Origin of the sequence: Trichocoleus sp. DQ-A2 (assembly GCF_039961915.1) — a bacterium.
Lineage (GTDB): Bacteria > Cyanobacteriota > Cyanobacteriia > Cyanobacteriales > FACHB-T130 > FACHB-T130.
In genome coordinates this window covers 115,344-173,014 of record NZ_JAMPKD010000006.1, presented here as the reverse complement: position 1 = coordinate 173,014, position 57,671 = coordinate 115,344, and the positions used below count along the sequence as shown (strand labels likewise).

Here is a 57,671-nt window from a genome sequence, read left to right as displayed (position 1 = left end):
GACGTCTGCGGCTAGATCCTGCTGGGGATAGAGGCGGGCGTAATGTTGAATCAGCTCTAAGCCATCGGTTCGCAATTGGGAAATACCGTCAGCTTCTTCTTCTGTCAGGGCGTAGGCAACCCGAATTCCACTTTCCTGCTTGTTGAACTGCTTAAGCAAATTGTCAGCAGAAACTCCCAAAATCACCGCCAATTTCGTCGCAATTGCCTGTTTGGATTGTTTAAACAGCTTTGGATGGGCGTACAGCGTATAGGCGGGACGGTCAGTTGCCAAAACGTTACCACTGCGATCCACAATCGAGCGTCGGGGAACAAAGGGGCGCAGATAGACCATCTGCTGCTGTCGCGCTTTTTGCAGCAGGCTCGGTGCCTGCACCACTTGTAGGCGATACAAATTGATCGCCAGCCCTAGCCCGCTCAGAGACATGATTAGCCAAACAAGCAGCAACCGTAAGGATGAAGTACCCAGCAACAAGGACGGAGAACGCAATAGGCTCCAATCAAAAGACTTCTGAGGTAAAGACTGCTGTGGTGATATCTTCTCCTGTTGCCGATTTTCGCCGCCTTGCCTCGGTTCTGATGACTGACGACTTTTTCCGTTTCGAGTGGATTTTCGAGGCAGTTTTTTCACTAACTCTGGCATTCCACTTCCATTCTGGTTCAACTCGCCCGTCTCTTTAGCAGTTGCAGAAACCTTTTGCGTAGGCAGCGACCTACGATTGCTGACTCCTGACTTTTCCATACCTCGTTAATAGCCTAGTGGCGTAGTTGGGGATGTTTCTGAGTTAGGAGCTGCCACTGGCTTGGGCCGTGACTGGCGCTGGGGCGCTGGCGGCAGAAAGATGGTGTTAGCTGGATTGGGAGCAACCAAACCCGTACCCGGACGCTCAGCTTCTTGAGCCAACTGATTTTTTAGGGCTTCATTTGCCGCTGTCATTTGCCGCTCGTTGCGTTGCAGATTTTCCAACTTGCGGTACTCCTGGCTCCACATCTGCTGAGTATAGACCGTCCAGGCATAAACTCCCAGGGTGCTAGCAATCAAGAAGAAACATACCAGGTTGGAGGTGCGCTGCAATGTCACCAGCGATCGCAGCCATGCGGGTGTCTGTGCCTGAAAGTCCCGCTGTTGGGAGCTTCTGCTACGGGTTCTAGACGATGAACCGCTTTCGGAACGCAGAGGGATTGCCTTTCCTCTAGGTTGCCGCGAGGAAACAGTGCTTCTTCTATCCGGACGGTGACGATCTGGAGTCAGGGAGTGAGGGGCAGCAGCCATAAGTAGTTCTTGTTATTAGTTATCAGTTGTCAGTTGTTAGAGACGCGATTTTTCGACTCTCAAGGTCAGTTTGCTTTGCCACTGACTGCTGACCACTGACAAAGGACAATAAACCAATCAATTTAAACTCTAGACACAAGAGCTGTCCATAGTCCATATTTTCTCGCATCGAATCCAGCATTCTTGTCGAGATAGCTAATCGATAGCGAACGTGTACCTAATAGCTACCTTCGACGCAACCACAGCTTAACACTCTCCAATTGCTTCTTTTGGCAAGGTCGTCGCGATTGCTTTGAGATGAACGGGAGAAGGTTCGGTAGGATGAAGGATGTAAGATGTTGGGATGCTGAGGGAAGCTGCTGGAGAGCTGCTCGCGTTACCCACCGGATAGGATGAGGGATAAATTTCTGCTTCTGAGTTTCTGACTGCTGACTCCTGAATGCTAGCGTCCTTCTCCTCACCCCGCGCTAACAACAGTTGGGGGGGCATTAAGGGAATTTCAACAATAAACTCTGCACCTTGACCGACTTGGGAGTGGCATTGTAGCTTGCCTTTGTGTTGGGTAACGATGATTTGGTAACTTACTGCTAAGCCCAATCCGCTGCCCTGACCAACGTCTTTCGTAGTAAAGAAGGGGTCAAAGATTTTCGACTGAATTTCTGGGGGAATTCCTGGCCCATTGTCAGCGATCGCAATCCGCACACTAGCGACCCCTGGAGAGTAGTCCGGCACCAATTCGGTACGCAAGGCGATTTTTTTGTCCTCGGAAAACCCCCGATTGAGCGCTTCTATCGCATTCATCAGAATACTCAAGAAAACTTGATTGAGTTGCTTCGGGTAACACTCCACTAAAGGCAAGTCGCTATAGTTTCTCTCTATTTGGATCTCATTGCCCAGCTGACTGTGCAGCAAGAACAGCGTATTTTCCAGCCCGATGTGAATATCTACTGGTTTCAGGGACGCTTGATTATGGCGCGAGAAGTTCTGCAATGATTTAACAATTTCGTGAATTCGCTGGGCACCTGCCTGCATCGAATTCAAAATGCGCGGTAAATCTCTCAGGAGGAAATCTAGCTCTAGTTCCTCAGTGAGCTTTTGTAATTCAGCATCTGGATTGACATAGAAAGTTTGATAGCTCCGCACTAATCGAATCAGGTCATCTACATACTTTTCCACATAAGGAATATTGCCGTAGATAAAGTTCACTGGATTATTAATTTCGTGGGCAACGCCAGCTACCATCCGACCCAGACTTGACATTTTTTCACTTTGAATCAACTGGGATTGCGTTAGTCGCAGTTCAATCAGCGTTTGGGCCAGTTGCTTAGCTTGAGTGGCGCTTTCTACTGCCTGCTGCTGAGTTTGGGCGTATAAGTTGGCTTGTCGAATGGAAATCGCCAGCTGATCGGCAACCGCTTGGGCAAGTGTCCGGTCATTTTTCGACCAATACCGGATATGCGAACACTGATTGAGATAAAGAATTGCGTTGAGTGTTCCGTTTGCCTGTACTGGCACGACCAGGGAAGATTTTATCTGGGCTTTTTGATACTCTTCGTTTGCTTCCCCAATTCGGGGGTCTTGCTTGATGTCAGGAATACTCACTTGTTGACGATGCTGGATCGCCCATTGGGTCAGTGGCCCGTGGGTATCAAAGTCATCAATGGTAGAAGGAAAAGGCTCCCGACACACCTCAAAAAGGTATTTCCGCCGAAAAGCGGCACCGTCAGCGGGCAAGGGTTGCAATAAGCAAGTTTTATCTGTTTGCTCCTTTGCTTCTTGCTCCTCGGCTTCAGACGCGATCGGCTTTGTCTCTACAAGCTGCTTCCCGACTCCCCGGTTTCGCTCCTCTTCCAAAGTGTCGCTATGTTCCACCAGATGAACTAGACACCGATCTGCTGACAGCGCCTGCATCAGATGAGCGATCGCTTCAGTCAGAATCGTCTCCAAGTTAAAACTCTGCCGGGTTTGACTGGTAATTTGATTCACCAATTGCTCTCTTTGAGCTTGTTTCTGGGTTTGCTCGTAAAGCTGAGCTTGACAAATCGCAATTTCTAGCTGCTGGGCGATCGCTTGCAGAAATTCAATTTCGGAGTTTGACCAGGTGCGGGGTTGCTCTGAAATACAGACAATAAAGCCAACCCATCCTTCTTTTCGCTTAACCGGAACGAACAAGTTAGCCCTGTCCCAGGGAGAAGACCCTTGGGAGCGTCCACTGGTGTCGATTTGCTGGTTATCTCGCTTTAGCCAGGAAAGCCATCGATTCATCATCCCCCCTGTCGTCGGGTGAGAACCTGCTGTTTGGCTGTTGATAATTAATTTCCCAGAAGCGATCGCACTCTTCACTGCGCCAAAAGTTTCTAAGGGATGGTACCCCAGTTGAGAATTCTTTTGCTCTCCATTGATCCGCTCGCAGACAACTTGTACCCGCTTGGTATCCTCGAAATACCACAAAAAACAACACCTATCTAGGTGTAGCAACGTGGCAATTTCGTCCACTGCCGTTTGCAGCACCACTTGCAACTCCAACGAGTTGCGGATGCGATCCACAATTTTCTGTAGCAGTGCCCAATGCTTTCGCGGGTACTGAATCCAGGCTGGAAATAATTTGCTGGTATAAGCCACAAGCGGAAACACGCCGCCTCCCTTGAACTCTTCTTGCGCGTCTAGTTTGGTAAAAATTTTAGGCAGCGGTCAATCGTCCTGTTGTCAAATCACTAGCAATTGGTAAGCCATGTTAGTTTATCAGTCACTTTGGTTAGAAATTGTATTCAGAATAACTGATAGTGAGTCTCCACATCTCCATAAAGGTTGATTTTTTAGCTTCATTCCGTTGCTTTGACTGAGAAAACTAAATTCGCTCCCGATGTGGAAATCCTCGAAAAGTCGCGGATAGACAAAATTACCACTTGCTGGTACAGTTTACTCTGTTTTTCCGAGGCTTCTGCTAAAAAAGAAATTGAAAAAAACTCAAAGCAATATCACTCCCAAGAGTGAGTGTGAATCCAGCAGTACGAGAGTATTCTTTCCTAAGTACGAAATCCGAAGAATACGGTGGGGCGCACCGGAATTCAAGCTTGGGAGCAAGGAACCTCACTCTTTTGGAATACCCAAAACTGGCTAAGAGGACTGGTGAAACCAAGAATTCCAGATTTCACCTGCGGGAGCGTCTAAGCAAAAACCGCAATATTGTGATTAAATAGCAAACGATTCCTTTGGTTGCAATCTCTTAAAGAGGAGTGTATGAACAAAAAAATAGTGAGTCTGCTTTTAGTTCTCGGCTTGGCTACCACCTTGGGAGCTTGTCAGGAAGGACCGAGTGATAGTACTACTAGCCCTTCTCCTACCACATCTCCAACGACTGGTGGAACGACTGGTGGAACGACTACTAGCCCAGCGCCCACAAAGTCTCCTTAAGGAGCTGGTTTTCGCTCCTTACTTCTCCTGAAAGGGATTCATACCGAATCGACGGGTATGAAAGTTAGTAGTGAGTTCTAAAACATCTGAACCCCGATCTGGTAATTGCTCCTCACACATTCACTGGGTATCTACTACTATCTGAGTCAATATTGACACCCAGGACAACTGTTATGTTGGCAACAACTGACTGACGAAAACAACTGGGGTCACAAGCATTAGTTGGCTCACCTAGAGTCGGAGTAAGGTCTGACTATGTTTATCTGTTGTTGCGGTAGGCGGCTTTGGCATTAAATGCGACTACTGCAATTTAGTACTTCTCACTATTGTCGGAAAGCAAGACTGGGGCTAGGTTATAAGCAAATTGCTTATCAGGTTGAAAATTTAACCCCAGGGCTACATATCCTCAAACTCAAGCCAATCACCGGACTCACGACAGTGCCGGTGCTTTTGTTAGAGGCAGAAGATATGCAGGGAGTCAGCGAAGCCATCCCGTCAGGGACGCGGCAGGAAGTGCAAGCGATCGCTGACTCGACGCAGATTTTACAATTTCTAGATCGCTATCGCCCAGAACCAGCGCTATCGTTACCGGATCGCCAACTACAGACAGAAGCCTTGATGCTGGAAGATTGGCTGGATGAAAGTATCGGCACGGCGACTCGCTTTGTTTACTATGATTTTCGTGCCGGTGCTGGTAAGCAAATCGACCCTTCGCCGTCTAGTCAGCTGGTGATTCAGGTGGTGCGGCGGCAATATGGAATTAATCAGGCGGCGGTGGAACTGGCAGCAAATCGGCTGAAGGTAGCAATGGAAGTCTTGTCCAGTCGCTGGCAGAATAGCCTCTACCTGGTGGGCGATCGCTTAAGCGTTGCAGACATCGCCGCAGCCGCTTTACTCAGTCCTCTAGCGCTGATTCCTCAATACCGAGAAGATTATCCTTGGTTGTTTGAGCGCATTGAGCGGATTCACCTTCTTTGTCGGGAACCACTACCCCCCGGATTGGGAAATTAAAAATTAAAAATTAAAAATACACTGAAAATTAAAAATAGAAATGAAAAAGGCCATTATTTCACTATGGATTTTGCAATTTTCATTTCAACTGCTGGGGGTGATGCCTGCTAGGGGACTGCCACCACCGGAGGATACTCCTGAGGAAGTATTGCGGACGGAGATTATTACGGAAGCGCGATCGCCTATCGACGGCAAGCGACTCACTGCTGCTGAGTACGCCCAATTGCAGAATTCTCTGCAAACCCGCCCTTCTGCAACATCTCAGGTGAATCCCAAACTCCGAGAATTAGTTTTTCTGCTCCGCGTGCGGCGGCTGCTGCGTACCTTCGGTATCCCTACTCCCAAATAAATCCTGCATTTTAGCAATTAATTTATCTGCTTTGTGTGGGGTCAGTGTTATAAAGGTTCGCGTTCCTTGGAAAGTGATGGCAACGAGAAAAGCGTTTGCCTAAGTAAGTCGCTATCATAAACTGCGTACACCCCACTTGAAAATCTGCCTTTGTTTGCTATACCTACTTGCTTGCTCCGACTCTTAACTCAATACTCAGATGAAGACGTAAATTTCAATAACTCTAAAAACAGCCAGTTTCACGCTAGATGACGATGCACTTTTATTGACATTGTCCTAAGTAGAAGAAACAACTGTGTCCTGCTACCGATGACAAAATATACAAAAAACAAAAAATGTATATAAATATTAAAGTGCTGTTAACCAGAGGGAGATGCTCGTTCTTCAACCGCTAGCTGCTATAGCCCTACCTGACGGGAAGACTTTCAGGCTTAGGGCAGACGCTACGCGATCGCCTTAAGCCAACGATACGGGCGATCGCAACACACGTGCGCGTCCAAAAAGCCCTATCGAGAACCCATTCATTCAAGACCTTTAGATAAATAGGTTTATGTCCATGACCATCGCCCCCGAACAGATTGAGCGGATTGTTTGGAATCAACATCAAGACCCATTTGAAATCCTGGGTGCCCATCCCATTCAGCAAAATGGCAAAACCGTCTGGGCAGTGCGAGCCTATCTACCCAATGCCAACGCCGCGTGGGTAGTTTGCCCCCAAGAACGGACAGAATATCCCATGCAAGCAGTGCATCACCCTCATTTTTTTGAATGCACCATTGAGATGCCAAAACTGGCAAACTATCAGCTGCGGATTCAAGAAGGGGAACACGAGCGTGTTATCTACGACCCCTACGCCTTCCGTTCTCCCCACCTGACAGAGTTTGACCTACACCTGTTTGCAGAAGGGAATCATCATCGCATCTACGAGAAACTAGGTGCCCATGCAACGGAAATTGATGGGGTAACAGGAGTTTATTTTGCAGTTTGGGCACCCAATGCCCGCAACGCTTCTGTCTTGGGGGATTTTAATAACTGGGATGGTCGCAAACATCAAATGCGTAAAGGTTCCACCGGCATTTGGGAAATGTTCATCCCAGGTTTGGGCGTTGGGGAACACTATAAATATGAAATCAAAAACGCCGACGGTCACATTTACGAAAAATCCGATCCCTACGGCTTCCAGCATGAAGTGCGTCCTAAAACAGCATCGATTGTCACTGACTTAGATTCCTACCAATGGAATGACCAAGATTGGATGGAAAAGCGCCGCCACACCGACCCGCTCACCCATCCTATCTCTGTCTATGAAGTTCATCTAGGGTCTTGGCTGCACGCTTCCTCTGCTGAACCGCCACGGTTGTCCAATGGAGAGACAGAGCCAGTGGTAGTCGTCTCTGACTACAAACCAGGAGCGCGTTTCCTCACCTACCGGGAACTGGCAGAACGGTTAATTCCTTACGTTAAAGAGCTGGGATTTACTCATATTGAATTATTGCCAATTGCTGAGCATCCTTATGATGGCTCTTGGGGTTATCAGGTAACTGGGTATTATGCCTGTACTTCCCGTTATGGGACACCTGAGGACTTCATGTATTTGATTGACCAGTGCCACCAGAACGAAATTGGGGTGCTAGTGGACTGGGTTCCGGGTCACTTCCCCAAAGATGGTCACGGTCTCGCTTTCTTTGATGGCACCCACCTTTACGAACACGCCGACCCCCGCAAAGGCGAACATAAAGAGTGGGGGACTCTAGTATTTAACTACAATCGCAATGAAGTGCGGAACTTCCTGGTTGCCAACGCCCTGTTCTGGTTTGACAAGTACCACATTGATGGAATTCGTGTGGATGCTGTGGCGTCGATGCTTTACTTAGACTATTGCCGTGAGCCTGGGGAATGGTTGCCTAACCAGTACGGCGGCAGAGAAAACATTGAGGCAGCTGATTTTCTGCGTCAGGCAAATCATACGATTTTCAGCTATTACCCTGGCACCCTGTCGATTGCAGAAGAGTCAACTTCTTGGCCTATGGTGTCTTGGCCTACCTACGTAGGAGGACTGGGCTTTAATTTGAAGTGGAACATGGGCTGGATGCACGACATGCTGGACTATTTCCACTTGGACCCCTGGTTCCGCCAGTTCCACCAGAACAATATTACTTTCAGTATGTGGTACAACCACAGCGAGAACTTCATGCTGGCGCTATCTCACGATGAGATAGTCCACGGCAAGAGTAATATCATTGGCAAGATGCCGGGGGATGAGTGGCAGAAGTTCGCGAATGCTCGCTGCTTATTCGCCTTTATGTTCACTCACCCTGGTAAGAAGACTCTGTTTATGAGCATGGAGTTTGGGCAGTGGAGTGAGTGGAATGTCTGGGGTGACTTGGAGTGGCATTTGTTGCAGCATGAGTCGCATCAAAAACTGAAGCGGTTTATGAGTGAACTCAACCATGTCTACCGCAGCGAATCGGCTCTTTTTACTCAGGATTTTGCTCAAGAAGGCTTTGAGTGGATTGATTGCAGCGACAACCGTCATAGCGTGGTCGCGTTTATCCGCAGGGCGAAAGATTCGGAGGAGTTTATTATCACAGTGTGCAATTTTACTCCTCAGCCGCATAGTCACTACCGTGTAGGTGTCCCCGAACCCGGATTCTATACCGAACTGTTTAACAGCGATGCCCGTGAGTACGGGGGAAGTAACATGGGCAATTTAGGCGGTAAGTGGACAGATGAGTGGTCGTTCCACACTCGTCCTTATTCGCTAGACTTGTGTTTGCCGCCACTAGGAGTGCTGGTTTTGAAGCTTGACCGGCAGAAGACAGCAACCGCGATGCAGTCTTGGTTGTCTCAGGGATAGTCGGGTTTCTTGTTCCCAGACAACCGTTCTGGGAACAAGAATCTCAATGCGATCGCATTCCTGATTACCAAGCGAGAATAGCGATCGCACAGATTACACTTTGCAACTTTTATCTTGCGCTGTTCGCATCGCTCCCAGAAGGGTGGAAACAAATACACACCGTTTGACTTCCCCACCATTCTTAATGTTCAGCGTTACCCTTGCCAGATATAAGTTCTCTTGCGGATTCATGATTACGCAACCTCTATAGTCAAACCGGACTCGGCGCGGGCTACCTAATGACTGTGAAGCTAAGGTGGTATTAGGAGCGTCTATTTGAATATTTTGCTCAAAATTCTGCCATTGTCCGGGGCTAGGGTTAATACCGGCACGATTGACTGCCCACTGAACGACCCCATTTTGTTCTTGAAAACTGGCTTCCCAAGCAACTTTGTCACGCTTAGCGTTGCTTTGGGCTTCTCGCATCGCTCGGTAAACTTGGTCTTGGGCGACTCTGAGACGTTGGGCATTGAGAAATCCTAACCAACTAGGGGCTGCGATCGCGCTCAAAATCCCGATGATTAAAATTACGACTAAACTCTCTATCAGCGTGAATCCACCGCTGGAGCAATTAGATAACTTTTTACGCATTAGCTAGATACTAAAAAGACACACCCAATTTCTCAAGTTTCCTTGTTTGATGTGTCTTTTGAGTTCCGTATCCTCGCTGATTTTTGCAATTGGCTATTGGTTGTAGTCAGTATTTTTTCCAATAGCGATCGCGCTCAACATCCCAATTATTATTAAATTTACGACTCAACTTTCTATATGAATAAACCCACCGTTGGAGCAATTTAACAGCTTCCTAGGCATGAGCTATGGCTAGATACAGAAAAGACGCATGTAATCTCTCAAGGTTCATCTTTGGATACGTCTTTTGCAATCCCAATATTCACCAATTTTTAAGAGCCGTTTAATCTGCTAACTAATTACATTCAGCCGCATCTTTTCCAGTTTGAATTGCGCCTAAAAGAGTTGTCACCTTGACACACCGTTTGACAGTTGTATTTGGTAGAGATGTTATGATTTTATACGGAATTTGGTTTTGGTTGACAATGCCTTGATAATCAAACGTGAATGTGTTTGCACTAGGAGTAACTTCAACTTGACCGGGCTTGATGTCTTGATTCTCTGCTAAAGTCCTCCATTGAGGGTCAGTAGAAGCAGGAGCAGTAGTACCAGGATAAACAACAACTTTTGGTCGTTGACCAGCGGGAGTTTGAAAGCTCACACTGTAGCTAAGTTTTGTCCTTTTAGCTTCTCGTTGGGCTTCTCGGAGGGCATTTAAGGCTGCATCATTAACGGCATTGACTCGTTGCCGATTGGTAAAAGCAAGCCAACCAGGAGCGGCGATCGCGCTTAATACTCCGATGATTATAATTACTACCAGCAACTCGATCATGGTGAATCCAGCAGCAGATTGATAGCGCGATCGCTTCCATATCTGTAATTTTTTTAACACATCTAAATTTCCCATATTTTTTTACCCTATTTAATGGCTTTTTACTTGTTGGGGTTATTTACTATATAGAAAACCACGCCCCTTCACTTGGATGCTTGCGCTTGGATAATAAATTGACCTGTTAGAAGAGTAAGGAAGAGGCTCATCAGAAGGATTAATCGTTCGCGCCAAAGCATTCCCTCTGATAAACACTTGGGTTGAAAGCTGGCTTGGATCAGAGTTTATGCAAGCATAGAAGGCACCCGTTAAAGTAGTCGGAACCTGTTGTGGATTCGGGGTTGCTCCTGATGGATTCGGACAACTAGGTGTTAGACCAACTGTACTTTTATCAATATAATCGACCAATACTTGAATTTTAGGGCTGTTTGCAGTGTAAGCGCCTGAGTTCGTCCACGAGTTCATTGCCAAGTTAAGACTACTTGCTGCTTTTAGGTCAAACATCTTAAAACCCGGCTTTGGCTGTGTAATGTAAACAGCTGGATTATTAGGATTCCTGACTTCATCGCTAATTTCAAATCTACCAATTCGAGCAGCTTTAGACCAAGTATTGCTAGGGGTAATGTCTTTGATTAGGTAATAGGCAACAAGTGAATAAACACTGCCATCGTTACAGTTGTCAACTGCAGGGGGTGGGGGTGGTGGGCAGGTAGCTCCAGTAATAGTTGGTATGGCTTTTGGTTTTGCCGACCGCTTCCATAAGACAAGAATCGGTACGCACTCAGTCGTTGCCGGATTGCAACCCACTTCTGTAGAACCTGTAGCAAAAGGTGGAATTTGATTTTTAATGCCAGAAGTAGCTGGGTTGGTCGTTGAATTATTTTTCAAGCCATCGTTATCGTAAACATAGACTGCTTGTGCTAAATCTTGTGAAATGTAATCAAGGGCGTCTTTAATCTCTTGCTCTGAAGCAGACTTTGCTTGTTCTTTGCGATCGTTATCTAGAATGTTAACCATAAACCCTAACAAAGGCGCAATGACCAAGGCAGCCAGGATTATAGCTACTAGAAGTTCGATGAGGGTAAAGCCGCTATTCTTCTGAGCCAGAGGGGAACGTTTGAGCTGACTGGTTAACAGAAATTTCAGTTGATTCATGATGCTAGAGTTTTCCCTTTATTCACAAGTATTTAGCAACCTAAGCTAACAGTGCTAGGAGCAACTAGAACTAGGATTACTAGGGTTGTTAACTTTAATGCGATCGCACAAAGTTTTCAGTGAGGTGTCACTGCCAGCAATCTCTGTAGTCGTTTCAAACTGGGGAGCTTTGCGATCGCCTAGCCCCCCAGTAAAAGTTTGAGCTTTACCCTGAGTTGCCGGATCTGACGATCCCATTGTCTTGAGTGTGCCTGCCTCGGAAAAGGCGTCTGCTCTGTAAACTCGAATCCCTAACCTGTAACCATTCTCAGGCTTAGCTGCCACTCCATCTCGGAAAGCTTGAATCAATAGGTCTTGGTTGCTACTACAGCCACCCCCATCGAGATCGACGCAATACAAACCAGTCGGACTCGTGGGAGGAGCAAACTGACCAAAAGCGCTAGATGTGTGAACGGGGAAACCTGTAGTGGTGCTGTTGATCGCCCCAGACCGGATACCATCAATGTAGGCTCGTGCCGCCTCGGTTCCCCGTTCTACCCGCTTTGCTTGCACCCGTGTTGCTACTGAGAGGACAATAACGGGTGCTAACCCTACCATTAAAATAGTCACCACGATAATTGCCAGCAAGGATTCAATGATTGTGAAACCACCCTGACTAGACTGGGATATCGGTTGCTGTTGTTTGGGTTTTATCATGGCTGGATCTGACCTGAACTATTTGGGTTTTGCTAGATTCGGTAGAATGTCTTGCTTACGGTTTGCCGAAATCAACCGCCTGTCTTGGCTGTGCAGAAAGTACCGGGCGGGCGTTGGTCAATGTCGATGGCGAAGGTAGTAGGATTTGCCAATTCTTTAGCACACAGTAACGTTTTCATCCACTCGTCATCCCTGCCCACTTCCCGATAGAATTCGTTTGGCGATCCAGGCGACTCTCTGGTGAACTGTTGGGAGAACCTGTCAGGCAACTGAGACAGCAACGCTACATCAAAACCCCAGTACCGGAAAGGTTCTACATAGAAGGCTGTGCCACCTCCACTGCTACCAATGGTATTGATTTCACTGCTGTACAACTTTGTGTAGCCAAAAGGACTAGAAGGCAGCGTTGAACCTTGCACACCTTGGAACGGGGCTGTTGCCTGGGCACTGTGCTTAAACTGGATGAATGAACCGCTGATTCGCGCAGGAACCTGATACCAGTTCTCCATGAATCGCACAAAGTTTTGCAAACCTCCATTGGATTCACTCTTTAAACCGTTGAGCGGGCTATCTCCTCCCGCAACCACCAGGTTGAAAGTCGTATCAGTACTAGGTCTGTGCAGCCAGAGTGTGTTGTTTTTAATGTATGCAGGACTAGCAGTATCAGGATTTGCACCCGCTGTTTGATTCGGGAGATGAAATTGCAACACAGGCACTAAGAGGGGATGTTCCAGAGGGGACGTTCCAACTAACACCGGATCGTTGGCAGCGAATGGTACAGTGTTTTGGGTTCGGTAAAACAGCGGCTTAGTGTCACTGTAACTCCAATCACCAGGGGTAGCGCTGCTGGGATCTGTAGTGTTAGAGGTTGTTCGATACAACAGAGCATTGGGTCGCGTCCGAGGCCGGTTGCTGCTGCTAAAAGTGCTGTACGGATAAGCTTTAACTTTTCCCGTGGCGCTATCGATTCCTAAGGGCACTGGTTTATCAGCATTTAGTACCAGCAAATTGCTAGGATTCCGTTGGAAAGCGACCCGGCGGGGATAGCGTTGCTCCGCTGTTTTTTCTTCTGGCGATATCGTACTATCGCCGTTAGCATCGTAACCTGGAGCAGGTGTAGCGGTAGTGCCCGATAAAAGTTGGCTCACATCCGTACCGATCAAGCCTGCATCTTTGGCACTCAAGTTAGGATTTGCTAATGTACCAATTACCCAATCGGCTGGTCCACATTCGGAAACAGGCAGTTTCCGGCAGATTTCCATGACATACTCTGAGAACTGCCCTCGCCGTTGAATGGGCGTGACGAAGTTGTTGAAGTAAGAACTGGGGACGTAATTAGTAGAAGGAGTGTTGCTGATGTAGTCAGCATCTGTAGGCGTTTTGATGCCGCCAACATCGACACTGATGCCACTGCTAAGACCGTTGGTGACAAAGTTGTTGTTCCAGAAGCCCCTCTCTTTTCGCTTAGTTATCGAATCTAGGTTTCCCTGGTTATTTCTCAGGTCATAGTCTCCCTCATTGCGGAAACCGAATCTAAAACTGTCAGAAAGGAGGGTGACGGAATCTGCAAGCACTGTTGCGGGTCGCCAGAAGTCACCACCTGTACAGCTAAGCCCTGGCTGTCCATTGCGGCAGGCAAAGTTGTATTCAGGAGTTGCACGATTATAGAAAACGTCCTTGGTATAGGTAGGATCCGTTGCCAGTTGTTCCTGAAACTCTTCCAGGCGTGTTCCCCCTGATGTTTGGTGCAGGTTAAAGCCTTTAACATCAGCTTTGACATAAGCTGGCAAGTTAGTGGCTAAAATCAGACCCTTTTCTGCCCCTGGAGGCGTGACCAAAGTGTAGGCATTAGTGGGAGTCGCGGCTCCACGAGCTAGGATGCTGCCGTTGACTAACATAATCCCGCTAGGTCGTCGGGTAGGGTCAAGCTTAAAGTCAACCGGGCTTTTGCTCTTTTGCGCTGACATTTTTTGGGCTTCGGTACCCGTTGTAGGTAGAGGTTCGCTCAGATCCAGCAGAGCGTCTTCACGAGTGGCATAGATAATGCCGCTGTCTGGCAACAAATACTCCGTTGAGGGAGTATTTGTTGCCGCGGTACCGATTGTAGTTTGTCGCAGCTTATTTAAATCCAATGCCGTGACGCGAATCTCTAGAGGCTGACGCTCTTCAATGCCGAGGTCATAATTCCCGGTCAGTGTAGATACATTGGTGGGATTGATGGCTCTAAAGGTTGCTAAACCGCCAGTAGCATCGTCAGCCGGATTATTATCTCGATCAATTGCTTTAATCTCTCTGGCGTCCAAAAAAGTTGTTTCGTAGATGCTTCCATCGGGGATAACGGTGGCATTACGAGTCAGAGTTCCGTCAGCAATTTTTAAAGCACAAATGGTGGAATCAATAGTAGATTGCTGTGCGAGGGTGAGAGCTGCTGCACCATTAGCGGCTAGGCTTGTCAGCGCATTGCGGAGTGGCTCATTCACAAACCGCCCGTTAGGGAAGATCAGGTTGGCTTGATAGTAGAGCCGATCCAATACAGAAACACCAATATTTGCTGGATTCTCTGCTCCCGCTCCTTGGAATGCTGGTGCTGTATAGGGAAATAAACCAGTAGTACCGTTTGGCGGTGCTGAAGTAGTAGGCAATGCAGCTGCGACTGGTGCTGCATCGTAGCTGATGCCGTTGTTAGATCTGCCTCGGACAGTGCCAGTAACCCCTGGTGGGCCAGCAAAAGCTGCTGCCAGAGTAGATTGGTTCCTAGCCGTTACGCTAGTGCTGGGATCGTAGTAGCTGCTGACACAGGCAATCGGCGTTTGACGCTGTGTAAGGGTGTTAGCAGAGCTGCCTTTATAGTGATAAACTGCCGTAGCTCGCATCACTAAATCCCCTCTTCTATCACCGCTAGGGATAGGAAGGTCAGGAATACCCTCTCGTCGTGTGTCTTCCCACATTGGCATTGAGTCAGGCCAGACGGGTGTAAACAGTGACTCGTTTACAGTAGCCGTTGAGGGTACATCGAGAACAGTTGGTGGCGCTGGTAGGAAGGACGCGCTAGCATTGCCAGGTGTTATTTGCTCATTTGGACCGATGTGATAACCTGTGTAAACTCCAGCACCCGTGACGACTCGGAGACCCCCTACTGCCTCAAGTGGTTGGTTAGGGGCTAGAGCAGCTTGTTGTTCCCAGAAGCCATCCCGATCTGTATTCCCTAAATCTGATAAAGGAAATACTTGGGTGTTGCGGTAGCGTGCTTTCTTACTGGGGTCAGGGGAATAATTCCAGTCTGCATTAGGTTTAACTGGTTGCTGTCCTTTATCTCCCTGAAACTTGTTTGCTGTGCTGTCCCACCACTTAGCAGGGAGACCATTACCAACGAGGATGCGATCGCCTAAATATTTTTCCCCAACTTTACCTTTTGCCTGTTCTGTCGGTTCTGTTGCCGGTGGCTGATTCGTCACCAGTGTCAGACTATTATTACTCGCTCCACTTGTTGGATTGGCTGGATGTACCCATTCATCCGGTGGTCGCAGCGTGTTTCCACTACTTCCCGGAAAATATGTTTTAGCGTTATCACCACTGGTATCTTCCGCATAAGGAACGCGACGCATACGATCTCTAAAGTATTTCTCTAGCGCGCTTAGGCGAACCTCTTGTTGTTTTTCTACCGAGGCACTCGTTGGAATTTGCTTTTTAACATCATCTGGATCGTTGGTAAAATCGGTCGGATTCGCAGATGTCCATTTTTGGACTAAAACATTTATTCGATTAGCATACGCTTGGCTGTTATAAGCTGCTTGATTGGGCGTGTTACTGACTGTATTAGTCGTCGTTGTTAAGTCTTGACGATCGGCACTGTTTTTCTGGTACCGATCCACCTTTACTGCGCTAACACTAGCGCCATTTGTACTCCCAACCAGCAAATTACCGCCAACAGTAATTTTGCCGTTTTCCTCTTGGTAGAAACAAGATTTGAGGCTACTGACCTGGTAGTACTCAACATCTCCACTACCCGCTTTGCCAGTTATCAAGTTGCTGTTGGTCTGGATGCGCCCATTTATTTTAAGCCCAGATCCTGGAGTAATCTCTAGGTCATCTTCATACACAACAGCATTGTTATTCAGGGGAATCTGCGCCCGGTCTTGCTGGTACTCTATAGCAGAAAATCCTTTGTTGCTACCTGGCGGGAAAATCTGAGGGTTAGCTGGCTTATTAGCATTAGTGGTAAATGGAACAGTTGCCGCAAAGACATAGAAGCTTTTCTTTAAAAGAGACCCGGTTTTATACCAACCCGTGCCTCCCACCAAACCAGCGAAGCTGCCTTGTGCAGCAGCACAGGCCGGATTGGCGGCGCTGTCATCCATCGGCGCAGTTCTCGCCTCGATAGGAGTTCTTTTGGGTCTTACACTCGGATTGGGAGTCCTGAAGTAAATACCATAGAGGGTATAGCTATCAAACTTGCCATTGTTATCGGTATCAACCGGAAATCTCCAAGCAGTGGTTGTACTTTCGTTATTGTCTAATGGCAGGTTGGTTGCCTTTTCAATCGTGTTGTTTCCATTAATGTCATATTGAACCAGCAGCTGCGTCTCATCGCCCAAAGTATACTTATTGAGGCTCCCAAAAATTGCCTGATTTAAGGCAAAATCTGTTGGTGTTGACCGTGGCAGCGTCGGGTCTGCCAGTAAAGCGGATATCTTTGCTTTGGCTCGGTCAAGGGCGGGGGTTGCTGCTGCCAGCACTGCCTGATTCACCCTCACGTTACTGGCATTTTTGGAACGATCGAACGACCGGAACACCATCGCTGTCGTCAGCAAGATGACAACTAGGATTACCATTGTCACCGTTGGCAAGATAAATCCAGACTTGGCAAGCTTTGAGCCTCGACCGATAACCATTAAGCTCCGCAAAAGCCAGTTCATGAGCGTTTTGGTAATAGCTCTTCCTAGCTGCATCATTTGCCGGAAAAGATTCTGGATAGCTTTAACTAACTTGTTGCGGGATGACATGGCTGCTTTCCTGTCAAAGGTGAGAGATGGGTGGAATGAAGAGTTTAAAACTTAAAAAATTAAGAACTGGCGTCGAAAGGGATCAGAAAAGGCTAATCGCCTAAAATTTCGCTTTTTATGAGGTGAGGGGAAGCTTCATCAAAAATTTATAGTTCGACATTTCTCCTCTGTCTTAACAACCCAATTTCTGGCGGGCAACCGGGAAACTACGCACTCAGATGTTTAACGGCTGTTTAATGGCTTGTTAAATTTTTCAGTACCTTTCCGGAGTAGAAATGTCGGTTCCGTATTCTGGCATAAAGGCTAGATGTGCGCTTCCCCCAAGGGATAGATTTAAGAGTCTCTATAAACCATCTTTGCAAACATAGCGTTTAGCTTCAACACAACTTAACAAAAAATCGGGGTAGATTTACTGTAGTTAAGATACCCAGATGTTGTGCAAAACCTATCACCTCTAGTAAAAAAATAAAGAAACTGCCCAACACGCACCATGAAGTGGGGTATCAGGCAGCACATAAATAACAAAGTGTAGAGACATCGCAGGCAACGTGCTCTACTAGAAGCCATAAGCACTCAGGGATTCTCTAGAGGCTGTACTAATAGTGTGTACTAATAGTGATTCAGGTTAATTCCCGCTTCTTTAGCCATCGTTTGCAGACCCTTTAGCTCTAGAGTCTTGATTGCCTTCGTAGAAAGCCTTAGCTTCACCCAGCGATTCCCTTGAGGCCACCAAACTCGCTTCCATTGCAGATTTGCTTCCTGTAGCTTTTTGGTACGCCGGTGAGAGTGAGAAACTGCATAGGCATTATTCGCCTTTTTGCCGGTCAGCTGACATTTGCGCGACATAGTCTAGTCTCCAGATTTTCGGTCGTTATTTAGATATAGCTTTTAGATTGTACCCAAGCTATTGCTTAGGTGGGCAGTGCCCACCCATACTCGCCTAGCGTGCTGTCAGACGAGTTAGCACTTGATTCGACCGTTCCACAAAGGATTTCATCCCTTCAGCGTCAAATCCTTTCTGAGCCATTAATGCCAAATCATAGATATGCTGGCACATCAGATTAGCTAAATCGCCGGTGGGTGATTGACCCTCACCTTGGATAATACTGCCTTGGCTTAACTGAACTAGATTTTGAATCAGCGGGTGCGCGGTATTTACCACTAAGGTGTGTTCTTCAGGAAATTCAACGTTTTGCTGCTGCATCAGCGCGTTCATCTCCCGTAGACGCCGCAGAACTTCTGGCAAAAGTACCATTGCTGGTGGAGTTCCCTGCGGGTCATCTGACTTTAGCGCCTCGGTGCGGATGTTCAGCTTGGGCTTGTTGAGGGCTTTCTGGAATAACTCTTTGATGTGTTCTGAGCGAGTTTTGTTAGTTTTGGGGTCAACAATTTCTCCTGCTTTATCCTGGTCAAGCAGGGTTTGGTCGAGGTCAGAGTCTACGCGGGAGAACTTAACATTCGGATGTTCATGCTCTAGGAAGCTGATGAAGTGGGAGTCTATGAAGGAGTCCATAAACAGGACTTCTAGACCTTGGTTTTTGTGTAGTCCTACGTAGGTCGCCTGGGAGACTTCATCGGTGCAGTAAAAAACTCGATTTTCGTGGCGGTCTTTATTCCGTTCCAGGTACTCTTTGAGGGTGGTGTAGTTAGTGGCGAGGGCTTCGGACTGAGGGCTGAGAGGTGAAGAAGCCGAGGTTTGACTTGGGGTCACTTCTTGCCAGACATCGCCCTCTTGAGATTGCACTTCAACAGATGGGATATCGGGTTGGGGAGTTTCTGGAGCCGCAGGTGTAAGGTTCGCAGTGGTGCGATAAATCAGGATGTCTTCGACTTGCTTTTTGAATTTGTCGTCGTTGAGGGAGCCAAATTTGACGAAAGTGCCTACGTCTTGCCAGCAGCGGATGTACTCGTCGCGATTTTCACGGTAAAGTTCTTTCAGGCGATCGCCTACTTTCTTGGCAATGTAATCGGCAATTCTCCGAACTGTCCGGTCGTTGGTTAAGGAACTGCGGGAGACATTCAAGGGGATGTCAGTGCTATCAATGACGCCTCGCAGCGGCAGCAGGAACTTGGGAATAACTTCTTCGCAGTGGTCGCTGACAAATACTTGATTACAGAACAGCTTAATTTGCCCTTTGGTGGTGTCCACATCCGGCTTGAGCTTCGGGAAGTAAAGAATCCCATTCAGGATGAAGGGATAGTCAGTGTTAAGATGCACCCACAGCAGCGGCTCTTCTTGGAAAGGGTAGAGGTAGCGGTAGAATTCTAGATAATCTTCTTTGGTCAGGTTTTGGGGCGATTCCTTCCAAGGTGCCTTTTGCCGGTTAATTGTCTCCCCGTCCAGTTGGATAGCTACTGGCATGAAGTCGCAGTAAGTTTTTACCAACTGCCGAATCCGCATTGGTTCCAGGTATTCCAGCTCCTCATCCTGAAGTGTGAGGGTGATGGTGGTGCCGCGTTCAGTTTTTGGTGAGTCTTCTAACTGAAATACGGGTGAACCATCACAAGACCAGTGGACGGCAGAAGCTCCTTGCTGGTAAGAGAGGGTATCAATCTCGACTTTTTGGGCCACCATGAAGGAGGAGTAGAAGCCAAGACCGAAGTGACCAATAATCTGTTGATCTGCGTTGGCTTTGTACTTTTGGATAAATTCTTCGGCGCTAGAGAAGGCAACTTGATTGATGTATTTCTTGACCTCCTCTGCGGTCATGCCGATACCGTTATCCGAGATGGAGAGGGTTTTTTTGTCTTTGTCAATTGCAATTTTAATTTCTGGTTCGCCCAGTTCGCCAGTGAATTCGCCTGCGAAGGAAACCATCTTGAGTTTCTGGATGGCATCCACGGCGTTTGAAACCAGTTCCCGCAAGAATATCTCGTGGTCTGTGTAAAGAGATTTCTTGATAATTGGGAAAATATTCTCGGTATGAATTGTGATTGTGCCTTGTTCCAGCATAGTTAGGAATCTCTAATTCGCTTGCTTGGAGTATCTTAAATATTGATTGTGAGCGATCGCTGTTCGTTCTGAGTAGAGGGCAGGGCTGCTTAACCCTATGGGATTCCCACCCATCGAGATGCGGATTTCCCTACTTTCTAGTTTAGTAAAGGAAATTGTAAATAGGCGCGATCGCTCAACCCCCACCTAGAATGCTAATTATTTGTTTTTTCCCAGTACGAAAAAGTAGTGATAGGGGTTTAAAGGATCGATAAATTCCCTCTTAATAATAAAACCCGCTTTTTCAATTGAGTTAACTAGACGTTTTTTCGGATAGCCTTTGAGTCCCATCTCCCAGTGGTGTTCATCAGTCAAAGGCTTTTGACTCCAGAAGAGTGGAATCCGAACAAAAAAATACTTGGGTCTTAATGACAAAGAAAATTTAAATTGAATTGACAAAAATCTACTTCTATAGGGAACTGAAATTACTAAAAACTTTTTAGTTGCATCTGCCAGCTTTTTGAGGGCTTTTTCTGCATCCTCATAAGGGATATGCTCTAATACTTGAAAGATAGCGATCACATCGAATTTATCTTCTGGCAGTGTAAAATCACTTGCTAGATCCAGAACCATGTCCGGCTTTAATTCTACGTCAAAATCAGCGGTTGTGACGTTGTATCCACCCCGCTTGAGCATTTCTGTAAAAAGTGAATTAAAAATCCCGATTTCAAGGATGTTGTTAACTTGCTGTCCTAAACCTCTGATAAGACGTGCCTGGTTATAGTAGCTAATGAGCCGGTCTTTTGATATATATTCTTCGCCTGAAATTTTAGATTTGTTTATGCTCGTCATAAAAATATCTCCTTGGCTGGTTAAAAAATTAGTATTATTAACTTTACCTATACTAGTAGAAACTTAACTTTAAGCTATTGAAGACTAAAAAGCTTTACAAGTTTCTATTTTTTTAATAAAGCTCTAAAAGCTAGCATTTCTACTCATCGGACTATAGTTTTCCAAAAATTCAGAAAAAAATAGAAATATGTTCTATTTTCTTAACTTAATTAATAGTTTTTTTACGGCTTGAGCAGAAATATTCCAATTAAGTCTATCTTGATACTCGTTGAATGATGAGACAGCTAAGCGTTCATAGTCACTATAATTTTCTAGTTTGGATACAATATAGTTACAATAATCAGCAATATTAGCATCTACTTCAAAAGTTTTCCCGTTAAAATCATTTTTAATGATAGTTGGTATACCACCAGTATTTGTGGTTAAACAAGGTACTCCAAACGAATTTGCTTCAATTAAAACGTGGGGGGAGCAGTCTGCTAAAGTAGGTAAAATTAGAAAGTGGGATTCAGCCATTAGTCTATTAAATTCATTTAAACCCTCAGTCGTTGATTTATCAATAAATCCTTTAAGGCTAACAAAACTGAGTTCAGACTCATTAATCTTCGGCTGGCATCCAACTACTTGAAGTTGAGTTTTTAGACCCATTCGATTTAGTTCTCTAGCAACTTCCAGAGCAACACTCCCTCCTTTTCTAAGCCACTCCACACCAATAAATAATAATTTGCAAGGATTTGTACTTCTTGCTTTTATAGCATTGTCAATATCATCAATTGTTCTCTTACATGTTACATTAGCTCCCCAAGGAACTACTTTTACTTTAGAAGGATTAATTCCATAGATATCAATGGCTGTTTGAGCAGCCCATTCTGACGCGAGAATTACTAACTCGCATTTATTCAATGCAGATTGTTCCATTAAATATATATTTTCTTTGGTTTCCTTGCACAAGTTGCTCAAATAAGGATAAAAATCAATCAAACCTGCCAGTGTTGAATCTGTCCACAGAACGACTGGTTGCTTACATTCCAGATAAGCAATCGGCACTGCATTTTCCGGACAAAGCACTATGTCTGAGTTAAATTTAGATAGTTTTTCAGATATCTGATATGCATAATCCTTAAGCACTAATGGCTCTGCCCAGCGGTAGTAATCTTTTTTAAAAAAGTTTCGATATAAACTCCACTTAGCTTTAGTAATTACCGATTTTTTCTTATTTAAAGGTCCAAAGTATTCCAGGTCAATAGATTGATTTTTTAAAGCTTTTGCTATGCTGGCTCCAGCACCACACAGTCCTAATTGAGACTTAGTCCAAGTCAAGCTATTAAAGACATCATAAGTTGTAGCATAAGCGAGCTTCATAACGAGTAATTATACTTAATTAATTAAGTCCATAAACAGCTTTTGTGCTGACTGGGCGGTTGCTGACCAATTTAAACGAGTTTGATACTCATTAAATGAAGATAAAGCTAACTTTTTATAAGCTCCATAATTTCTAAACAAAGTATAAATATAGGTGCAATATTCTTGAATACTGCCGGTTATTGAAAAAAGTTTTCCATTTACATCATCTTTGATTACTGTTGGTATGCCGCCTACATTGGTAGATATACAAGGCACTCCATAGGAGTTTGCCTCGCAGAAGACGTTGCCATAAGCTTCTGCTTGTGAAGGCACAATTAATAGATGAGATTCAGCTATCAAATTACTAATTTTATTTAATCCCGCCGCTGTTGATTTACTAATAAAGCCAAGATTAACAACAAAATCAGGAGGAGAACTATCTTTAAAAGGCTGGCATCCAACTATTGTTAATTCAACATTCAATCCGCTTTTATTCAATTCGCTAGCTACTTCTAAAGCTATGTTCCCACCTTTTCTAAACCAATCCACGCCTAAAAACAGGAGCTTGCATTTATCCAAGGGTCGAGATTCAATAATCTCCTTGATATCGTCTAAGGTTCTATCACACTCAACATTTGCTCCTGACGGAATCACTTTGACTTTAGAAGAGTCAACTTGATAAGTATTAATTACAGTCTGAGCAGCCCAGTCGGAGGAGAATATAGCTAAACTGCATTTATCTAAAGTAAGTTTATCCATAGTAGTTAATTGCTGGGTGGTTTCGCTACACAGGTTACTAAACTCACTATAAAAGTTCATCAATCCAGCGTAAGAAGCATCTGTCCAAACTACAGTGGGTTGCTTACAGTCAAGATAAGAAATTAAATTGATGTCTGGACATAAAACGATTTCGGGATTAGCTCGGAGAATTTTTTGGGCAATTTGGCATGCATAGCCTTGATTAACAACGGGTTCTGCCCAAGGAAAATATATTTGTTTAGATATATGCTTATGCCAGCGATTCTTTGCCTTAGATAATAATTTTAAAGAGGGGGAGTACATCTCCTCAAGAGGACCAATATACTCTATCGTTCCCAATTGTCTTTCCAGAGCTTTCGCTTTGTAGTAATTAGTGCCACAGTGCCCAATTAAGTTGCGAGGCCAAGTACGGTTATTAAAAATATCATAGTGAGTAGCGTATGCTATCTTCATTGACTTTGTTCAAAATTTGCCTTTACGTTAATAAAACCTTTGAATGGCAATTTTTTATATATTACTAAAAAAGGGCTATAAAGTTGCCCTAATTGGGACTGAAATTCACAAGCTTGCACAATATTATTGGGTAGAGAACTTTTATTTTTTAGGTAGTAAATTAATACCTTTAAACTATTGCGTAATGTAAAAAATGGTATCAAAAAAGGTAGGAAGGGACGCTGCCATCGATAAAACCGAGTGACTCGCGTGAGATGATTGGAAAGGCCATATCCATGAGCCAGTCTGAGTAGATAGGCTTGTTCTAATCGATATGGGGGAATATGATGCCAAATCTCCATTTTGGGATTGTGCCAAACTTCCCACTTACTATTTTGAATATAGAACATTATTTCGGCATCTTCTCCGGCAGCCATTGTTTTCTCGTCTCTGCCAGGTATTAGGAGTTTTTCTGGAGGAGGAACGGCGTCTTGCCATGCCTGCTTCCGGATGACTGAACCGGGTGCAGCAGGAATTCGGCGCGGTTTATCGGAACGCTTGTAGTGAAAAGGCGTTGCACCTCGGTTATAGATAGTAAGATACCCTTTTATTTGCTCAAAGTAGGGGGGTGGTAGTTCATCGAGTTTGGCATGAATAATGCCACCATAGGCTCCCACTTGAGGGCGAGCGCTACCAAAGCGATAAGCTTCGGCTATCCAGTTATCTGCTGGTAGATTATCATCATCCAAAAATCCAATCAAGTCGCTGCTTCTAGCTTCCTGTACGGCTCGATATCGCGCATAGGCAGCGCCTTGTTTGGCTTCAAAAATATACCTCAACTGGCTATCTTGACGCCAATTGGTTGCATAGCGAGCAACGACAGCAGCAGTATCGTCATTGCTGTTGTTGTCAACAACTAGCACTTCCCAGTCAATATCCTCTGGACCAACTTGATGAAGCAGTTGATCTAGAACTTCGGGCAGACGTTCTGCACCGTTATATGTGCAAATGGCTACAGTAAAGTCCACGGATATGTTCTTGGCGTTGTCGCATCAATTTTGGCTGTTGTATTGCTTTCAGACTAACAGTAGAGACGTTTAGAGGCAACGTCTCTACTGATGATTGTTAAATGATTTGAGCTTCAAGGAGGCTGAGGGACTGTTTTTTGCTGAAAGTCAGCGTATTGTCCACACAATCAACCAAGATGGTGTCGCCACTCACGAAGGTATTTTCTAGCAGCGCTGTGGCGAGGGTATTTTGCAATTCACGCTGAATGGCGCGTTTGAGAGGACGGGCACCATAGATCGGATCGTAGCCAACTTCCGCCAAGTGGTCTTGGGCAGATGCCGAGAGTTCGATGGTGATTTTTTGATCGGCTAGCAGCTTCTCAATCTGTTTGATTTGAATACTAACAATCTGGCGCAGTTCCGAACGTTCCAGCCGGTGGAAGAGAATAATGTCGTCCACGCGATTGAGGAATTCGGGGCGGAAATGCGATCGCAAAGCATCCGTTACTTTCTTCTGCATCAATTCGTACTGGTCCTCGTTCCCCCCCAGATCGAGAATATGCTCGCTGCCGATGTTGCTTGTCATCACAATCACCGTATTCCGGAAATCTACCGTCCTGCCTTGGGAATCGGTAATTCTTCCATCATCCAGCACTTGCAGCAAGATGTTGAACACATCGCGGTGGGCTTTTTCCACTTCATCCAGCAGCACGACCGAGTAGGGGCGACGGCGAATTGCCTCAGACAGTTGACCGCCTTCTTCGTAACCGACGTACCCTGGAGGGGCACCTACGAGGCGAGAGACAGCGTGTTTTTCCATGTACTCGGACATATCAATCCGTACCAGGGCGTCCTCGCTGTCAAACAGGAACTGAGCTAAGGCACGGGCTAGCTCGGTTTTGCCCACCCCTGTTGGCCCCATGAACAGGAAAGAACCGATCGGACGACTGGGATCTTTCATCCCCGCACGGGTGCGACGGATGGCAGCGGAAACGGCGGCAACGGCTTCTTGCTGACCGATCACCCGTTCGTGGAGATGAGATTCAAGCTGGAGTAGCTTTTGCCGTTCCGACTCTAGCAGGCGGTTGACTGGGATACCCGTCCATTTAGCGACAATTTCGGCGATATCGTCTTCGCGTACCTCTTCCCGCAGCAAGGCAGCACCGCGAGATTGCAGTTCCAACAGTTGGGCTTCTTTGGCTTCCCGGTCGCGTCCTAAAACCTCCAACCGTCCATACTTCAGCTGAGCAGCTTTGTTAAGGTCGTAGGCGCGTTCTGCCTGCTCTATTTGCACCCGGAGTTTATCTTCTTCCTCCTTCACTGCGTTAATGTCTTCTAGGAGCTGTTTTTCTGATTGCCACTGGGAACTGAGTTGAACTTGTTTTTCGCTCAGGGAGGCAATCTCTTGTTCAATACGCTCTAAACGCTCTTGAGAAGAACGGAAGGCACCCACAACGGTTGTTAAACCCGTCCGTTGACCTTCTCCTTGCAGGGAGAGCTTTTCCATCTCTAGCTGCATCACCCGTCGGTCAATTGCCTCTAGTTCTACCGGCTTGGACGTAATCTCCATTTTCAGCTTGGCAGCAGCTTCATCGACCAAGTCAATTGCTTTATCTGGCAAAAACCGCTCGGTGATGTAGCGATCGCTCAAGCTGGCGGCGGCAACTAAGGCAGAATCGGTAATCTTCACGCCGTGGTGGACTTCGTAACGTTCTTTCAGCCCCCGCAGAATCGAAACCGTGTCTTCTACGCTGGGCTGATTAACATAGACTTGTTGAAACCGGCGTTCGAGTGCCGCATCTTTTTCAATGTGCTTGCGGTACTCGTCTAGAGTCGTCGCCCCAATGCAACGCAGTTCTCCCCGCGCCAGCATCGGTTTGAGCAAGTTACTCGCATCCATTGCCCCTTGAGTGGCACCAGCACCAACCACCGTGTGCATCTCATCAATAAAGAGGACAATCTGACCGACTGAATCGATGACTTCTTTTAGCACCGATCTGAGGCGGTCTTCAAATTCTCCCCGATATTTGGCTCCCGCAATCAGACTCCCCATATCCAGGGCAATTAGGCGGCGGTTCTTCAAAGATTCAGGTACATCGCCGTTGATGATGCGCTGGGCTAACCCTTCTGCGATCGCTGTCTTACCTACTCCTGGTTCCCCAATCAAAACGGGGTTGTTCTTACTCCGGCGAGATAGCACCTGCACCACGCGGCGAATTTCCTCATCTCGCCCAATTACGGGGTCTAACTTACCAGATTTGGCTGTTTCTGTCAGATCGCGCCCGTACTTTTCCAAGGCTTCATAGCGAGCCTCTGGATTTTGGTCTTTTACTTTCTGCGTACCCCGAACCTCTTTGATCGTTGCTTCTAGCTTTTGCCGATCGAAGTTGAAGCTTTTGAGCAACCGGCGTCCGATGCGGTCATCTTCGACGAAGCCGACTAATAGATGTTCTACCGAGATGAATTCGTCCTGCAAGGTAGTTCGTGAGGCTTCAGCTCGGTCTAACATGACATCTAAGCCTCTCCCCAGGTACAACTGGTCAACGACAGCGACTTTGGGCTGGCGTTGGGTGAAGGCTTCGAGTTGCGACTTTAACGCCTGGATGTCCACATTGACTCGACTCAAAATCCGATTTGTCAGCCCTTCTTCTTCTTCCAGAAGCGCGATCGTTAAATGCTCTACCTCTAGCTGCTGATTTTTGAATCGACGCGCCACATCTTGAGATTTGATGATGGCTTCCCAGGCTTTCTCAGTAAACTTGGCAGGGTCAGTAGGCTGCATTTTATAAAACGAATCTCAGTCGAATACCGTGTCTCACACGTCAGTATAACAATCTGAAGTCAATGGCTCATTGCCAGATTGCGAATTAAAAAAAATTCCCTCCCTGGTGTGAGGGAAGGAATGGAGGGTGGGATGAAAGTCCACCTTTCGACTCAACAAGGGCGGAGAGACTCCACCCCAATCGCACTTAACTGACTGCTTCTGCCTCAACTGGCTCTGGCTTCGGTTCGCGCACTTCCTGCTTGATGGTGAGGTAGCGGATGACTTCTTCCGACAGACGCATTGCCCGTTCCATCGGCGCTATCTGGCTGCCATTGCATTTGTAGTTCATTTGAACATAAATGCCTTCCCGATGCTTGCCGATATCTTGAGCTAGACGCCGCCGACCCCGATGCTGGATTTCGATGTCGTGTGCCCCATTGTCGCTCAAGATACCTTGATACTTGGCGATCGCCAAGTTTACTTGTTCCTCGGTCAAATCGGGACGGAGGATGTACATAGTTTCGTAAACGATCTGCATTGCTGTTAATCTCCTTATGGACAAGACGGCTTCTTCTAGCACTGGGACTAGGAAGTTTGGGATTGGGAATGGAAGTCGCACCTTGAAAATCTCAACTCGCTAGCCTATAGCGTCTAAAGATGAAGAAGCAAGGAATTAAAATCTTACTACCAGTCCATCAATTGTACAAAGTTACCAGGGTAAATTCACCTCAACGTCCAGACCACACATCAGCATAATCAAATAGCAGTCAACATTATGGCGCAGCGCTACGTCCGAGTCCGAACCGCAAAAGGACAGACTTACTACGGTTTATTGCAACTAAGCCGAGGCGTTCAGGTGCTTGATGCGCCTCCCTGGTTACACGGGCAACCTACGGATTTGCAGTTAGAACCCGATACTTATCAAATTCTGGCTCCTTGTGCCCCGTCTAAAATTATCGCGGTGGGCAAAAATTATGCCAGCCACGCCGCTGAAATGGGGACGGATGTGCCAAAAGAACCGTTACTATTTCTCAAGCCGCCAACGTCTGTAACCGGAGCGGGGACAGAAATTCACTACCCCCCGCAGTCACAGCGAGTGGACTACGAGGGCGAATTAGCTTTAATCATTGGCGATCGCGTTTATTGCTGTACGCCAGAAGAGGCACAAACTAAAATTTGGGGTTACACCATTGCCAATGATGTTACCGCCCGCGATCTGCAAAAGCAGGATCTTCAATGGACGCGGGCAAAAGGATTTGATACTTTTTGTCCTTTGGGACCGTGGATCGTCCGTGAGTTGAGTCCGGCTGCCCGCTTGCAAACTTTTCTCAATGACGATCCCCAGCCGGTGCAGTCAGCACTGATTAATCAGATGGTATTTGCGCCCGATTTTCTAGTGTCTTACATCTCTCAGGTGATGACGCTGTTACCGGGAGACGTGGTGCTGACTGGAACGCCTCAAGGGATTGGTCCGATGCAGGTGGGCGATCGCGTTCGCATCGAAATTGAAGGCATCGGTCACATGGAAAACACGATTGTGTCACGTCCCATACCAGCCGCGCCCTAACGAAGATTCTGCCTGCGGCAAGAAACTAGGGAACTTGGCTGTAAACTGCCTCTGAAATCCCAGGAATTTCTGCGTAACGTCCTATCACAGACTGAACAACTGAATAGGCGCAGGCAGCAAGCGTTCCTAGAAAAACAACATTAAACAGCGTTTGTCCTACCAAGCCAGTTCCTAGCGCTGGAGTCAAAATTTGCAATGCCATAGTACACAAAAATAGAGCAATGTCTATTAAGAGTGCCTGCATGGTGTTAAAACGAATGAAATGGCTAATCTTTTCGTTTCTAACTACGCCTAAGAACAAGACAAAGAAAATGATTAAACTGGCAAACGGTATACTGTAAATTGCTAGCAACGGTTGTAGCGGCAATAAAATCAGTGCTAAGACAGGAAACTGTCTAAACAGATACGCCCCAAAGGGAAGCACAGAAAGCAAAGGGAGTAAATAAGGAAGGCAAGCGAAAACCCGGTCTTTCGCTGTTGCTGAACCACGCCAAGTCATCGTGCGTTCTCCTGAAATAATATATTTATCGCCAGTTATTACTAAGTTCAGGATAACGCAGATGCGATGTCAACCAGGACACCCCTAGGTCAGACGTGCCTCATCAAAGACAAGGAGCCTGTAGCGTAGGCGCACTCTTGTTTGTCAGAGAAAGTAGCGATCGCCATTAAACCCCAAATCGCAAATAGCACCTCAGCAGGCTTTAAACTTCAGCAAATAAACTTGAGCAAAACGAGATTACTCAATATTGGCAATCCGGAAGCCCATAAGACACTCGTATTGATCGGGTTGATTTTCGGTAAGCTTGTGAATCGCTTGAGCGCAGCGGAGCTGCCCCTGACGCCAGCGGGGTTGACCACTTTGATCGGCAAGTAAACAGGTCTGACAAACTTGTTTGGGGGAGAGTATCTGCTCATCCGTAAGAATGACTAACATTTAATACCTCCACGAGAGCTTTAATTCGCCCGCATCCATTCTAGGTCAGGTTTTCGGCGAAATATGGTAAATTAACATACAGCTTAATGTCCTCTCCTAAAAGTAGGAGTGAGGATGGTTACTAAAGCGACGCTTTGTGCGTGTGGGAAGAGAGGAGGGCAGAAAATAAATTTGGCACCTAACTTTGGGAGCTGAACAGTATGGGCGTCTAATCCCTCTAAAGTCTTGCAGTTTGCGATCGCATCGGTTGCCAAGTGGGTAAGGTTAACATCATGGGCAACTTTTTCTAAATCCCAATTTATCCGGGGTTGGCGATCGAATGTCAAGCAAATTTTTCCAGCTCCTCAAGCTCCTTATGAATGGGCGAGAAAAATACAGCAAAATTGCATACTGTGCCAGGTTAGCTAGTTTGGATGAAAGGTTGCCAAAAATTGTTCGCTTCAAGTGTTAACAGAAAAGTTGGGTAGAGACACGACTCCAACAGCGTTAAGATTGAAGACTCCCGAAAATACTGACCTGGGCTAGTAGCGCGGACATGGCGTTGACCGAAAGCGCACCCGAATCAAAGTTTGAAAGGAAGACTGACACTATTTCTAGGGGTTCACTTTGTGAGTAAAACAAACTTAGACTTTCTAGCCGAAACCGATCCTACCGTTGCCAGCTTTGTCCAAGAAGAACTCCAGCGCCAACGCGCCCACTTGGAGCTAATTGCCAGTGAAAACTTTACCTCCGCAGCAGTGCTGGCAGCACAAGGCTCGGTATTAACAAATAAGTATGCCGAAGGTTTGCCGGGGAAACGCTATTACGGCGGCTGTGACTTTATCGACAAAATTGAGCAATTGGCGATTGACCGCGCCAAACAGCTATTCGGAGCAGCTCACGCGAATGTGCAACCGCATTCGGGGGCGCAGGCGAATTTTGCCGTTTTCTTGACCCTGTTGCAGCCAGGAGACACGATTATGGGGATGGATTTGTCTCACGGGGGGCATTTAACCCACGGTTCGCCGGTCAATGTGTCGGGGAAGTGGTTTAAGGTTTGCCACTATGGAGTCAGTCAGGAAACCGAGCAGCTAGACTACGATCAGATCCGGGATTTGGCGCTACAACACCGTCCTAAGTTAATCATTTGCGGCTATTCAGCTTATCCGCGCATCATTGACTTTGAGAAATTCCGCGCGATCGCTGATGAAGTCGGAGCTTATCTATTAGCGGATATCGCCCATATTGCGGGTTTAGTTGCCACAGGTCATCACCCCAATCCTCTACCCCACTGCCACGTCGTCACCACTACCACCCACAAGACCCTGCGCGGTCCTAGAGGCGGCTTAATTATGACCAGCGACCCAGAACTCGGCAAGCAACTAGACAAAGCCGTGTTCCCCGGTACTCAAGGGGGTCCCTTAGAACACGTCATTGCCGCTAAGGCGGTGGCATTTGGGGAAGCACTGCAACCCGCGTTTAAAACTTATTCAGCGCAAGTAATTGAAAATGCTCGTGCTTTGGCAACTCAGTTGCAAAAACGCGGCTTCAAGATTGTTTCTGACGGGACTGACAATCACTTGATGCTAGTAGACTTGCGCTCTATCAGCATGACTGGCAAGCGAGCCGATCAGCTAGTGAGCGGAGTGAACATTACCGCGAATAAAAATACCGTACCCTTCGATCCAGAGTCGCCATTCGTAACCAGTGGCTTGCGGCTGGGTTCGCCAGCAATGACGACGCGCGGGATGTCTACTGGTGAATTTACAGAAATCGGGGATATTATTGCCGAACGGCTCCTGAATCCAGAAGAGGAAGCAGTGGCGGCGGAATGTCGGCGGCGAGTGGCAGCATTATGCGATCGCTTCCCCCTGTACCCCCACCTGACAATTCCCGTACCAGCCTTGGCATAAAAATCGTAGGGGCGGCTATGCCCCTACTCCCCATTCCCCCGCTTAATTCCCCATCCCCCTCTGCCTCTTCCCGTCTGAAATGTAGTAGACTCTGCCTGACGATTGTTTTGAAGGATGAAAGATCAATAGCGATTAGCAATCAGCTAACAGCTTTTTTTTAATTTCTCCCTTCTGATGTCTAGTACCCTACTTAATTTCAGATGCCCCCCCAGCTGTATCACCTGGTTGCCTTTCTCGTATCTGCCTGTGTTGTCCTCTGGGCAACACCCGTTGTGAACAAAATTGGCCTCCAAAAGGGACTGGTTGATTTACCCAGTGAGCGCAAAGTCCATAAGCATCCTATCGTGCGGGTGGGAGGTGTCTCTATCTTTGCAGGCACCATTATTGCCCTACTGATTGTTTGGGGAACCGGGGGATTTGGCGCTTTGAGCACAGAGAAATCCCTAGAAGTTTGGGGCGTTATCTTGGGTGGTCTTGGTTTTTTCCTGGTTGGCTTAGCCGATGATTTGTTTAGTTTGTCGCCTTTCTTGCGGCTGTTTCTGCAAATTATCATTGCCAGCTGGGCTTGGCACCTCGGCGTCCAAATTGACTTCCTCACCGTTCCCTTTGCTGGACTGGTCACATTGCCAGACACAATTAGCTGGCCGATTACCGTCATTTGGCTGGTCGGTCTGACTAATGCCATCAATTGGATTGATGGTCTAGACGGTCTAGCTGCCGGTGTTTCTGGCATCGCTGCCGTGGTGATGCTGATTGTAAGTTTGTTTATGAACCAACCAGCGGCAGCACTGATTGCCGCAGCGCTTGCCGGTGGCTCATTGGGATTTCTTCGATATAATTTCAACCCCGCTCAGATTTTTATGGGGGATGGCGGAGCCTATTTTATGGGCTTTACCCTGGCTGGTGTCGGCGTAATTGGCTTAGTAAAAAGCACTGCTGTCACTGCGGTATTACTGCCTTACCTGATTCTGGCTGTGCCAATTGTGGATATGTCAGCGGTGATTGTGCAACGGTTGTTACGTGGCAATTCGCCTTTTATTGGCGATAAATTCCATCTGCATCATCGGCTGCTGCAAGCGGGTCTGCCACAACGTTTGATAGTTCTGTTTATCTACGCTTTGACGCTCTGGGTGGGAAGTTTAGCCCTAGCTTTGGCTAAAATACCAAGCGGACTGGCTTATGCGATGGGTGCAACGTTGTTGTTGGGGTATACCAGCTGGCAAGTTTGGCGAAATTCGCGTATGAGGAGTGAGGAATGAGGAAAAATACAAAATTAAAAAATAAAAAACTTTTGCATGAGTGCTGAAATTATTTGTGTTGGTACAGAACTGCTACTCGGCGATATTCTCAATAGCAACGCCCAATTTTTGGCGCAGCAACTAGCCTCTCTGGGAATCCGCCACTACTATCAAACGGTGGTGGGAGATAATCCTGGACGTCTCAAGCAGGTGTTGGAAATTGCTGCTGGGAGATCCCATCTGCTGATCTTTACTGGCGGTCTGGGTCCTACTCCCGACGACTTGACCGTGGAAGCGATCGCTGATTTTTTTGGCGTTCCCTTGGTAGAACAACCGGAAATCGTCGAAGACATTACTCGCAAATACGCCATGCGGGGGCGTCAGATGACCCCTAGCAATCGAAAACAAGCGCTCATTCCCCAGGACGCCTCAATTTTACCCAATCCAGGCGGTACGGCCCCCGGTATGATCTGGCAACCCCGCACGGGTCTGACGATTCTGACTTTCCCCGGCGTCCCTTCAGAAATGAAGCGGATGTGGCAGGAAACCGCCGTCCCCTTTCTCAAGAGTCAAGGCTGGGGCAAAGAAATCATCTACAGCCGGATGTTAAAGTTCTGGGGAATTGCGGAATCGGCTCTAGCTGAAAAAGTCGCGCCGTTCCTCGACCTCCCTAACCCCACCGTTGCTCCTTACGCCCTTCACGGAGAGGTGCGGCTGCGAGTCTCGGCAAGAGCGGCGTCAGAACCGGAAGCGGTAGGACTAATTGAGCCAGTGGCACAACAACTGCGGCAGATAGGAGGGCTGGATTATTACGGCACTGACACTGACACTCTTGCTTCTGTTGTCGGCTTTTTGTTGCAAGAAGCCGGGGAAACGCTTTCGGTGGCAGAATCCTGTACGGGTGGAGGATTGGGGCAGATGCTAACCAGTATCGCCGGGAGTTCCAATTATTTTTTGGGCGGCGTCATTTCTTATGACAACTCGGTGAAAATTTCCCTTTTGGGTGTCAATCCAGAAGACTTAGCCCAGGTCGGTGCGGTGAGCGACGCGGTCGCCAAGCAAATGGCAGTAGGTGTAAAAACACGTCTCTCAACCACTTGGGGACTCAGTATCACAGGGATTGCTGGGCCAGGAGGTGGTACGGAAACCAAGCCGGTGGGATTAGTCTATATTGGTCTAGCGGGGCCGGATGACACGGTAGAAAGTTTTAAGCACCAGCTGGGTCAAAATCGAGAGCGAGACTCGATTCGGTACGCCAGCGCTTCAATTGCCCTTGACCAACTGCGGCGAACAATGTTGAAGAAAAAATTAACGGCGGATGTGTCTTAAGACGGATAGACGCCGCCCGGTCACACACATCCATAGTGAGATTACTCACCTGTTTCTCCATGTGCTAGGGTTAGAATAAATCTTAACCACAATAGGATTCATAAACTCTCACGTTTGCCCTGTTGTTAAGTACTCATCCTGGTTGTATTGCAGGAGTTTTCAATTCAATGGACTATATAGAAAATGTGTTGGAAAAGCTCAAAGAATGGGCACGTAAGCTCATCGAAACGCTCCTGGGACCGGAAGCTGAGCCGGAACCAGAACTGATTCCAATTCCAGTGAATGAGAGAGCGTCGCGCCGGCGTAGTTAGTCTATTGAGTTGCTGCTGAAACCTTGGGCATAGTTACTGTTCTGGTGCTGCACGGACCAAACTTAAACCTATTGGGACTCCGAGAACCAGGGATTTATGGCTCTGTGACGTTGGATGAGATTAATCGCCTGTTAGAACAAGAAGGGCAAACGCTCGACTGTAAGGTCTTTACTTTACAGTCAAATCATGAAGGCGTCTTAGTAGATGCAATTCAGAATGCCGTTGGGCAGCACCAGGGAATTTTAATTAACGCTGGGGCATATACTCATACCAGCGTAGCGATACGGGATGCGATCGCGGCTGTTAACCTTCCGACTGTAGAAGTGCATCTGAGTAATATTTACCGACGCGAAGCTTTCCGACATCATTCTTATATCGCACCCATTGCAATTGGACAAATCAGCGGCTTTGGTGCAGAGAGTTACCGCTTGGGGTTAAACGCTCTAGTTCACCACTTGAGACAAAAAAGTGGCGGTGAATAAACTTCGTGGCGAATGATTGTCTTTGTTTGAGGAACAGATGACCGACCCGATTCGGCGTTGCTTCCCGGCGTAACAAGCGATCGCCTGAAAATGAGCTTCATTAAACGCATAGCATATTGGCTCGGTCGTCTTAGCAGCGACCGGGTTTTTTTTGGAGTTTATTCCCTCCCCGTCAGGGAGCCATTTACTGCCAAACTTCTTATGTATGGGTGTTTTGAGTAACAAGTGCTGTTGCTTGTAGCTGAATCGTTCTTAGCTTAAATTCTTAGCTCAGCTGTGCGGTACATTCAAGAATCAATTTTTGATTTTCTAAGGCGTAAGGCTGAATTTCCAGCGCTTGTCGAAAAGCTTGAATGGCAGCGCTGTAGTCTTTGAGTGCGATATGGCACAACCCCATCCCATGCAGCGCCCCAAAATGGAACGGGATGAGCTTAACCACCATCTGGCAGTCTTGGAGCGCCTTTTTGTACTCCCTGAGAATATAGTAAAGAACGGCTCGTCTATTCCAGGCTTCCGCGAAATTTGGTTGAGTCTCAATCAGGTCGGTGAGTAACGCCTCTGCTTTGGCAAGCTCTCCTGCCTCCAGCATTGCCTGCGATCGCCCAAGTAGTTCAAACCCTACCGCTCCCTTTTGATGAAACCAGACGCGCCACAGCTCTGCTGTAGCCTCATAGCGGACGGTTTCATCAGGATTTTTTAAGTCTTCTAGTAACGAATTGATAGAAAATTCATTCATGAATATCACTTCCAATCGGTCGCGTTGGCTTCTAATCTCTCTATCCTTATGTTTAGCAGCTATCTGTTGGATAGGGGCAACTACCGCTTTGTCAGGAGGAACGATCGTGTTTGCCGGAAAACCACCCACTAATCTCGGTGTCCAGTCAGGCCAACTAGCGCCTTGCCCTAGTACGCCCAACTGTGTCAGCAGTCAAAGCCAAAATGCCCAGAATAAAATTGAGCCTTTGACCTACAACTCTTCCCCAACGGAGGCGATCGCTAATCTCAAGACAGTTATCAACTCCCTCTCGAAAACCAAAATTATCACCGAAACGGAGAATTACCTCTACGCGGAATTCACCAGTGCGCTGATGGGGTTTGTCGATGACGTGGAATTTTATCTCGATGAAAGCGCAAAAACGATCCACGTTCGTTCAGCCTCCCGCCTAGGACAGTCGGATTTGGGGGTGAACCGTAAAAGAATAGAGACAATCAGAGCCAAACTCAACGAACTGAGAAGCTAGGTGTAAGTAATAAAACCCCTTCAATCGGTTCTCCCCCACAGAAAAGCTCCTCTTCGCCCCCTCCTCGCTTACGGGGAGGGTTGCGGGTGGGGTTCTTGTCATCCTGAAAACAGAATGGAGATGTGCGCGATGCCAACAGAAACACAAACCCCAAAAATAGTCGTCGTTGGTGCTGGTTGGGCAGGGTTGGGGGCTACCTACCACCTAGCGCGTCAAGGCTATGACGTAACCCTTCTAGAGGCTGGCCCCTATCCGGGTGGCTTGGTGGCGGGCTGGAAGACCGCAGGGGGGCGCTCTGTAGAAGCGGGGATTCATGGTTTCTGGTATCCTTACCGAAATATCTTTTCTTTGGTAAAGGAATTAGGGCTGAGTCCGTTTACGCCTTGGACTCGTTCCTCCCAGTATTCTCCAGCCGGTTTAGAAGTCGAATCTCCCATTTTCCAAGACTTACCGCGACTTCCCACTCCACTTGGAACTTTTCTCTACACGCAATTTAAACGGTTGCCATTAAGCGATCGCCTATCAGCTTTACCGCTACTCTACGCAGTTATTGATTTTGACAATAGCGACGAAGCTTGGCGACGCTATGACTCTGTAACGGCGCGAGAACTCTTCAAAGATTTTGGGGTTTCGGCGCGGCTTTACCGCGATTCCTTTGAGCCGATGCTGCTGGTTGGTTTATTTGCCCCTGGAGAGCAATGTTCCGCCGCTGCCGCGCTGGGTATGCTTTATTACTTCATTTTGGCTCACCAACCCGATTTTGATGTCGTTTGGTGTCGCGGAACAGTTGGTGAGATGATATTTCGCCCTTGGGTGGAACGCATCGAACAAACAGGGGGAAAATTACTCGCTAACCGACGAGTCAGTGACGTAATTGTTGATAGCAATAATCAAGCGACAGCGGTTGTTTGTGGGGATGAAGTTTTTGAGGCAGATGCGATTATATTTGCCGTTGGTATCAGCGGTATGAAGAAGATTGTGTCTGGTAGCCCCAGCTTACAAAACCGTAAAGAATTTCGGGATATTCATAACTTGGGTGCGGTTGATGTGTTGGCAACCCGTCTCTGGTTTGACCGCAAAATTAATATTCCTCGTCCTTCCAATGCCTGTTTTGGTTTTAATGCAACAACTGGATGGACGTTTTTTGATTTAAATGCCATACATGATGAGTATCGCGATGAGCCAGGGACAGTTATTGAAGCAGATTTTTATCACGCCAATCAGTTTCTTCCCTTAGGCGATGAGGAAATTGTGCCCCTTGTTCAGCAAGATTTAGCCACTTGTATCCCGGCTTTTCGAGACGCGAAAGTAATCGATAGCAGTGCAATCCGCCTGCCGCGTGCGGTGACTCACTTTTTCCCTGGTAGCTATCAGTATATGTTACCAGGAGAGACAAGTATCAAGAATGTCTTTATGAGCGGCGATTGGATTGTGACTCGTCACGGTTCTTGGTCACAAGAAAAGGCTTATGTAACTGGTTTGGAAGCGGCAAATTTGGTGATTTCGCGCTTTAGGAATGGAAGTAAGGCGGCAATTTTACCAGTAGAAGCGGATGAACCGCATATTCAAATGGGTCGATCGCTTAACCAAAGTATACGTAATTTCAGTAAAACATTCTTACCTAATTTTTGGCTACCCTAGGTACGATCGCTCTCGTCAGAGTTTACAAACCAAATATGTCTCTTTTTAGCTCTGCATAAACGTTAGTTCCAGGAGCCACTAGCGGTGCCAGTGTATCTCTGCAAAAGGCATCTGCTGTATTACCAGCACCTCTTAGATTGAGTAACGTTTTAGCTGCATTGTAAATATCACCTCTCGCCGATTTTATATCATCTTGTGCATTCCCACGATTGATACTATTACTTATGGCTGTTTGTTTTGCTGCCAGCAATTCATCAATCCGATCCAGTTTCCCAGATGTAACACACAGCCGCTTAAGTATCTCGTCGCTAAATAAATATGATTCTATATGCCGAAGGGAGAGGACTTTAACATCTTTGGTAACTAGCTCTTCAATCTCCTTTGCGCTTTTATCGTCTCTATCAACAACACGAATAATGTCCACACCTTTAGCTAAGGCTTTAATCGTTGCAATTAAGGCAAATCTATCTTCCTCAACCTCATTGCAACTACCAGCTGAAAGAAATTGGGTGTCTGGAAATTCTGTGGCAAAAATAGTGCGGTAGCATTGTGCATCGAATTCAGCTTTTTTAGGGTTGCCTGTCCCCATAATATTGCCTTCACAAATGACTACCTTCCGAGGAGCTACCAGATCAGATAAATCATCCAATGCTACTCTAAGCGTCCGCTCCCAGAACGCACGGTTAACAGGGTGAGGTTCCAGAATCTGTGGTTGGTCAAAGTCTTTCTCGTCAAAATCGAGGAATACCACTTCACCGGGATTAGCCTCTTGTAAATCTCTGGCACGGCGCATCATGCCGATGGAATGCGTCGCTATCCAAAGCTGGCAATTTTCTGGAAGAAGTTTAAAAAATTCGTCCAGCAATTTGCTTTGTAGGCGAGTGTTCATGTGGGTTTCTGGCTCATCAACACAGAAAACCGTGTTGCTAAAAGACACTCTTTTTACAACAAAGTCAAGTAGCAAATCAAATGCGGCTTTTTCCCCCCCAGACAAATTTTTATACCGGAAATTTTGACTTAGACCCTTTGTGAAGAAAAATGTTCCATCTTCAAGTGGATTACCTGGACCATTAAGCACTAAATCGCCAAAAACCAGAAGCATCGACTCTCTTATCTGACCAATTAATTCTTCACGTAGATTTCCTACCGTTATTCCATCACGTGTTCCTCCATATACAAATGCAACGGTTTCTGCAACTAAACGTTGATAATTTAAAGAAACATTGACATCATTATCAATTAATCTTTGAATGCGGGTTATATCGGCATTAGCATCAATTTTTTGAATATTGGTAACTGTAAAATCAGCCTCGTTTCGATATGCAGAGCGAAAATAAAAAAGCTTTTTTTGTTGAGTTTCTTCTTGTGGTAGCTGTTCGTGGAAAGATACATCAACCAATCCATCCCATACCAGTTCAGGCAGTCCTACTTTATTGAGGTAATCTTTGTCAATATTAAATCCTACAAATCGATTTATTGTTTTTTTGTAATACAATAGGAAGGCATCAAACAATGATGATTTGCCACATCCATTTGGACCAGTCATTACAACTAGACGGGCAGTTTCGGGAATGCCCTGGATAGTGAGATCGTGGAATCGCTTAAAGGACTTAATAGTAACTTTATTTATCCGCATTTGAGTGTGTTAGTACATATTAGACTAATGCTAGAGCGCTAATAGACAGTATCCAGGAGTTGGCTTGGCACTATCCATTGATCGTTTATAGTACAATTTTACTACTCCTAAATGAGCAGAGTGGGAATTTCCACTACACGAGCAAAGATTTTCTCTGCTTCATTCTCTCAACAATTTCAGGAACATCCGGTATTTGTCATTTGACTATAACTTCGTGGAAGCCCTCTTTCCTCCTCATTGGAGAGCGATCGCATCCTCATTACTCACTCAACTTGATATCTTGGTAGAAAACACGGGGTTAAGTCCTATGGTGACGACAGCGAAAACCACTCAAGGGAGAGTTGTACTGAAAAACATCAGTTGGCAAACGTTTGAAACAATACTTGCAGAGATGGGGGAAGATCGTAACACTCGGCTGGCTTACGATCGCGGAACGCTGGAAATTATGACTCCTCTGATGCCTCATGAGCATAACAATAGACTGCTGGAACACTTGGTTCTCGCTTTAGCTGAGGAACTGAACCTCAACCTCAGAAGTGCTGGATCTCTCACTTGTAAGCGTCCAGACTTACAGCGGGGTGTTGAACCGGATTCTTGCTTTTATATTCAAAATGAACCGCTAATCAGACAGAAAAGGGATATTGACTTAACGATTGACCCACCTCCTGACTTAGCAGTGGAGGTGGACTATACCAGCGCTTCGGTTGACAGACTTTCAATTTATCTGGCTTTAGGTGTTCCGGAAGTTTGGCGTTATGACGAACCTGTGATGCAAATTTATCGATTGCGAGACGAAGTGTATGTTCCTTGCACTGTCTCTCCTACTTTTGCAAATCTACCCTTAACAACAGAAATTCCAGGGTTTCTGGAAGAAAGTCTAAGAATTGGGGAAATCCCCATGATTCGGTCTTTTCGCGCTTGGGTAAGACAGCAAATAGAGCATCGTGACGACAATTGTTGAGGAGAATTGAGGACGCGATCGCTCGAAAGATTTATTATATTCAAAGTTTAATTATCCGGAGCTAATGTCTTATGCCTAACGTTGAGGAAGACGAAATCCGAGAGAATCGCATTGCCATGGAAATAATCATCGATGCCTATGACGAAGAAGAACAGGCGATGGGATGGTACTACTACCTTAACGATAATCTCAACTTCCCCTTTAAAGCTAAGTGGGTGAGAAAGGGAGGCAAATCATCCTCACCTGAAGGCAAAGAAGTTGAGGTAGTGGAAATGTCATCAGAAGATGAATGCTTGCACGATATGTTTGTGGAAGTGCTTTACAAAGATGCTACAGGTGAAGATACGTTCTCGGCTCGTTTATCAGAAATAGAACCGATTGATGCTGATAGCGAAACCTTGGAAGCACTCGCAGACTGGCACTATTGGCTTGACAGAGGATACGAGTTTTAAAGGAGTCGTTTTAATGGCAGTTTATCAAGTCCGGCTGGTAAATCCAGCGATCGCGCTTGACCGTACCATCTCCGTGCCAGACGATCAGTATATTCTAGATATGGCTGAAGATGCGGGCATTCGATTACCTTCTGGGTGTAAGCAAGGGGAATGTTCGGCTTGTATCGCCAAGTTGGTGAGTGGTGAAGTAGACCAAAGCGAACAAAAATTTCTACGTCCAAAAGAACTAGAGGCTGGTTATACTGTTACCTGTGTGGCTTATCCGCTGTCGGATTGCACTTTAGAAACCCACCAAGAACAAGTGTTATATAAATCAGCTCTTTACTTTCAGCCAGATACTGCTAAATCTGAATAATTTTTGTGCGAATGCTTGCAATATTTCGGAACTAGCAATTAAGTCAGTTTTTACTAAAGATACAGATGGTTTTGTTGCCATATTTTTAGGTGGCAATTTGGTTAAACTTGCCGCTACACGAGTATTTACAGGGAAGATTATTGAGTGCGATCGCGCTGACGTATATGAAAAAGTCGAAAAATAAAATTTTTTTAAAAAAGAATACATCGTTTTGAAGAAATGAAGAGTGAAATAGCCAGTACGGAGGATAAAAATGAGTCGGTTACTCTACGAAAATTCAGTCTCTTATAAAGGATATCTGATCATCCCATTTGTTTTTGGGATAGCGGATGGTCAAAATATTTACTCTTATAGTTTACTTTCTGAATTAGGGCATAAAGGTAAATTTCATAAATTGGAAAATCCGGCTGGTATTTATTCAAGTTGCATTGATACGATTATTGAGGCAGCCAAAGAACATCTAGATGAGAATTCAGATGTTGTTAGCCAAAACGATTATTTTAAAAACAGATACATTTATCAAGATAATTTGATTATTGTTTATCAATTAGCAAGTAAATATTTTTACGATCATTATAAATCTGATAACTTAAATAATGTTGCCGCGCCAAAAATATTTGGAACTGAACAAGAGTGCATTACCTGGATAAAAGAGGGACTAGATAAGTCACAGATTAATCAACAAGTTTAAATTTTACGAGCATAGAAGTAAGGTGGACAATGCCCACCCTACTCAACGTTCTTTTTGGTACTATTTTGAATGAGAACGCGCTTGTTTCACCATTGCAATGAGCGTATGGTGAGCATCTTCGGCATCTTTGAGAATATGATCGAAGTGAATGCGTATCGGCACATCCGAACCTTTGACTTGTGCCATGAGATTCATACCTTCTGGATCTACTGAAACCATTTCTGCCTTTGCAGCATCGGGAGAATTACCATAAGTTTGGGCGTAAAGAACGACAGCATCAGCATGATCGTCGTTCATGTGAGCGCAAATGCGATCGCTTATTTCAGACGTTATTGCATCGGACATTAGATAGCATCCTCTGATGTAATTAATTAAGAATGTTTAGCGACAAAATTGGTAACTACATTGACGAATTCAACTGTTGACTCATAGGGTAGAACATTACGACCTAACATTTTGATACCCTCAGCATTAGGTAAAGACTTCTGATAGTCAGCCAAGCGTTCATCGGGAGTTTCACCTTTGCCAGCTTGACTAATGCTGGATGCCGTGTCGCCGACGACTACTAGAGTGGGTTGAGAGATAGATGCGATCGCGTCTCGATAATCTTGCCGCCAAAACCCTGCTAGGAAGGAAAAAACAGCATGGCGAGTCTTTGGATCTGTCGCACCTTTCTCCAAAGTTTGCAGCCACTCCCGATCGACTGAATCAGCTTTTTCAAAGAGTTGTTTAGTTGAGAAAGAACGTAGGAACTGTTCGCGCCGCGCATAACGATAGAAGGCACTCCCAAAAGGAGAGTCTAACAGATTCCAGGTAAGTTTTTGTCGCCAATTTGCTCTAGGTTTAGCAAGTAATGTCAAAGCGGGAGGGCCAGCCAGCACCAAGCCTCGAATAAAATTAGAATTCGTTTCTAGACGAACTAACTCAATTGCTACCGGCAGCAAAGCCCCTTGAACCACTACAATTACAGGTTTTTGAACTACAGTCTGCAAAAAATGTTGCAATTGCTGTGCCCAATCAAGAGGACTATAAGCCACATGAGGCATATCGCTCTCACCACATCCCAGTAAGTCTGGATTATAAATTGGATTCCGGCGACCCGCTTCATACCATTCTCGACAGAATCGCTGCCAAAACTTTCGGGATAATCCTACACCAATGGGATGAATTAATAGGAGGGGAGTCCCATCATTTGTATTTGGATTAATTGCGGTATGAAATTCGTAGGCGCAGCGATAATTTTTCCAAGTGTAAAACTGCGTAGGAGTTACAGTTTCAGTTGCAGAAATTTGTAGATTTTGAGTTGAAGACAAGGGTTGCATAATTATCCAGAAAGCAATTAGGGTTAGGAGCATCCCAATCAGAGTAAAAACTCCTGATGGCTAAAATCGCGGATATACAAACGAAGCCTGATGAAAGCAGGTTTCAGCTTGTAGGCTTGTTTTTAGAAAAATGGGATGCACTTTGCTCATTTTTTGGGTTGATGAGCTAAATTTTGAGTTAACTTAACAGTGCCTCCTGGCAAAGCTCAGCTCATCTATCGCTCGTAAGAATAAATATCTCCCGGTTGTTTGAATAGGGTAGATGAACGAGCAGAAAGCAATTGCAGATCGTCCTTATCTAGTTGAAGACTCAAAGCTTCTACATTCTTTTGAATCTGCTGACGATCTTGAGTAAAGCCTGAGATGACAGCCGCAACACCCGGCTGCTGCTTAACCCAGTTTAAAGCTACTTGAGAAATTGTTTTCTCATATTTTTTTGCCACCTGTGCCAACGTGTCTAGCATCTCTAAGACAGGTTGCCAGCCGCCGTGGGCGCGGATCATACTGTTGTAGTAGAAGCCACGGGCATGAGAGCCTTCGCTGGGGGGTGACGAGATGCCCCGGAACTTATCCGACAAGAAGCCGCCTGCTAGAGAACCGTAGGACAACAAAGCAATATTATGCTGGAGGCATAGACTTTGCATTGAGTTTTCTACGCGTCGGTCAATTAAGCTGTATTGCACTTGATGAGTGCTAATTGTGGCGTATTGCAAAGCTTTTTCTAACATTGGCGTATTGAAATTAGTAACGCCAAGTTTGCGAATCTTACCTTGTTCTAAAAGTTCTGCGAACACCCTAAAAGTAGAGGCAAAATCTAATTCTGGATTGTGCCAGTGGATTTGTACGCAATCGAGAGTATCGCGCTGCAAATTGCGGAGAGAATTCTCAATTTTGCTGCGAATTTGTGTTGGATTCGGAATATTGTCGAAAAAGACGGCTTTGGTCAAAATGGTGCAGTCGCTTCCTTTGAGCAAGCGACCGAGAACACTTTCGCTGCGTCCGTAGATGTCTGCGGTATCAAAATGAGTAGTACCCAGCGCTAAGTAAATATCCAAAGCACGGGCAATATCGGTTTCTGGAATTCGTTTCCAACTGCGATCGTCGAGTTGCCAGCAGCCGACAATTAAAGAGGATTTTTCTTGGCTATTCATGCTTTCCGTCAATATTCCTTGCAATTCATGGCAAAAAGGTGTAATTCTTCGCTAAATGCCCCCTTGACGATTATGCGCTTAAAATCGCTGACAAACCCCTCACGAATCGCCCAATCCCCTCGGCTGCGGTTTCTTTTTGCAGGGCACCATAGGCAACGCGCAGATAACACCCGTCTTCCATGCCAAAGGTTGTACCTGGAATAACCGCGACACCATGTTCGCGGATCAGTCTTTCTACCAAGTCCATTGCAGGCAATTTTGTATGGACTCTCAGCAGAAAATAAAAAGCTCCATCTGCTGGGGGAATGGTGCATAAATGTTGGATGCGATCGCATTCGTTGAGGACAATTTCTCGCACAGAGGCGATCGCTTCTAGCTTTTCCTTGCAGTAGCCTACTCCCGCTTGTAATGCCCCGAATGCGGCATACTGGGAAATCACCGGGGGACAAATCAAAATCGTATCCTGAATCTTCTTGACGGCGATGAGGAGGTGTTTCGGCATCACCATATACCCGATGCGCCAGGATGCGAAACCGTAAGCTTTAGACAGCGAGAAGAGGGAAATTGTATGGGGGTGGCTGTCTGGAATCGCTGCTGGGGAAAAATGCTGCACGCCGTTGTAAGTAAAATATTCATAGGCTTCATCGCTGATGTGATAGATGCCGCGATCGCGACAAATTTGATTCACTTCCCGCAATGAAGCTTCCGAATACACGGCTCCCGTGGGATTATTGGGTGAAATTGTCACAACTGCCCGCGTTTTTTCGGTAATTGCTTGCCGAATCGCCTCCGGACGGAGTTGATAATTCTCATCCGTCGCGACCAGAACCGGACGACAACCCGCCATTGTAATTGCCATCTCTTGGTTGAAGTAATAAGGCGTTTGGAGAATAATCTCATCGCCGGGATTCGCGATCGCTAACACCACATTCACGAACGCCATGTTACTGCCAGCAGTGACTACAATGCAGTTCTCAGCATTCATGTCAATCGCGTTCTCAAATTTTAATTTTTGAGCGATCGCCTCCAGCAACGGCGAGATACCTTGCACGGGTTTGTACTTATGATTCTCTGGATCTGCCAGGAAATCGGACAGTTGCGCGATCGCTTCAGGCGGCGGGCTATAATAAGCAACGCCTTGTCCCAAGGAAATCGTTCCCGGACAGCTACGAATCAATTCCCCAACAACGGAAATAATTGGCGACTGCACCGCCTGCATTCGAGAAGATTCGGTAAGCATACAAAACTCATCGTTCAGGGTTTATTGTGCGTATTTCATAGTATTTAAAATTTAACAATTACCTTTTTCTTGTTCTCCTTTTTAAAGGAGTTTAGGAATCAAAGGGTGAATTGTACAAGCTTAAATCCCCTAGCCCACTTTAAACGGGAAAGCTGGAAATTTGCATACAGTGAAGCCGAGATTCCCGACTTCTTAGAGAAGTCGGGAATCTGAACCGATGGCATCTCATAACTCCAATAAGATTGCTATATTGTTTCCGGATGACTCAATTGAAACCCGGCTGCTTTTAGCTTCTGAGTTGACACTCGCGCATTATAAGGTCGAACACTTTTCTGGGATGCATCCCAAGAAACATTGGGTAGATTATGTTGCTTGCACACGCGGTCAAGAAGTTCTCGATAAGTCAAATGTGCATCATCTACTAAATTATAAATTCCTTGGAATTTGTGCTTGCGGGCAAACTCGATAGCAGCAACAATGTCATTTAGGTGAATCCAATTTGTTGTGTCTTCGCCATTTCCTGGGCGAGTTGTACCAACAACTCGACTGAATATTTTGGATAATTCACGACCTGGCCCATGAATCCCGCCTAAACGGAGGATGCAAACGCCTAGATTTTCAGTGGATGCTGATAGCAATACTTGCTCGGTATCGCAGAGAATTTGACCATTCTTATTAGCCGGTGCAACGGGTGATTCTTCATCCACCCATTCCCCATTTTTATCCCCGTAGACAGCATAACTCCCCGTATAGATTAGCTGTCGTACTGAAGGAGTTTGTTTTAAGGCTGAGACTAAGCTATGGGCAGTTTTTAAATAAGTTTCTTCATAAACATCGGCATTTTTTGCTCCAATACTTAGCAGTACAGTATCCCGATCTTCCAACACCAATTGTAGCCCTGCCAAATCATCACCTTTTACAAGGACGACTCGTTGGGCAACTGCTTCTAATTCTGAAACTCGTTCGGGAGAAGTTGTGGTTGCGGTGACAGTAAATCCTAACTCCTGACGCCAATATTGGGCAACTGCCTTACCCACATAACCACAGCCAATGATTGCAGCGTTCATGAAGATCCCGATGTAAATAAATCTAGGGGTAAATGACCGTACATCTCGTTAATTCCGTCTTCATTCGCAGACTGGCAGGATACCAAAACTCCGCGATGTTCTCCTATGTACGGATTGAGATAACACAAGTTAGTCTTAGGGTTAAACTTAATATAAACAGAGCCATCAATCGGCGCTAAATTTTTATTGACTTCATAACCTAAAGCCGTTGCATAGGTTTTTAAAGCTTTAATCCCTTGCTCTGTTGTATCGGCACAAACCCCTAGTATTTGGTTATCAGAAAGCTCAGTTACCAAAAGTAGCGCTTGGCGAATTGAATCTTTATCCGGTGCATCTTCACTGGAATCTATCCTTAAGCAGTCGAAAACTTTGAGGATTTTATGTGCTTCTTGAACGGTTAAGTTTAACAAATTCTGGACAGACATAAATTCCTTGACTTACTGGGCTAATTCCCGCTCAATCGCTGCAATCAATTCTGGTGAATCTGGCTTCACACTGCTATTAAATCGAGCCACGACTTCACCTTGCTTACTGACTAAGAACTTCTCAAAGTTCCAAGAAACATTTCCCGTAGGCTGTACTGCACTGGTAAGCCGAGCATACAGCGGATGCTGTTCTTGACCTTTGGCATGAACTTTGTCAAACATCTCAAAGCTGACGCCGTAGTTGGTCGTGCAGAAATTCACAATCTCTTCATTGCTACCGGGTTCTTGCGCTCCAAAGTCATTGCAAGGGAATCCTAGAACGCGCAATCCCTGATCCTGGTACTTTTGGTTTAACTGCTCTAATCCTTTGTACTGAGGCGTGTAGCCGCACTGGGAAGCGACATTCACGATTAAAAGTACCTTTCCGCCGTACTCGGAAAGTTGTTTGTCTTCACCGTTGATAGTTTTTACTGCGATGTCCGAGACTTTGCTGCTCATTAATTTCATTCCTATACGCCCTGATTTAGGTGTGTTTTCCCTTATCTGCGGTTAGCGATATTGGATTCTTCTTCGTTAGGGACGGGCGTTTTTTGACGGGCTGGCTTGTAATATTCTTGCCAAATTTCTAGGCTGAGGATACAGGTCATCAACCACACAATCCCTGCTGCATAGCCAGCGACGACATCCGTAGGCCAATGGACGCCAAGATAAAGCCGACTCAGGCCAATACCCGTAACCAATAGCAGTGTCCCGCTAGCGATCGCTATGTGCCATTTACTCAACTGCTTGACCAGTAAATAGCCAAGTGCGCCGTAAACAACCATTGAAATCATCGCATGACCGCTGGGGAAGCTGTATTGACCCACATCAATGACCCGATCCCAAAGCGCCGGACGAGCGCGACCAAATACCACTTTGAGTAAATAGTTTAAGCCAACCGCACCCACTCCAGCGATCGCAAGTGTTATGGCTTGCCCTCGCCGACCGTCTCGGTACAGCCAAATCCCGAAGCCCAAGCAAATGACCAGCAACACCGTGGGTTCTCCCACAAATGTGAATCCCAGCATTAGCCGATCGAGCAGCGGCGCGTGCAGGCTTTTGATAACCACTAAAATTGCCGTATCAATGGCTTGTGTTTCTTTGTCTAAAACTTCGTCAGCAATTTGGGCAAATCCCCACATCCCTAGGGCAGCAACGAATAGACCCGCTGCTGGAATCGTAAATAACAAGGGCAATATGTGCGATTGCCACCACTGCGGCAACGCGGAGATAACTCGCTTGGCAATTTCGCGCATGATCTGGCGGTTCTAATTTGCTAGAGGCTAGCCCAAGCTTGGGCAACGATGTCGCTAAGCCAGTGTCTTTGTGCCTGATCCAGCAGACTATCTTCTTCTAGCACTTGAGCGGTTAATTCGTCTAAAGACTGCCCCTCTTGACGGGCGATTTGAACGACTCCAGCGATCGCTGCTGCCACTAATTCTTCATCAACGGGCTTTTGCCGTAAGGCGACAATTTCTTGAGGACTGGCTGGGATGGGATAATTCATGGCGTAGGTCATAGTCTATGGGCGGGTTTAAAGGATTCATCGCTCAGGGCTTTCGTCGTGAGCGGTTCCCCGCCCGTCCAACAGTTGCACCCCTGTACATTAAGAAAATGAGAATTGTGTAAAGTTTTTTAATCGATTCTAAGCAATTCGTATCCGGAAGTTTAGCGCACTTTGACCCCGGTTCACTCTGTCTTTCTCAGGAATAGGTTCCCTAATGCAGATCGCCAATATGAGAGAAATACTTTACTTAGAAGTTCCTACCCCGGATACAGCCGCCGTCCGTGCCTGGTTGCAACAAGAGTACGATCCAGGAGCAGGGGAGAAAATGCTCACGCCTGACGGTATCAGACTGCAATTTCCCAATCCTGAGAGTCTTAAGAAAACGGATACAACCCAAAATCCCGCGATTCCGCAACCCGAACTCTCAATTTTTATTTGGTCGGTGCAGCGAACCACGTATCTGAAGGTCTTCCGTTGGGCACAGCAGGCTATCCCCGGTGAAAGAGAGATTCTGAAACAACTTACCTCGAATCTGAGAAGCCGGTTTCCCCAACAATATCCAGAACCACCGACAATTGATTTGTCAAAGCAATCTATCTTTGAAGCTTTGGCTTATGATTACCCGGAAACCGTCCGCTTCTTTCAAAAAATGCCGAACGGGGAATATGACCTGAATCGCGTCTATTGGTGGGAGAAACGTTGGCGCGAGAGCGTTCGCAATCCGAAACAGCCAGCGCAGGTTATCTTCCGAAGAGACAGGGAAATCAGGAATCAAAAGGGAGATGAAGCCTTCACTGACTCCTCCTCCCTCCCCTCTCAGTCCATCCTTCGGGAAGGCGAAGCGCCCTCAGCCCTCAGCCCTCAGCCCTCAGTCCTCAGTCCTCAGTCCTCAGTCCTCAGTCCTCAGTCCTCTTCCTACGACCTGATTTATGTAGGTGGTGCCTTGGGGATCATCCACGCTGCTGTCATGGCTCAACTCGGCTACCGGGTGCTATTGCTGGAACGGCTCCCTTTCGGGCGCATGAACCGGGAGTGGAACATTTCCCGCGATGAATTTCAAAGCTTGATTGATTTAGGCTTATTTACCCCGGCGGAATTTGAAAGCATTATTGCCGCGGAGTATGTAGACGGGTTTCACAAATTCTTTGATGCCAATAATCCACCCAAGCTAAAAGCACAGGTATTGCATACCCCAACGGTGCTGAATGTGGGATTGGACGCCGAAAAACTACTGCGTCTGTGTGGGGAAAAACTCACCAAAGCGGGCGGGGAAATTTGGGATGAGACGGAGTTTATCCGAGCGGATATTGAGCGATCGCAAGTTACCGTGCAAGCGAAACATCTGCCCAGCCAAGCTCAGCGCCAAGCTAGCGGACGCCTGCTAGTAGATGCGATGGGCACTGCTTCGCCGATTGCGTGGCAGTTGAATGGGGGTCGCACTTTTGATAGTGTTTGCCCAACCGTTGGGGCTGTGATTGCCAGCGGGTTTGAGCAGGGGGTGTGGGATGCCCAATACGGGGATGTGCTGAACAGTCACGGCGATATTTCGCGGGGACGGCAGCTGATTTGGGAGTTATTCCCCGCTGAAGGTGAAGAAGTGACCTTCTACTTATTCCACTATCATCAAGTGCATCCCGATAACCCCGGCTCGTTATTAGAAATGTATGAAGATTTTTTCAACATTTTGCCGGAGTATCGCCGCTGCGATATGGAGAAGCTGGTGTGGAAAAAACCGACATTTGGGTATATTCCGGGTCACTTTAGTGTTGGAAGTCGCGATCGCACGGTTGCTTTCGATCGGCTAATTAGCATTGGCGATGCCGCCTCTCTCCAATCTCCCCTCGTTTTTACCGGCTTTGGTTCCCTGGTTCGCAATCTCTCCCGTTTAACCAACCTTCTCGATACCGCCCTCAAACATGACTTGCTCCAAGCCCATCACTTAAACCAGATTCGCGCTTATCAAAGCAACGTCTCCGTTACCTGGCTTTTTTCTAAGGGCATGATGGTTCCCACCGGCACCTACTTACCGCCGCAGCGAATTAACTCGATGCTGAATACCTTTTTCGGGCTTTTGGCGACAGAACCCCCAGAGGTGGCAGACACATTTATTAAAGACCGAGTGAATTGGCTAACCTTCAATCGACTGGCGCTAAAAGCCGCTTGGATCAATCCAGCTTTGCTGTTATGGATTTGGCAACTCGCCGGTGCTAAAGATATCTTCCGCTGGCTGGGCAGCTATTTCAGCTTTACACTTCATGCCCTAGTTGTTTGGTTGCTGGGGGGTTGGTTTCCGGGTGCCCTCCGGCGTCTACAACCTTCACTAGAAGAACACTATCCTGCTTTGTGGTTATGGCTGCTGGCTCAGAGCTATGCCCTCACTGCTGGGATGGGGCGTCCTCAAAAGAACCATCAGCTTTCTACGCGGAAAGAGCAGAGGCAAACGTCTTCCGAGCGAGTCGCGATTAAAAATTAAAAATGCAAAATTAAAATGTTTAATTTTGTATTTTTAGGACTTACGCCGAGATCCCCCTTGCATCTCCCTTAAAAAGGGGGAACCGGAAAAGCCCCCTTTTTTAAGGGGGCTAGGGGGATCTAGATTTCAAGCTTTCAATGCGTAAGTCCTGATTTTTAATTTCTACGCGCCAGTTTTTCTGGGAAACGTTGGCAATTCTATCGACGCCAAGGATTTCCGCCCTTTCGGGGGACGTGTCGGATAAAGCAGAGGGGAAGGCCAGTTTGGTTGGGAGGGGATGGCATCAGGGCGCTGGGTGGGCACAGCAGCCGGAAATTCTCTGCGGGATATTACCTCCTCTTCTTGCTCAGCATTGTCTCCACTCGCATCTTCTGACCAGATTGCCTCTGGTTCAGAAGGCTCAAAGATGTACGAGGCAGGAGAAGCTGATTCGGCATTTTCTAGGGCATAGATCGTTCCAGCTTCATCGTTCTCATCTGGCTCGAAACTGACAGCCAGCAGCAGGTCTTCCAGTTCGTTCTCAATCGCGATACTTTCCTGGGTAGAAGCGATCGCTAATTCATCGCTGAAATCGTCGTTACCAGAGATTTCCAGCTCAGGGGGCATGAGAAAATCATCCATGAGCGGATCGGAGTCTGAGTCTAGCATTCCCCATTGCCATATCTCCTCTTCATCGGTGGCTTCGAGGCTCTCAGAGGCGGGTATTTCTTCTAACGGCTCCCATTCCCTCGAAACGAAGGCAGTTGGCTCTGTAATCGGTGCATAAGCCGGAGATGGTACTGAAATCTCCCAATCTTCCTCATTCTGGGCGGGGTCTTCCTGAAATGCCGGTTGCGCTGACCAAGGTTGAATAGGCGGCGCTTTGGGGAGCAGAGATTGAGAATCGTGGGCGTTTTTAAGATGGCGATGCGCCCAAGTGGGAGAAGGTCTGGTATCTGGTTCGATTTGGGTGGGGGGAGGCATTTCCAGACACTTTTCTAACGCCGACTTGAATTGCAGGGTTTGGCGCTGCTGGCGTTGCAAACGGGTACGGAGTTCGCGGATTGTATTTTCGCTTTGCAACAGCGCGTGAGATTGTTCGTTATAGCGTTGCTGGGTGAAGGCACATTCCCGTTCTAGCTGGGCGATGCGTTCTTGGCTGTTTTCCAGCTGTTCTGTTACGGTTTCAATTAAGATTTGTTGGCGCTGGGCAGCTTGATGAGACGATTCTAGTTCTCGGAACATCCGGGTGACTTGTTCTTGCGTCCCGTTGAGTTCCTGGGTTGTAGAGGTGAGGATATTTTCTTGAGCTTGCGATCGCTGTCTTTGCAATTGCAACGCCTCCTGACAATCCCCCAGTGCCTTCTCTAGGTGATTCACTCGGCTGACTAAGTCCCGATTGCGCTGACGCATCTCCGCCAACAGTGGAAACAAATTTCCCGCCTCTGCTGGCGATGAAAGCGGCTCAGACTTTTCCCGATGCACCCCATCCCCATCATCAGTTGTCTTTGCGGCATTCGCCTCATCGTCTACTAGCGCGGGTGAACGATGCACTAAGCTGACGACTTCTATTACTTCCACGAGAGTTTCGTCCTGTGCCGGTGCTGTCTCCTGTACAGGATCAAGGTTAGGATCTGTTTCATCCTTCACCGGATCTTCCACAGGATCGTCCATTGGAGAATCGGTTGATTGGGGGAAGGACTGGGACTGGTTAGCTTCTTGGGGGGTGTCAGCTTCACTCATTGCTCTGATTTAAGAGAAGGTCATGGGTGCTTGGAATGGACTGGCTGTAGCTTTATCAATTCACAGCTTTAGTTGCGCCTAGATTGCAATAATTCTAATAAGATTATTCCACGACGCTCTCGGAGTCACTCTACCATTTTCAAATTTCGCATCGACGAGGAAATCGAACTCAAATTGCTTGAGGTGCGACACGCACAAGAAGTTTATGCTTTGGTTGATTCTTGTCGCACCTCCCTACGGGAATGGCTTCCCTGGGTTGATGGCTCGAAAAGTCCTGAAGATACCAAGTTTTTCATTGAGGCTGCATTGAAACAATTTGCCGCCAATAATGGATTTCATGCTGGCATTTGGTATCAGGGCAAAATGGCAGGAGCAATTGGATGTCACGAAATTGATTGGGAAAATCGAGCCACTAGCATTGGGTATTGGCTGGGCGAGAATTTCCAAGGACGCGGGATAATGATTAAATCGTGTCGCGCTTTGGTAAATCATACTCTGGTTGAGTTGAAGCTGAACCGAGTTGAAATTCGCGCTGCCGTGGAGAACTCTAAAAGTCGAGCGATTCCAGAGAAACTAGGATTTACCAATGAAGGAACGCTTCGCCAAGCTTGTTGGTTATACGACCATTTTGTAGATTTGGTTGTTTACGGGATGTTGGCACGCGATTGGCAAAGGTTAGCCCCACAATAATACTTTTCAAACTTAGGGCAGAAGGCGTTGCGCTCCGACAGGACTATTTTGCCCCTAAAGCATCACTCAACAAATCCCGATGCATCAGTGCCCGATCGACTAAAGATTGTATTTGATGGGGTGAGAGTGGGTCGCCGTTGACGTAGTGTTCTAACCAAGTTTGACTAATTAAGTTGGGGTCGTCAGGCAATTGAGTTAAGTCCCACCCTGGCATATTGAGTTCTTCCATCAGCAAGCTAACTTTGGGGTCGTAGCTGAGGGCAAAACAGCGACATTCTTGTGCTGCCGCCATAATTAAGCTGTGGTAGCGCATCCCGATTGCCATTTCGACGCCTTGGAATAATCCTTTCAATTCTCTAGGGTCTTTGAGAGAAAAAATATGACTGGCACCGGGTAATTGCGGTTGAATTGACTGAGCGATCGCCAGATCCTGACTTGCTTGAAATGGCACCAGTAAAATGCAGGTCTGAGTAGCTTTTTGAAAGTCAATTAAGGCGCGAGTTAAGTTGTCAAGTCGGGCGGGAGTTAGTTGGGGATGCGATCGCAAGGTGACGGCGACTCTGGGTGCTGGTAAATCCCACAGTCCCTTCACTGGCTTCGAGTCTAACGCCCAAACCGGGTCTGGGGCCTGGATATAGGGGATTTTCCAATTCATCAGTAGGGCAGCAGAGGCGCGATCGCGCACGCTGACAGCATGACAACCCGCGATCGCTTTTCGCGTTATCCAGCGAGTCAAATTGCGGTTTAAAGGGCCAATTCCCTGCGCCCAAGCAATGGTTTTTAAGCCCCGCTTTTGGGCTAATCCCATTAATCCCGCGTAGTAGAGGGGACTTAGGGCACTGGTGGCGTCTTGCATCAGACTCCCGCCGCCCCAGATGAAAACATCCGATTTGCGGAGTGCTTGCTGCACTGGGAAAAAAGCTTTGCGAGAGCAACTTTCTACACCATAGCGATCGCGCGTCTTTTTAGGGTTCGCAGAAAGCACAATCGGCGTCACATAAGGCGGTAACATTTGCAGCAGCGATGCCAGCAATGCCTCATCGCCTGCATTGCCTTGCCCATAATATCCGCACAAAACCGCTCGAATCTGTCCCATGCTCAAACTTTACCAGCAAAACTGAGCGGTACTATAAGAAAAAGAGTGATGAGTTTTGAATTTTGTTAGCGAAGCGGTGCCTAGCACGGGTTGAGTTAAGACTTCTAATTCAAAACTTCCAACTCAACCCTCAAAAACTTCTTTATGCACGCACTCTCAATTCCTACCTGGATTATTCACGTTTCCAGCGTCATCGAGTGGATTGCCGCCATTTGGTTAATCTGGATCTACGGCGAAGTGACTCGCAATCGGGCTTGGTGGGGATTATCCTTTGCCATGCTACCCGCATTAGTTAGTGCCATGTGTGCCTGCACTTGGCACTATTTTGACAACCCAAAATCCTTAGAATGGCTGGTGACGCTTCAGGCGGCGATGACTTTGCTGGGTAACTTCACCCTTTTGGCGGCTGCTTGGTGGATTTGGCGTTCATCACCCGTGGCTAATCAAAAAGACGATGCGCCAATTATCTCTCCAAAATCACGGTAATGTCTAAAGAAACCCTTTTTGCACTCTCTCTATTCCCCTATTTAGGCTTTCTCTGGTTTCTGACGCGAAGCGGGCAGATGCCGCGTTTAGCTTTAATTGGTTTCTACATGACCTTGGTTTTTGTGGGCGTCACAATTCCGGCTGGAATTTATGCCCAAGTTGCCTATGGGGAATCCTTAGCAAATGTCGATTGGCTGCACGGTGGCGCAGAGGTTTTTCTGACGCTTTCTAATATTCTGATTGTGTTGGGATTTCGGCAGGCAGTGATTCAAAAACGCCAAGTCATTAAGTAAGGGAAACCTCACGCTTTCTCCCTTTTAGAAGGTAAGTTTCCATTTCTCCTTTGCCTTTGACATGAATCGAGCCTCTCTGCTCCAACGCATATCGATTCTGTAAGTATTCGTAAGTTGTAGCCGTTACTTGAATTTCACCTGGCAATCCGTGGGATTCCATCCGGCTGGCGATGTTCACTGTATCCCCCCAAAGGTCATAGATGAACTTTTTAGTGCCGATAACTCCAGCAACTACCGGGCCAGTATTAATGCCAATGCGGATACTGAGTGTTTGATGATGTTTGGCGTTGAATTGGTCAATTTCTTTTTGCATATCGATTGCCATTTGGGCGATCGCTTCTGCATGGTCGGGTCGGGGTTCGGGAAGACCTCCTACCACCATATAGGCATCGCCAATTGTCTTGATTTTCTCCAAGTTATGCCGTTCGGTGAGGCGATCGAACCCGGAGAAAATTTCGTTCAGCAACCAGACAAGTTCTTTCGGTGATATCTTTTCTGAAAGCTGAGTAAAGTTAACCAGATCGGCAAATAAAATCGTCACTTCAGCAAATCCATCGGCAATGTTACTTTGCCCGTCTTTGAGTTGTCTGGCAATCGGCTCTGGCAAGATATTAAGTAACAAGTTGTCAGACTTCTCCTGTTCTACCGTCAGTTGCTGATTTGACTCCCGCAATTGCGCCGTGCGTTCGATGACGCGCAACTCTAGCTCCTTGGAAGTTTGGCGCAGCCTGCCGATCACCAGAGCAATTCCTAACAGCCCCAATAGAGATAGGAGCGCTAACATTACGAAAGTTCCTCGCAGTCCTGCATGAGTTTTTGCCATGAACTCATCCAGAGGACTGGAGATTTCCAAAATCCCTCGAACATCCCCTACTTTCCAGTCTTTTTTAGGGCTATCCGGGTGAGTATTGTGGCAAGCAACGCAGCTAGCCTTCATGAGATCGGCTTGTGCATATCGCAATGACAAACGCCCTTGAAACTTCTCCAAGCGAACAAAGGGTCGATCGGGATGTTGCCTCAAGGCGCGAAGCGCTTCCCACTCAAAATTGTCTTTGGGGCCACCTGTCGCTTGCCGCTGGCGAAAGGGATACTCACTATAAAGTCGGACTGACATCCCAGGGTTTTTTTGAACGAGGCGGTGACTGAGTTCTATCAAGAATGTCGCTGGTACGGGAATTGCCTTTTCTAGAGCAGTGTAGTTGTCGGTAATGGTGATTTCAGGAACTGCTTCTATCCGCTTCAGGATCTCGGAGCTGTAGAGAGTGCGTGCTTCCTCTATCGCTTGGGCATACAAGGCTGCATTCTGAAGTGCTTGTGATTGAATTAGGTTTGACGAGAGATGGGACATATTCCACAAAGCTCCCGCTACTCCAGCACACAATAGGAGTGTCAAGACCAGAATTGTCTGTTTATTTAGCAGTTGAATGATTTTTGCTAGACTTTTCGCAATTGACTGGCGAATTGTACGCCTATCTACACGGGAGCCTTGCAGCGTCATCGAATCTCTCCTACTGTTTCATATAGCGATACCTTATATTCCAAGCAGAACACCCTTTAGCTTCTGTTTTAAGCTACGACAAGCCTAACTAGACTACCGCAGTCAGGCTAAATTTCCGGAGACTTTGCAAAAGAGCAAAAGTTTGAGGCTTGTTCTAGCGCCACGCTGAAAAAATGCCTTATGTCAAGGTTTTACACCCATTTTTTTATCTATCTTTTATCTAAATTAGGATTAGATTTTACTGACTAAACGTTGGCACGCTTTGAATTGACTTAAATAATATAAATTTTGAAGACTATTATTAGTAGACAAGTTCTTCTTTATTAAACTTATTGTATCACAAAAACTTTATTCCAATCTAAATACTAGCAATAATAATTTGAATATCGCCATAAACAAACAATTTTAAAATTTCGCATAAAATACCTAAGATTAACGAACATTATTATAAGCGCTCGCCCATTAAATCTACATACTGTTTGAATAATTTTGATAAACATTCAAGACAAAAATGCTACGAGTTTAAGGTTTTATATCCTCCCAATAGAAGTAGCCAAACCACCACAATTAGCCAATGAATTGCCACGGGCATCCATAGAGAGCCACTTTGAAAATAGGCAAGAGTACAAATAACACCTAGAAGTGCT

At 46.6% G+C, this 57,671-nt stretch carries 54 protein-coding genes (2 of these 54 cut by a window edge); 20 read left to right on the top strand and 34 right to left on the bottom strand.

Features of this window, described 5'->3' with window-relative positions:
• From NC997_RS07735 to NC997_RS07725, 3 genes are all read right to left on the bottom strand, one after another.
• A protein-coding gene (locus NC997_RS07735) for a penicillin-binding protein 2 (RefSeq protein ID WP_242031526.1) crosses the window boundary here: on the bottom strand, positions 1 to 426 show its start. The gene continues 1,230 nt to the left of window position 1, outside the view; only the first 426 of its 1,656 coding nucleotides appear in the window; its start codon is at positions 424 to 426; its stop codon lies off the left edge, out of view.
• Between the two features lie 321 nt (positions 427 to 747).
• Positions 748 to 1,272 carry a hypothetical protein gene (locus tag NC997_RS07730; RefSeq protein WP_242031517.1) on the bottom strand — a complete coding sequence of 175 codons (525 nt, stop codon included), beginning with the start codon at positions 1,270 to 1,272 and terminating at the stop codon, positions 748 to 750.
• Positions 1,273 to 1,518: 246 nt separating this feature from the next.
• Complete coding sequence (locus tag NC997_RS07725; protein ID WP_190530331.1) at positions 1,519 to 3,906, bottom strand: GAF domain-containing protein; 2,388 nt, start codon at positions 3,904 to 3,906, stop codon at positions 1,519 to 1,521.
• 606 nt (positions 3,907 to 4,512) lie between these two features.
• On the opposite strand from NC997_RS07725, the gene NC997_RS07720 reads away from it, so the two are divergent.
• From NC997_RS07720 to glgB, 4 genes are all read left to right on the top strand, one after another.
• Positions 4,513 to 4,686, top strand: a complete 174-nt coding sequence (locus NC997_RS07720; RefSeq protein WP_190410652.1) for a hypothetical protein — start codon at positions 4,513 to 4,515, stop codon at positions 4,684 to 4,686.
• A 294-nt stretch (positions 4,687 to 4,980) separates the two neighbouring features.
• Entirely contained in the window at positions 4,981 to 5,697 is a 717-nt protein-coding gene (locus NC997_RS07715) for a glutathione S-transferase family protein (protein WP_190410651.1), read from the top strand.
• A gap of 40 nt (positions 5,698 to 5,737) precedes the next feature.
• Entirely contained in the window at positions 5,738 to 6,046 is a 309-nt protein-coding gene (locus NC997_RS07710) for a hypothetical protein (RefSeq protein WP_190530329.1), read from the top strand.
• Positions 6,047 to 6,596: 550 nt separating this feature from the next.
• The gene (gene glgB, locus NC997_RS07705; protein WP_190530327.1) at positions 6,597 to 8,903 is read left to right on the top strand and encodes a 1,4-alpha-glucan branching enzyme; all 2,307 of its coding nucleotides are present in this window, start codon (positions 6,597 to 6,599) and stop codon (positions 8,901 to 8,903) included.
• Positions 8,904 to 8,996: 93 nt separating this feature from the next.
• On the opposite strand, the gene NC997_RS07700 is transcribed toward glgB, so the two are convergent.
• The 13 genes from NC997_RS07700 to rpsF form a co-directional block, all read right to left on the bottom strand.
• The gene (locus NC997_RS07700) at positions 8,997 to 9,533 is read right to left on the bottom strand and encodes a type II secretion system protein (protein WP_190530325.1); all 537 of its coding nucleotides are present in this window, start codon (positions 9,531 to 9,533) and stop codon (positions 8,997 to 8,999) included.
• Positions 9,534 to 9,867: 334 nt separating this feature from the next.
• On the bottom strand, positions 9,868 to 10,419 hold the full coding sequence (locus NC997_RS07695; RefSeq protein WP_190530323.1) for a prepilin-type N-terminal cleavage/methylation domain-containing protein: 552 nt from the start codon (positions 10,417 to 10,419) through the stop codon (positions 9,868 to 9,870).
• 39 nt (positions 10,420 to 10,458) lie between these two features.
• Positions 10,459 to 11,496 (bottom strand): hormogonium polysaccharide secretion pseudopilin HpsC, encoded by a 1,038-nt coding sequence (gene hpsC, locus NC997_RS07690; protein WP_190530321.1) that lies wholly within the window; start codon positions 11,494 to 11,496, stop codon positions 10,459 to 10,461.
• A 54-nt stretch (positions 11,497 to 11,550) separates the two neighbouring features.
• Positions 11,551 to 12,192, bottom strand: a complete 642-nt coding sequence (locus NC997_RS07685; protein ID WP_190530319.1) for a type II secretion system GspH family protein — start codon at positions 12,190 to 12,192, stop codon at positions 11,551 to 11,553.
• Positions 12,193 to 12,263: 71 nt separating this feature from the next.
• Positions 12,264 to 17,195, bottom strand: a complete 4,932-nt coding sequence (hpsA, locus tag NC997_RS07680) for a hormogonium polysaccharide biosynthesis protein HpsA (RefSeq protein ID WP_190530317.1) — start codon at positions 17,193 to 17,195, stop codon at positions 12,264 to 12,266.
• A 609-nt stretch (positions 17,196 to 17,804) separates the two neighbouring features.
• Positions 17,805 to 18,041, bottom strand: coding sequence for a 50S ribosomal protein L28 (rpmB, locus tag NC997_RS07675; protein ID WP_190410643.1), 237 nt, complete (start codon positions 18,039 to 18,041; stop codon positions 17,805 to 17,807).
• A gap of 94 nt (positions 18,042 to 18,135) precedes the next feature.
• Positions 18,136 to 20,148, bottom strand: coding sequence for a molecular chaperone HtpG (htpG, locus tag NC997_RS07670; protein WP_190530315.1), 2,013 nt, complete (start codon positions 20,146 to 20,148; stop codon positions 18,136 to 18,138).
• 198 nt (positions 20,149 to 20,346) lie between these two features.
• On the bottom strand, positions 20,347 to 20,979 hold the full coding sequence (locus NC997_RS07665; protein WP_190530313.1) for a class I SAM-dependent methyltransferase: 633 nt from the start codon (positions 20,977 to 20,979) through the stop codon (positions 20,347 to 20,349).
• Between the two features lie 192 nt (positions 20,980 to 21,171).
• A complete protein-coding gene (locus NC997_RS07660; RefSeq protein ID WP_190530311.1) occupies positions 21,172 to 22,341 on the bottom strand; it encodes a glycosyltransferase in 1,170 nt (389 codons plus the stop codon).
• 15 nt (positions 22,342 to 22,356) lie between these two features.
• Entirely contained in the window at positions 22,357 to 23,535 is a 1,179-nt protein-coding gene (locus NC997_RS07655; protein WP_190530309.1) for a glycosyltransferase family 4 protein, read from the bottom strand.
• Positions 23,532 to 24,542, bottom strand: coding sequence for a hormogonium polysaccharide biosynthesis glycosyltransferase HpsE (gene hpsE / locus NC997_RS07650; RefSeq protein ID WP_190530307.1), 1,011 nt, complete (start codon positions 24,540 to 24,542; stop codon positions 23,532 to 23,534). Before hpsE ends, NC997_RS07655 begins: the two co-directional genes overlap by 4 nt.
• Before the next feature lie 97 nt (positions 24,543 to 24,639).
• Positions 24,640 to 27,303, bottom strand: a complete 2,664-nt coding sequence (clpB, locus tag NC997_RS07645) for an ATP-dependent chaperone ClpB (protein WP_190530305.1) — start codon at positions 27,301 to 27,303, stop codon at positions 24,640 to 24,642.
• A 187-nt stretch (positions 27,304 to 27,490) separates the two neighbouring features.
• On the bottom strand, positions 27,491 to 27,823 hold the full coding sequence (gene rpsF, locus NC997_RS07640; protein ID WP_190530303.1) for a 30S ribosomal protein S6: 333 nt from the start codon (positions 27,821 to 27,823) through the stop codon (positions 27,491 to 27,493).
• 237 nt (positions 27,824 to 28,060) lie between these two features.
• On the opposite strand from rpsF, the gene NC997_RS07635 reads away from it, so the two are divergent.
• A complete protein-coding gene (locus NC997_RS07635; protein ID WP_190530301.1) occupies positions 28,061 to 28,852 on the top strand; it encodes a fumarylacetoacetate hydrolase family protein in 792 nt (263 codons plus the stop codon).
• A gap of 25 nt (positions 28,853 to 28,877) precedes the next feature.
• Here NC997_RS07635 and NC997_RS07630 read toward each other — a convergent pair whose 3' ends face one another.
• The 3 genes from NC997_RS07630 to NC997_RS07620 all read right to left on the bottom strand — a co-directional run bounded on the left by NC997_RS07630 (position 28,878) and on the right by NC997_RS07620 (position 30,112).
• Positions 28,878 to 29,351, bottom strand: coding sequence for a Tic20 family protein (locus NC997_RS07630; RefSeq protein ID WP_190410634.1), 474 nt, complete (start codon positions 29,349 to 29,351; stop codon positions 28,878 to 28,880).
• A gap of 237 nt (positions 29,352 to 29,588) precedes the next feature.
• Entirely contained in the window at positions 29,589 to 29,786 is a 198-nt protein-coding gene (locus tag NC997_RS07625; RefSeq protein WP_190410633.1) for a hypothetical protein, read from the bottom strand.
• Positions 29,787 to 29,869: 83 nt separating this feature from the next.
• Positions 29,870 to 30,112, bottom strand: a complete 243-nt coding sequence (locus tag NC997_RS07620) for a hypothetical protein (protein WP_190530299.1) — start codon at positions 30,110 to 30,112, stop codon at positions 29,870 to 29,872.
• A 282-nt stretch (positions 30,113 to 30,394) separates the two neighbouring features.
• Between NC997_RS07620 and glyA the strand changes: the two genes are divergently transcribed.
• The 5 genes from glyA (at position 30,395) to aroQ (ending at position 35,038) form a co-directional block, all read left to right on the top strand.
• The gene (gene glyA / locus NC997_RS07615) at positions 30,395 to 31,678 is read left to right on the top strand and encodes a serine hydroxymethyltransferase (protein WP_190530297.1); all 1,284 of its coding nucleotides are present in this window, start codon (positions 30,395 to 30,397) and stop codon (positions 31,676 to 31,678) included.
• Positions 31,679 to 31,878: 200 nt separating this feature from the next.
• Positions 31,879 to 32,937, top strand: coding sequence for an MraY family glycosyltransferase (locus tag NC997_RS07610; protein ID WP_190530295.1), 1,059 nt, complete (start codon positions 31,879 to 31,881; stop codon positions 32,935 to 32,937).
• A 36-nt stretch (positions 32,938 to 32,973) separates the two neighbouring features.
• Positions 32,974 to 34,245 (top strand): competence/damage-inducible protein A, encoded by a 1,272-nt coding sequence (locus tag NC997_RS07605; RefSeq protein ID WP_190530293.1) that lies wholly within the window; start codon positions 32,974 to 32,976, stop codon positions 34,243 to 34,245.
• Positions 34,246 to 34,412: 167 nt separating this feature from the next.
• Entirely contained in the window at positions 34,413 to 34,556 is a 144-nt protein-coding gene (locus tag NC997_RS07600) for a hypothetical protein (protein WP_190530292.1), read from the top strand.
• Between the two features lie 23 nt (positions 34,557 to 34,579).
• Positions 34,580 to 35,038, top strand: coding sequence for a type II 3-dehydroquinate dehydratase (gene aroQ, locus NC997_RS07595; protein ID WP_190410627.1), 459 nt, complete (start codon positions 34,580 to 34,582; stop codon positions 35,036 to 35,038).
• A 265-nt stretch (positions 35,039 to 35,303) separates the two neighbouring features.
• Here aroQ and NC997_RS07590 read toward each other — a convergent pair whose 3' ends face one another.
• Positions 35,304 to 35,774: a tetratricopeptide repeat protein gene (locus NC997_RS07590; RefSeq protein ID WP_190530290.1), complete on the bottom strand. Its 471-nt coding sequence runs from the start codon at positions 35,772 to 35,774 to the stop codon at positions 35,304 to 35,306.
• On the opposite strand from NC997_RS07590, the gene NC997_RS07585 reads away from it, so the two are divergent.
• Both NC997_RS07585 and NC997_RS07580 read left to right on the top strand, forming a co-directional pair.
• Complete coding sequence (locus NC997_RS07585; protein WP_190530288.1) at positions 35,773 to 36,279, top strand: DUF1499 domain-containing protein; 507 nt, start codon at positions 35,773 to 35,775, stop codon at positions 36,277 to 36,279. The two genes, NC997_RS07590 and NC997_RS07585, sit on opposite strands and share 2 nt — an antisense overlap.
• Positions 36,280 to 36,408: 129 nt before the next feature.
• Entirely contained in the window at positions 36,409 to 37,920 is a 1,512-nt protein-coding gene (locus NC997_RS07580; RefSeq protein WP_190530286.1) for an FAD-dependent oxidoreductase, read from the top strand.
• A 22-nt stretch (positions 37,921 to 37,942) separates the two neighbouring features.
• Here NC997_RS07580 and NC997_RS07575 read toward each other — a convergent pair whose 3' ends face one another.
• Entirely contained in the window at positions 37,943 to 39,556 is a 1,614-nt protein-coding gene (locus NC997_RS07575) for an AAA family ATPase (protein ID WP_190530284.1), read from the bottom strand.
• Positions 39,557 to 39,863: 307 nt separating this feature from the next.
• Between NC997_RS07575 and NC997_RS07570 the strand changes: the two genes are divergently transcribed.
• The 4 genes from NC997_RS07570 to NC997_RS07555 all read left to right on the top strand — a co-directional run bounded on the left by NC997_RS07570 (position 39,864) and on the right by NC997_RS07555 (position 42,015).
• Positions 39,864 to 40,517 carry a Uma2 family endonuclease gene (locus NC997_RS07570; RefSeq protein ID WP_190530453.1) on the top strand — a complete coding sequence of 218 codons (654 nt, stop codon included), beginning with the start codon at positions 39,864 to 39,866 and terminating at the stop codon, positions 40,515 to 40,517.
• A gap of 71 nt (positions 40,518 to 40,588) precedes the next feature.
• Positions 40,589 to 40,969, top strand: coding sequence for a calcium-binding protein (locus tag NC997_RS07565; RefSeq protein WP_190530283.1), 381 nt, complete (start codon positions 40,589 to 40,591; stop codon positions 40,967 to 40,969).
• A 13-nt stretch (positions 40,970 to 40,982) separates the two neighbouring features.
• Positions 40,983 to 41,324 (top strand): 2Fe-2S iron-sulfur cluster-binding protein, encoded by a 342-nt coding sequence (locus NC997_RS07560; protein WP_190410620.1) that lies wholly within the window; start codon positions 40,983 to 40,985, stop codon positions 41,322 to 41,324.
• A 253-nt stretch (positions 41,325 to 41,577) separates the two neighbouring features.
• Entirely contained in the window at positions 41,578 to 42,015 is a 438-nt protein-coding gene (locus tag NC997_RS07555) for a hypothetical protein (RefSeq protein ID WP_190530281.1), read from the top strand.
• 60 nt (positions 42,016 to 42,075) lie between these two features.
• Here NC997_RS07555 and NC997_RS07550 read toward each other — a convergent pair whose 3' ends face one another.
• The 9 genes from NC997_RS07550 to NC997_RS07510 all read right to left on the bottom strand — a co-directional run bounded on the left by NC997_RS07550 (position 42,076) and on the right by NC997_RS07510 (position 48,766).
• On the bottom strand, positions 42,076 to 42,360 hold the full coding sequence (locus NC997_RS07550; protein ID WP_190410617.1) for a DUF2470 domain-containing protein: 285 nt from the start codon (positions 42,358 to 42,360) through the stop codon (positions 42,076 to 42,078).
• 26 nt (positions 42,361 to 42,386) lie between these two features.
• Entirely contained in the window at positions 42,387 to 43,337 is a 951-nt protein-coding gene (locus tag NC997_RS07545) for an alpha/beta hydrolase (protein ID WP_190530279.1), read from the bottom strand.
• A 215-nt stretch (positions 43,338 to 43,552) separates the two neighbouring features.
• The gene (locus tag NC997_RS07540) at positions 43,553 to 44,488 is read right to left on the bottom strand and encodes an aldo/keto reductase (RefSeq protein ID WP_190530277.1); all 936 of its coding nucleotides are present in this window, start codon (positions 44,486 to 44,488) and stop codon (positions 43,553 to 43,555) included.
• Positions 44,489 to 44,558: 70 nt separating this feature from the next.
• Positions 44,559 to 45,728 carry a pyridoxal phosphate-dependent aminotransferase gene (locus NC997_RS07535; protein WP_190530275.1) on the bottom strand — a complete coding sequence of 390 codons (1,170 nt, stop codon included), beginning with the start codon at positions 45,726 to 45,728 and terminating at the stop codon, positions 44,559 to 44,561.
• Positions 45,729 to 45,973: 245 nt separating this feature from the next.
• Positions 45,974 to 46,795 carry an SDR family oxidoreductase gene (locus tag NC997_RS07530; RefSeq protein ID WP_190530274.1) on the bottom strand — a complete coding sequence of 274 codons (822 nt, stop codon included), beginning with the start codon at positions 46,793 to 46,795 and terminating at the stop codon, positions 45,974 to 45,976.
• On the bottom strand, positions 46,792 to 47,220 hold the full coding sequence (locus NC997_RS07525; protein WP_190530272.1) for a DUF1824 family protein: 429 nt from the start codon (positions 47,218 to 47,220) through the stop codon (positions 46,792 to 46,794). Before NC997_RS07525 ends, NC997_RS07530 begins: the two co-directional genes overlap by 4 nt.
• Before the next feature lie 12 nt (positions 47,221 to 47,232).
• Positions 47,233 to 47,718 carry a glutathione peroxidase gene (locus tag NC997_RS07520; protein WP_190530270.1) on the bottom strand — a complete coding sequence of 162 codons (486 nt, stop codon included), beginning with the start codon at positions 47,716 to 47,718 and terminating at the stop codon, positions 47,233 to 47,235.
• A 41-nt stretch (positions 47,719 to 47,759) separates the two neighbouring features.
• Positions 47,760 to 48,515 (bottom strand): phosphatase PAP2 family protein, encoded by a 756-nt coding sequence (locus tag NC997_RS07515; RefSeq protein WP_190530268.1) that lies wholly within the window; start codon positions 48,513 to 48,515, stop codon positions 47,760 to 47,762.
• Positions 48,516 to 48,535: 20 nt separating this feature from the next.
• Positions 48,536 to 48,766: a hypothetical protein gene (locus NC997_RS07510; RefSeq protein WP_190429539.1), complete on the bottom strand. Its 231-nt coding sequence runs from the start codon at positions 48,764 to 48,766 to the stop codon at positions 48,536 to 48,538.
• A gap of 229 nt (positions 48,767 to 48,995) precedes the next feature.
• Here NC997_RS07510 and NC997_RS07505 point away from each other — a divergent pair, with 229 nt between their 5' ends.
• A complete protein-coding gene (locus NC997_RS07505; protein ID WP_190530266.1) occupies positions 48,996 to 51,239 on the top strand; it encodes a flavin-dependent dehydrogenase in 2,244 nt (747 codons plus the stop codon).
• A 162-nt stretch (positions 51,240 to 51,401) separates the two neighbouring features.
• Here the strand turns inward: NC997_RS07505 and NC997_RS07500 are convergent, their stop codons facing one another.
• Complete coding sequence (locus NC997_RS07500; protein WP_190530264.1) at positions 51,402 to 52,961, bottom strand: hypothetical protein; 1,560 nt, start codon at positions 52,959 to 52,961, stop codon at positions 51,402 to 51,404.
• A 135-nt stretch (positions 52,962 to 53,096) separates the two neighbouring features.
• Here NC997_RS07500 and NC997_RS07495 point away from each other — a divergent pair, with 135 nt between their 5' ends.
• Positions 53,097 to 53,651 (top strand): GNAT family N-acetyltransferase, encoded by a 555-nt coding sequence (locus tag NC997_RS07495; RefSeq protein ID WP_190530452.1) that lies wholly within the window; start codon positions 53,097 to 53,099, stop codon positions 53,649 to 53,651.
• A 43-nt stretch (positions 53,652 to 53,694) separates the two neighbouring features.
• Here the strand turns inward: NC997_RS07495 and csaB are convergent, their stop codons facing one another.
• Positions 53,695 to 54,747 carry a polysaccharide pyruvyl transferase CsaB gene (gene csaB / locus NC997_RS07490; protein WP_190530262.1) on the bottom strand — a complete coding sequence of 351 codons (1,053 nt, stop codon included), beginning with the start codon at positions 54,745 to 54,747 and terminating at the stop codon, positions 53,695 to 53,697.
• Between the two features lie 144 nt (positions 54,748 to 54,891).
• On the opposite strand from csaB, the gene NC997_RS07485 reads away from it, so the two are divergent.
• Together NC997_RS07485 and NC997_RS07480 are read left to right on the top strand one after the other, a co-directional pair.
• Positions 54,892 to 55,233, top strand: coding sequence for a DUF2499 domain-containing protein (locus tag NC997_RS07485; protein ID WP_190530260.1), 342 nt, complete (start codon positions 54,892 to 54,894; stop codon positions 55,231 to 55,233).
• Positions 55,233 to 55,526, top strand: a complete 294-nt coding sequence (locus tag NC997_RS07480; RefSeq protein ID WP_190410606.1) for a DUF3593 domain-containing protein — start codon at positions 55,233 to 55,235, stop codon at positions 55,524 to 55,526. Before NC997_RS07485 ends, NC997_RS07480 begins: the two co-directional genes overlap by 1 nt.
• Here NC997_RS07480 and NC997_RS07475 read toward each other — a convergent pair.
• Entirely contained in the window at positions 55,519 to 57,024 is a 1,506-nt protein-coding gene (locus NC997_RS07475; RefSeq protein WP_190439279.1) for an adenylate/guanylate cyclase domain-containing protein, read from the bottom strand. The genes NC997_RS07480 and NC997_RS07475 overlap by 8 nt on opposite strands.
• Positions 57,025 to 57,538: 514 nt before the next feature.
• On the bottom strand, positions 57,539 to 57,671 hold the 3' end of the coding sequence (locus tag NC997_RS07470) for a CPBP family glutamic-type intramembrane protease (RefSeq protein ID WP_242031516.1). The gene runs 473 nt beyond the window's last position; 133 of the gene's 606 nt are visible here — the last part of the coding sequence; the start codon falls outside the window, past its right edge; it ends in the stop codon at positions 57,539 to 57,541.

Excerpts from the sequence above, each read along its gene's own strand:
- NC997_RS07530 (WP_190530274.1), bottom strand. The coding sequence starts at position 46,795 with ATGAACGCTGCAATCATTGGCTGTGGTTATGTGGGTAAGGCAGTTGCC.
- NC997_RS07590 (WP_190530290.1), bottom strand. The coding sequence starts at position 35,774 with ATGAATGAATTTTCTATCAATTCGTTACTAGAAGACTTAAAAAATCCT.
- NC997_RS07525 (WP_190530272.1), bottom strand. The coding sequence starts at position 47,220 with ATGTCTGTCCAGAATTTGTTAAACTTAACCGTTCAAGAAGCACATAAA.
- NC997_RS07565 (WP_190530283.1), top strand. The coding sequence starts at position 40,589 with ATGCCTAACGTTGAGGAAGACGAAATCCGAGAGAATCGCATTGCCATG.
- NC997_RS07660 (WP_190530311.1), bottom strand. The coding sequence starts at position 22,341 with ATGAAGCTCGCTTATGCTACAACTTATGATGTCTTTAATAGCTTGACT.
- rpmB (WP_190410643.1), bottom strand. The coding sequence starts at position 18,041 with ATGTCGCGCAAATGTCAGCTGACCGGCAAAAAGGCGAATAATGCCTAT.
- NC997_RS07665 (WP_190530313.1), bottom strand. The coding sequence starts at position 20,979 with ATGACGAGCATAAACAAATCTAAAATTTCAGGCGAAGAATATATATCA.
- NC997_RS07720 (WP_190410652.1), top strand. The coding sequence starts at position 4,513 with ATGAACAAAAAAATAGTGAGTCTGCTTTTAGTTCTCGGCTTGGCTACC.
- NC997_RS07570 (WP_190530453.1), top strand. The coding sequence starts at position 39,864 with ATGGTGACGACAGCGAAAACCACTCAAGGGAGAGTTGTACTGAAAAAC.
- NC997_RS07560 (WP_190410620.1), top strand. The coding sequence starts at position 40,983 with ATGGCAGTTTATCAAGTCCGGCTGGTAAATCCAGCGATCGCGCTTGAC.
- NC997_RS07480 (WP_190410606.1), top strand. The coding sequence starts at position 55,233 with ATGTCTAAAGAAACCCTTTTTGCACTCTCTCTATTCCCCTATTTAGGC.
- NC997_RS07610 (WP_190530295.1), top strand. The coding sequence starts at position 31,879 with ATGCCCCCCCAGCTGTATCACCTGGTTGCCTTTCTCGTATCTGCCTGT.
- NC997_RS07630 (WP_190410634.1), bottom strand. The coding sequence starts at position 29,351 with ATGACTTGGCGTGGTTCAGCAACAGCGAAAGACCGGGTTTTCGCTTGC.
- NC997_RS07695 (WP_190530323.1), bottom strand. The coding sequence starts at position 10,419 with ATGGGAAATTTAGATGTGTTAAAAAAATTACAGATATGGAAGCGATCG.
- NC997_RS07545 (WP_190530279.1), bottom strand. The coding sequence starts at position 43,337 with ATGCAACCCTTGTCTTCAACTCAAAATCTACAAATTTCTGCAACTGAA.
- NC997_RS07575 (WP_190530284.1), bottom strand. The coding sequence starts at position 39,556 with ATGCGGATAAATAAAGTTACTATTAAGTCCTTTAAGCGATTCCACGAT.
- NC997_RS07550 (WP_190410617.1), bottom strand. The coding sequence starts at position 42,360 with ATGTCCGATGCAATAACGTCTGAAATAAGCGATCGCATTTGCGCTCAC.
- NC997_RS07485 (WP_190530260.1), top strand. The coding sequence starts at position 54,892 with ATGCACGCACTCTCAATTCCTACCTGGATTATTCACGTTTCCAGCGTC.
- NC997_RS07710 (WP_190530329.1), top strand. The coding sequence starts at position 5,738 with ATGAAAAAGGCCATTATTTCACTATGGATTTTGCAATTTTCATTTCAA.
- NC997_RS07605 (WP_190530293.1), top strand. The coding sequence starts at position 32,974 with ATGAGTGCTGAAATTATTTGTGTTGGTACAGAACTGCTACTCGGCGAT.
- csaB (WP_190530262.1), bottom strand. The coding sequence starts at position 54,747 with ATGGGACAGATTCGAGCGGTTTTGTGCGGATATTATGGGCAAGGCAAT.
- NC997_RS07520 (WP_190530270.1), bottom strand. The coding sequence starts at position 47,718 with ATGAGCAGCAAAGTCTCGGACATCGCAGTAAAAACTATCAACGGTGAA.
- NC997_RS07655 (WP_190530309.1), bottom strand. The coding sequence starts at position 23,535 with ATGAAGATAGCATACGCTACTCACTATGATATTTTTAATAACCGTACT.
- NC997_RS07475 (WP_190439279.1), bottom strand. The coding sequence starts at position 57,024 with ATGACGCTGCAAGGCTCCCGTGTAGATAGGCGTACAATTCGCCAGTCA.
- NC997_RS07515 (WP_190530268.1), bottom strand. The coding sequence starts at position 48,515 with ATGCGCGAAATTGCCAAGCGAGTTATCTCCGCGTTGCCGCAGTGGTGG.
- NC997_RS07555 (WP_190530281.1), top strand. The coding sequence starts at position 41,578 with ATGAGTCGGTTACTCTACGAAAATTCAGTCTCTTATAAAGGATATCTG.
- NC997_RS07510 (WP_190429539.1), bottom strand. The coding sequence starts at position 48,766 with ATGAATTATCCCATCCCAGCCAGTCCTCAAGAAATTGTCGCCTTACGG.
- NC997_RS07730 (WP_242031517.1), bottom strand. The coding sequence starts at position 1,272 with ATGGCTGCTGCCCCTCACTCCCTGACTCCAGATCGTCACCGTCCGGAT.
- NC997_RS07700 (WP_190530325.1), bottom strand. The coding sequence starts at position 9,533 with ATGCGTAAAAAGTTATCTAATTGCTCCAGCGGTGGATTCACGCTGATA.
- NC997_RS07535 (WP_190530275.1), bottom strand. The coding sequence starts at position 45,728 with ATGCTTACCGAATCTTCTCGAATGCAGGCGGTGCAGTCGCCAATTATT.
- NC997_RS07715 (WP_190410651.1), top strand. The coding sequence starts at position 4,981 with ATGCGACTACTGCAATTTAGTACTTCTCACTATTGTCGGAAAGCAAGA.
- NC997_RS07685 (WP_190530319.1), bottom strand. The coding sequence starts at position 12,192 with ATGATAAAACCCAAACAACAGCAACCGATATCCCAGTCTAGTCAGGGT.
- NC997_RS07500 (WP_190530264.1), bottom strand. The coding sequence starts at position 52,961 with ATGAGTGAAGCTGACACCCCCCAAGAAGCTAACCAGTCCCAGTCCTTC.
- NC997_RS07635 (WP_190530301.1), top strand. The coding sequence starts at position 28,061 with ATGGCGCAGCGCTACGTCCGAGTCCGAACCGCAAAAGGACAGACTTAC.
- NC997_RS07540 (WP_190530277.1), bottom strand. The coding sequence starts at position 44,488 with ATGAATAGCCAAGAAAAATCCTCTTTAATTGTCGGCTGCTGGCAACTC.
- NC997_RS07625 (WP_190410633.1), bottom strand. The coding sequence starts at position 29,786 with ATGTTAGTCATTCTTACGGATGAGCAGATACTCTCCCCCAAACAAGTT.
- NC997_RS07600 (WP_190530292.1), top strand. The coding sequence starts at position 34,413 with ATGGACTATATAGAAAATGTGTTGGAAAAGCTCAAAGAATGGGCACGT.
- hpsA (WP_190530317.1), bottom strand. The coding sequence starts at position 17,195 with ATGTCATCCCGCAACAAGTTAGTTAAAGCTATCCAGAATCTTTTCCGG.
- clpB (WP_190530305.1), bottom strand. The coding sequence starts at position 27,303 with ATGCAGCCTACTGACCCTGCCAAGTTTACTGAGAAAGCCTGGGAAGCC.
- NC997_RS07585 (WP_190530288.1), top strand. The coding sequence starts at position 35,773 with ATGAATATCACTTCCAATCGGTCGCGTTGGCTTCTAATCTCTCTATCC.
- rpsF (WP_190530303.1), bottom strand. The coding sequence starts at position 27,823 with ATGCAGATCGTTTACGAAACTATGTACATCCTCCGTCCCGATTTGACC.
- hpsC (WP_190530321.1), bottom strand. The coding sequence starts at position 11,496 with ATGAATCAACTGAAATTTCTGTTAACCAGTCAGCTCAAACGTTCCCCT.
- glgB (WP_190530327.1), top strand. The coding sequence starts at position 6,597 with ATGTCCATGACCATCGCCCCCGAACAGATTGAGCGGATTGTTTGGAAT.
- NC997_RS07580 (WP_190530286.1), top strand. The coding sequence starts at position 36,409 with ATGCCAACAGAAACACAAACCCCAAAAATAGTCGTCGTTGGTGCTGGT.
- htpG (WP_190530315.1), bottom strand. The coding sequence starts at position 20,148 with ATGCTGGAACAAGGCACAATCACAATTCATACCGAGAATATTTTCCCA.
- NC997_RS07505 (WP_190530266.1), top strand. The coding sequence starts at position 48,996 with ATGAGAGAAATACTTTACTTAGAAGTTCCTACCCCGGATACAGCCGCC.